At 36.1% G+C, this 57671-nt stretch carries 57 protein-coding genes and 1 other annotated feature (2 of these 58 running past the window's edge); of the genes, 50 read left to right on the top strand and 7 right to left on the bottom strand.

Features of this window, described 5'->3' with window-relative positions:
* The 5 genes from LLS04_RS08435 to LLS04_RS08415 all read left to right on the top strand — a co-directional run.
* A protein-coding gene (locus LLS04_RS08435) for a V-type ATP synthase subunit A (RefSeq protein ID WP_323611264.1) crosses the window boundary here: on the top strand, window positions 1-79 show its 3' end. Its footprint begins 1646 nt before the window's first position; 79 of the gene's 1725 nt are visible here — the last part of the coding sequence; its start codon lies beyond the left edge, outside the window; it ends in the stop codon at window positions 77-79.
* A gap of 12 nt (window positions 80-91) precedes the next feature.
* The gene (locus LLS04_RS08430; RefSeq protein WP_275159237.1) at window positions 92-1537 is read left to right on the top strand and encodes a V-type ATP synthase subunit B; all 1446 of its coding nucleotides are present in this window, start codon (window positions 92-94) and stop codon (window positions 1535-1537) included.
* A gap of 1 nt (window position 1538) precedes the next feature.
* Complete coding sequence (locus tag LLS04_RS08425; protein ID WP_013853080.1) at window positions 1539-2129, top strand: V-type ATP synthase subunit D; 591 nt, start codon at window positions 1539-1541, stop codon at window positions 2127-2129.
* 248 nt (window positions 2130-2377) lie between these two features.
* Entirely contained in the window at window positions 2378-4081 is a 1704-nt protein-coding gene (ptsP, locus tag LLS04_RS08420; RefSeq protein ID WP_323611263.1) for a phosphoenolpyruvate--protein phosphotransferase, read from the top strand.
* 43 nt (window positions 4082-4124) lie between these two features.
* Window positions 4125-4724, top strand: a complete 600-nt coding sequence (locus tag LLS04_RS08415) for an HD domain-containing protein (protein WP_323611262.1) — start codon at window positions 4125-4127, stop codon at window positions 4722-4724.
* 486 nt (window positions 4725-5210) lie between these two features.
* On the opposite strand, the gene LLS04_RS08410 is transcribed toward LLS04_RS08415, so the two are convergent.
* The 3 genes from LLS04_RS08410 to LLS04_RS08400 all read right to left on the bottom strand — a co-directional run bounded on the left by LLS04_RS08410 (window position 5211) and on the right by LLS04_RS08400 (window position 7543).
* Window positions 5211-6098, bottom strand: coding sequence for a hypothetical protein (locus LLS04_RS08410; protein ID WP_323611261.1), 888 nt, complete (start codon window positions 6096-6098; stop codon window positions 5211-5213).
* 109 nt (window positions 6099-6207) lie between these two features.
* Entirely contained in the window at window positions 6208-6759 is a 552-nt protein-coding gene (locus LLS04_RS08405) for a hypothetical protein (RefSeq protein WP_323611260.1), read from the bottom strand.
* A gap of 13 nt (window positions 6760-6772) precedes the next feature.
* On the bottom strand, window positions 6773-7543 hold the full coding sequence (locus LLS04_RS08400; protein ID WP_323611259.1) for an HAD-IIB family hydrolase: 771 nt from the start codon (window positions 7541-7543) through the stop codon (window positions 6773-6775).
* 45 nt (window positions 7544-7588) lie between these two features.
* Between LLS04_RS08400 and LLS04_RS08395 the strand changes: the two genes are divergently transcribed.
* Window positions 7589-8245 (top strand): M48 family metallopeptidase, encoded by a 657-nt coding sequence (locus LLS04_RS08395; RefSeq protein WP_323611258.1) that lies wholly within the window; start codon window positions 7589-7591, stop codon window positions 8243-8245.
* On the opposite strand, the gene LLS04_RS08390 is transcribed toward LLS04_RS08395, so the two are convergent.
* On the bottom strand, window positions 8199-9821 hold the full coding sequence (locus tag LLS04_RS08390) for an Rqc2 family fibronectin-binding protein (RefSeq protein ID WP_323611257.1): 1623 nt from the start codon (window positions 9819-9821) through the stop codon (window positions 8199-8201). The genes LLS04_RS08395 and LLS04_RS08390 overlap by 47 nt on opposite strands.
* Window positions 9822-9936: 115 nt before the next feature.
* Here LLS04_RS08390 and gmk point away from each other — a divergent pair, with 115 nt between their 5' ends.
* Genes gmk through LLS04_RS08350 form a run of 8 tightly spaced genes read left to right on the top strand, consistent with a single transcriptional unit; the run spans window position 9937 to window position 18497 of the window.
* Window positions 9937-10509: a guanylate kinase gene (gmk, locus tag LLS04_RS08385; protein ID WP_115354929.1), complete on the top strand. Its 573-nt coding sequence runs from the start codon at window positions 9937-9939 to the stop codon at window positions 10507-10509.
* A gap of 32 nt (window positions 10510-10541) precedes the next feature.
* Window positions 10542-12683, top strand: coding sequence for a replication restart helicase PriA (gene priA / locus LLS04_RS08380; protein ID WP_456237507.1), 2142 nt, complete (start codon window positions 10542-10544; stop codon window positions 12681-12683).
* Between the two features lies 1 nt (window position 12684).
* Window positions 12685-13899, top strand: a complete 1215-nt coding sequence (locus LLS04_RS08375) for a transcription antitermination factor NusB (RefSeq protein WP_323611255.1) — start codon at window positions 12685-12687, stop codon at window positions 13897-13899.
* 31 nt (window positions 13900-13930) lie between these two features.
* The gene (locus LLS04_RS08370) at window positions 13931-14662 is read left to right on the top strand and encodes a protein phosphatase 2C domain-containing protein (RefSeq protein WP_323611254.1); all 732 of its coding nucleotides are present in this window, start codon (window positions 13931-13933) and stop codon (window positions 14660-14662) included.
* A complete protein-coding gene (gene pknB / locus LLS04_RS08365) occupies window positions 14655-16406 on the top strand; it encodes a Stk1 family PASTA domain-containing Ser/Thr kinase (protein WP_323611253.1) in 1752 nt (583 codons plus the stop codon). Before LLS04_RS08370 ends, pknB begins: the two co-directional genes overlap by 8 nt.
* Window positions 16406-17260, top strand: a complete 855-nt coding sequence (gene rsgA, locus LLS04_RS08360) for a ribosome small subunit-dependent GTPase A (RefSeq protein ID WP_254006617.1) — start codon at window positions 16406-16408, stop codon at window positions 17258-17260. Before pknB ends, rsgA begins: the two co-directional genes overlap by 1 nt.
* The gene (rpe, locus tag LLS04_RS08355) at window positions 17257-17907 is read left to right on the top strand and encodes a ribulose-phosphate 3-epimerase (RefSeq protein ID WP_003773954.1); all 651 of its coding nucleotides are present in this window, start codon (window positions 17257-17259) and stop codon (window positions 17905-17907) included. The genes rsgA and rpe overlap by 4 nt, the downstream gene beginning before the upstream one ends.
* Complete coding sequence (locus tag LLS04_RS08350; protein ID WP_323611252.1) at window positions 17904-18497, top strand: thiamine diphosphokinase; 594 nt, start codon at window positions 17904-17906, stop codon at window positions 18495-18497. The genes rpe and LLS04_RS08350 overlap by 4 nt, the downstream gene beginning before the upstream one ends.
* Before the next feature lie 30 nt (window positions 18498-18527).
* Here LLS04_RS08350 and rpmB read toward each other — a convergent pair whose 3' ends face one another.
* Entirely contained in the window at window positions 18528-18719 is a 192-nt protein-coding gene (rpmB, locus tag LLS04_RS08345; protein ID WP_013853067.1) for a 50S ribosomal protein L28, read from the bottom strand.
* A gap of 202 nt (window positions 18720-18921) precedes the next feature.
* On the opposite strand from rpmB, the gene LLS04_RS08340 reads away from it, so the two are divergent.
* The 23 genes from LLS04_RS08340 to LLS04_RS08230 all read left to right on the top strand — a co-directional run bounded on the left by LLS04_RS08340 (window position 18922) and on the right by LLS04_RS08230 (window position 44810).
* On the top strand, window positions 18922-20157 hold the full coding sequence (locus LLS04_RS08340) for a cell division protein FtsA (protein WP_323611251.1): 1236 nt from the start codon (window positions 18922-18924) through the stop codon (window positions 20155-20157).
* 18 nt (window positions 20158-20175) lie between these two features.
* Complete coding sequence (gene ftsZ, locus LLS04_RS08335; RefSeq protein WP_003773946.1) at window positions 20176-21252, top strand: cell division protein FtsZ; 1077 nt, start codon at window positions 20176-20178, stop codon at window positions 21250-21252.
* A 199-nt stretch (window positions 21253-21451) separates the two neighbouring features.
* A complete protein-coding gene (gene radC, locus LLS04_RS08330) occupies window positions 21452-22159 on the top strand; it encodes a RadC family protein (RefSeq protein ID WP_323611250.1) in 708 nt (235 codons plus the stop codon).
* Window positions 22160-22227: 68 nt separating this feature from the next.
* Window positions 22228-23067 carry a rod shape-determining protein MreC gene (gene mreC, locus LLS04_RS08325; RefSeq protein WP_013853063.1) on the top strand — a complete coding sequence of 280 codons (840 nt, stop codon included), beginning with the start codon at window positions 22228-22230 and terminating at the stop codon, window positions 23065-23067.
* Entirely contained in the window at window positions 23064-23594 is a 531-nt protein-coding gene (locus tag LLS04_RS08320; RefSeq protein ID WP_323611248.1) for a hypothetical protein, read from the top strand. Before mreC ends, LLS04_RS08320 begins: the two co-directional genes overlap by 4 nt.
* Before the next feature lie 25 nt (window positions 23595-23619).
* Window positions 23620-24714, top strand: a complete 1095-nt coding sequence (locus tag LLS04_RS08315; RefSeq protein WP_323611247.1) for an AI-2E family transporter — start codon at window positions 23620-23622, stop codon at window positions 24712-24714.
* 30 nt (window positions 24715-24744) lie between these two features.
* The gene (locus tag LLS04_RS08310) at window positions 24745-25044 is read left to right on the top strand and encodes a metal ABC transporter substrate-binding protein (RefSeq protein ID WP_323611246.1); all 300 of its coding nucleotides are present in this window, start codon (window positions 24745-24747) and stop codon (window positions 25042-25044) included.
* A 24-nt stretch (window positions 25045-25068) separates the two neighbouring features.
* The gene (locus LLS04_RS08305) at window positions 25069-25707 is read left to right on the top strand and encodes a metal ABC transporter solute-binding protein, Zn/Mn family (protein ID WP_323611245.1); all 639 of its coding nucleotides are present in this window, start codon (window positions 25069-25071) and stop codon (window positions 25705-25707) included.
* 36 nt (window positions 25708-25743) lie between these two features.
* Complete coding sequence (gene polA / locus LLS04_RS08300; RefSeq protein ID WP_323611244.1) at window positions 25744-28245, top strand: DNA polymerase I; 2502 nt, start codon at window positions 25744-25746, stop codon at window positions 28243-28245.
* 2 nt (window positions 28246-28247) lie between these two features.
* Window positions 28248-29069: a bifunctional DNA-formamidopyrimidine glycosylase/DNA-(apurinic or apyrimidinic site) lyase gene (mutM, locus tag LLS04_RS08295; RefSeq protein WP_323611242.1), complete on the top strand. Its 822-nt coding sequence runs from the start codon at window positions 28248-28250 to the stop codon at window positions 29067-29069.
* Window positions 29066-29671 carry a dephospho-CoA kinase gene (coaE, locus tag LLS04_RS08290; protein WP_323611241.1) on the top strand — a complete coding sequence of 202 codons (606 nt, stop codon included), beginning with the start codon at window positions 29066-29068 and terminating at the stop codon, window positions 29669-29671. Before mutM ends, coaE begins: the two co-directional genes overlap by 4 nt.
* On the top strand, window positions 29652-30812 hold the full coding sequence (locus LLS04_RS08285) for a DnaD domain protein (RefSeq protein WP_323611239.1): 1161 nt from the start codon (window positions 29652-29654) through the stop codon (window positions 30810-30812). Before coaE ends, LLS04_RS08285 begins: the two co-directional genes overlap by 20 nt.
* The gene (locus tag LLS04_RS08280; protein WP_323611237.1) at window positions 30813-31733 is read left to right on the top strand and encodes an ATP-binding protein; all 921 of its coding nucleotides are present in this window, start codon (window positions 30813-30815) and stop codon (window positions 31731-31733) included.
* 63 nt (window positions 31734-31796) lie between these two features.
* Window positions 31797-32756: a 6-phosphofructokinase gene (pfkA, locus tag LLS04_RS08275; protein WP_003773923.1), complete on the top strand. Its 960-nt coding sequence runs from the start codon at window positions 31797-31799 to the stop codon at window positions 32754-32756.
* A 13-nt stretch (window positions 32757-32769) separates the two neighbouring features.
* Window positions 32770-34197 (top strand): pyruvate kinase, encoded by a 1428-nt coding sequence (gene pyk, locus LLS04_RS08270; protein WP_323611236.1) that lies wholly within the window; start codon window positions 32770-32772, stop codon window positions 34195-34197.
* Window positions 34198-34207: 10 nt separating this feature from the next.
* Window positions 34208-35122: an ROK family protein gene (locus LLS04_RS08265; RefSeq protein WP_254006605.1), complete on the top strand. Its 915-nt coding sequence runs from the start codon at window positions 34208-34210 to the stop codon at window positions 35120-35122.
* Window positions 35122-36351 (top strand): aminopeptidase, encoded by a 1230-nt coding sequence (locus LLS04_RS08260; RefSeq protein ID WP_323611235.1) that lies wholly within the window; start codon window positions 35122-35124, stop codon window positions 36349-36351. Before LLS04_RS08265 ends, LLS04_RS08260 begins: the two co-directional genes overlap by 1 nt.
* A gap of 33 nt (window positions 36352-36384) precedes the next feature.
* Window positions 36385-36582 (top strand) — a binding site (T-box leader).
* Window positions 36583-36622: 40 nt separating this feature from the next.
* Window positions 36623-38374: a threonine--tRNA ligase gene (thrS, locus tag LLS04_RS08255; protein WP_323611234.1), complete on the top strand. Its 1752-nt coding sequence runs from the start codon at window positions 36623-36625 to the stop codon at window positions 38372-38374.
* Between the two features lie 219 nt (window positions 38375-38593).
* Window positions 38594-39694: a BMP family lipoprotein gene (locus LLS04_RS08250; RefSeq protein ID WP_323611233.1), complete on the top strand. Its 1101-nt coding sequence runs from the start codon at window positions 38594-38596 to the stop codon at window positions 39692-39694.
* A 106-nt stretch (window positions 39695-39800) separates the two neighbouring features.
* A complete protein-coding gene (locus LLS04_RS08245) occupies window positions 39801-40892 on the top strand; it encodes a BMP family lipoprotein (protein ID WP_323611232.1) in 1092 nt (363 codons plus the stop codon).
* Window positions 40893-41228: 336 nt separating this feature from the next.
* A complete protein-coding gene (locus tag LLS04_RS08240; protein ID WP_323611231.1) occupies window positions 41229-42764 on the top strand; it encodes an ABC transporter ATP-binding protein in 1536 nt (511 codons plus the stop codon).
* Window positions 42751-43857, top strand: a complete 1107-nt coding sequence (locus LLS04_RS08235) for an ABC transporter permease (RefSeq protein ID WP_323611230.1) — start codon at window positions 42751-42753, stop codon at window positions 43855-43857. The genes LLS04_RS08240 and LLS04_RS08235 overlap by 14 nt, the downstream gene beginning before the upstream one ends.
* Window positions 43857-44810 (top strand): ABC transporter permease, encoded by a 954-nt coding sequence (locus LLS04_RS08230; RefSeq protein WP_254006600.1) that lies wholly within the window; start codon window positions 43857-43859, stop codon window positions 44808-44810. Before LLS04_RS08235 ends, LLS04_RS08230 begins: the two co-directional genes overlap by 1 nt.
* A gap of 108 nt (window positions 44811-44918) precedes the next feature.
* On the opposite strand, the gene LLS04_RS08225 is transcribed toward LLS04_RS08230, so the two are convergent.
* Window positions 44919-46367 carry a nicotinate phosphoribosyltransferase gene (locus LLS04_RS08225; protein WP_323611229.1) on the bottom strand — a complete coding sequence of 483 codons (1449 nt, stop codon included), beginning with the start codon at window positions 46365-46367 and terminating at the stop codon, window positions 44919-44921.
* Between the two features lie 77 nt (window positions 46368-46444).
* Between LLS04_RS08225 and LLS04_RS08220 the strand changes: the two genes are divergently transcribed.
* The 13 genes from LLS04_RS08220 to deoC all read left to right on the top strand — a co-directional run bounded on the left by LLS04_RS08220 (window position 46445) and on the right by deoC (window position 57563).
* Entirely contained in the window at window positions 46445-47671 is a 1227-nt protein-coding gene (locus tag LLS04_RS08220; protein ID WP_323611228.1) for a M16 family metallopeptidase, read from the top strand.
* Window positions 47658-48914, top strand: a complete 1257-nt coding sequence (yfmH, locus tag LLS04_RS08215; RefSeq protein ID WP_323611227.1) for an EF-P 5-aminopentanol modification-associated protein YfmH — start codon at window positions 47658-47660, stop codon at window positions 48912-48914. The genes LLS04_RS08220 and yfmH overlap by 14 nt, the downstream gene beginning before the upstream one ends.
* A gap of 119 nt (window positions 48915-49033) precedes the next feature.
* On the top strand, window positions 49034-49324 hold the full coding sequence (locus tag LLS04_RS08210) for a single-stranded DNA-binding protein (protein ID WP_323611225.1): 291 nt from the start codon (window positions 49034-49036) through the stop codon (window positions 49322-49324).
* Window positions 49325-49370: 46 nt separating this feature from the next.
* Window positions 49371-50240: a thymidylate synthase gene (gene thyA / locus LLS04_RS08205; protein ID WP_323611224.1), complete on the top strand. Its 870-nt coding sequence runs from the start codon at window positions 49371-49373 to the stop codon at window positions 50238-50240.
* Window positions 50240-50692, top strand: coding sequence for a dihydrofolate reductase (locus LLS04_RS08200; protein ID WP_323611223.1), 453 nt, complete (start codon window positions 50240-50242; stop codon window positions 50690-50692). The genes thyA and LLS04_RS08200 overlap by 1 nt, the downstream gene beginning before the upstream one ends.
* Window positions 50693-50694: 2 nt before the next feature.
* Window positions 50695-51993, top strand: a complete 1299-nt coding sequence (locus tag LLS04_RS08195) for a pyrimidine-nucleoside phosphorylase (RefSeq protein WP_323611222.1) — start codon at window positions 50695-50697, stop codon at window positions 51991-51993.
* Between the two features lie 22 nt (window positions 51994-52015).
* Window positions 52016-52741, top strand: a complete 726-nt coding sequence (locus LLS04_RS08190; protein WP_323611220.1) for a segregation and condensation protein A — start codon at window positions 52016-52018, stop codon at window positions 52739-52741.
* Window positions 52741-53277, top strand: coding sequence for an SMC-Scp complex subunit ScpB (gene scpB, locus LLS04_RS08185; RefSeq protein ID WP_323611219.1), 537 nt, complete (start codon window positions 52741-52743; stop codon window positions 53275-53277). Before LLS04_RS08190 ends, scpB begins: the two co-directional genes overlap by 1 nt.
* Window positions 53261-54001: a pseudouridine synthase gene (locus LLS04_RS08180; RefSeq protein WP_323611218.1), complete on the top strand. Its 741-nt coding sequence runs from the start codon at window positions 53261-53263 to the stop codon at window positions 53999-54001. Before scpB ends, LLS04_RS08180 begins: the two co-directional genes overlap by 17 nt.
* Window positions 54001-54702, top strand: coding sequence for an RsmE family RNA methyltransferase (locus LLS04_RS08175; RefSeq protein WP_323611217.1), 702 nt, complete (start codon window positions 54001-54003; stop codon window positions 54700-54702). Before LLS04_RS08180 ends, LLS04_RS08175 begins: the two co-directional genes overlap by 1 nt.
* The gene (locus LLS04_RS08170; protein ID WP_323611216.1) at window positions 54699-55445 is read left to right on the top strand and encodes a hypothetical protein; all 747 of its coding nucleotides are present in this window, start codon (window positions 54699-54701) and stop codon (window positions 55443-55445) included. Before LLS04_RS08175 ends, LLS04_RS08170 begins: the two co-directional genes overlap by 4 nt.
* A gap of 2 nt (window positions 55446-55447) precedes the next feature.
* Window positions 55448-56914, top strand: coding sequence for a UDP-N-acetylmuramoyl-L-alanyl-D-glutamate--2,6-diaminopimelate ligase (locus LLS04_RS08165; protein ID WP_323611214.1), 1467 nt, complete (start codon window positions 55448-55450; stop codon window positions 56912-56914).
* Entirely contained in the window at window positions 56901-57563 is a 663-nt protein-coding gene (gene deoC, locus LLS04_RS08160; RefSeq protein ID WP_323611213.1) for a deoxyribose-phosphate aldolase, read from the top strand. Before LLS04_RS08165 ends, deoC begins: the two co-directional genes overlap by 14 nt.
* Window positions 57564-57628: 65 nt before the next feature.
* Here deoC and LLS04_RS08155 read toward each other — a convergent pair whose 3' ends face one another.
* On the bottom strand, window positions 57629-57671 hold the final stretch of the coding sequence (locus LLS04_RS08155) for an ABC transporter permease (protein WP_323611212.1). It continues 740 nt past the right edge of the window; 43 of the gene's 783 nt are visible here — the last part of the coding sequence; the start codon falls outside the window, past its right edge; its stop codon occupies window positions 57629-57631.

Here is a 57671-nt window from a genome sequence, read left to right as displayed (position 1 = left end):
ATATGCAATTGACGAAGATTTAACAAAATTTGATGCATACTACAAAAAAGTTGACGACGCACTTGCGTCCATTCAATAGGAGGAGATCGATATGAGTATATTTTTTAAAGGATTATCGAGTATTAATGGTCCTCTTGTAGCGATTGAAGGCGTAAAAGATGCTTCGTTTGATGAACTTGTTGAGCTCGTTGATGATGATAATCATAAGCGTCTTGGTCGAATTATTGAATTGCAAGGTGAACGAGCATTAATTCAAGTTTTTGAGAATACAGAAGGCATGTCAAAGAAAAACATGTTGACGAAATTGTCAGGCAAGCCAATCGAAATTGGACTTTCTGAAGAAATATTAGGGCGTAGTTTCAGTGGCTCAGGTGTACCAATTGATGGTTTAGGAGCTGTCTTTACAGAAAAATTTTCTGATATCAATGGTCGTGTTATTAACCCGGTTTCAAGAATCTATCCTCGAAACTATATAAACACAGGTGTTTCCGCCATCGATGGACTCAATACGCTCATTCGAGGCCAAAAATTACCAATCTTTTCGGGTAGTGGATTATCGCATAATGAATTGGCTGCCCAGATTGTACGTCAGGCAAAGTTACATGGTGATAATAATGAAGATTTTGCAATCGTATTTGCAGCAATGGGTGTTAAACATGATGTTGCGGCATTCTTTAAACAAACGTTTATGGAACACGGTGTTATGGATCACGTAACTATGTTTTTAAATCTTGCAAATGACCCGATAATTGAACGAATTTTGACACCGCGATTTGCCCTAACAGCAGCAGAATACCTTGCATTTGAAAAAAACATGCATATTCTTGTTGTGATGACAGATATTACTTCATACTGTGAAGCATTGCGTGAGTACAGTTCTTCCAAGGAAGAAGTACCAGGGCGAAAAGGGTATCCAGGGTATCTTTATTCAGACCTAGCGAGCATGTATGAGCGAGCAGGTTGTGTTGAAGGAAGTACAGGGTCATTAACACAAATCCCGATTCTTACAATGCCAAATGATGATATATCCCATCCTATTGCAGACTGTACGGGGTACATTACTGAAGGACAAATTGTATTGGATCGCAGTATGACGCAAAAAGGAATTTATCCACCGATCAATGTCTTACCCTCACTATCACGTCTTATGAAAGATGGTATCGGTGAAGGATTAACAAGAGGGGATCATTCAAGTGTTTCATCACAACTCTTTGCGGCATATGCGAAAGTTATTGATGTTCGAAATCTTGCTTCTGTAATTGGTTTGGATGAACTTTCAAAAGCCGATCAAAAGTATCTATCGTTTGGTAAGTTATTTGAAAATTACTTTATAGGGCAGGGAGACAAAACGAATCGATCCGTATCTGAAACACTGGATATCGGTTGGCATTTATTGTCGTTGCTACCAATTCATGACCTGGATCGTCTTGATGCCAAATTGCTCGATGAACATTATGATAATCATTCAGCAGTGGTATATTTCAAAGAAAATAGCCCAGAACTTGTGGATGCGGTTTTACTAGAAGGAATCCATTAAGGTGTTAATTACCAAAGGAAATTTACTTGCGTGTAAAGAATCGCTTCGATTAGCGAAGTTGGGCTACGAGCTAATGGATCGAAAGCGAATAATTCTAATGCAAGAGTTGTCTAAAATGATGGATGATGTCAAAGAATTACGTGATGTGATTGATGAGACGTATGACAAAGCATATCTATCCTTACAACGTGCTAATGTTTCTTTAGGTGTTATTGATCGCATTGCGAATTTAATGCCAGTTGAAGAAGATATCAAGATTGTTTACCGTTCTGTAATGGGGATTGAAATACCCAAAGTTACGATTGAAGAAAAGGAAGTTAAAATTCCTTATGCACTCAGCGTGAGTAATTCAAGACTTGATGAAGTTTTTTTACAAATGCGTCAGGTTAAATTGTATACTGCTAAGCTAGCAGAACTGGACAATGGTATGTATCGACTCGCGAAAGCGATTGAAAAAAGTCGAAAACGTGCGAATGCATTAGAACAGATTGTTATTCCAGATTTGGAAATTAAGATTAAAACAATATCGGATGCACTTGAGGAAAAAGAGCGCGAAGAATTCATTCGCATGAAATTAGTTAAGAAAATGTAATTAATAAAAGACAGACGTTTTAAGTCTGTCTTTTATTAATTCAATATAAAGTAAACGAAGGATTCACTTTATGTTGAATGGGAATTCTTAAATTAGAGCAACTCTGTAATAGAGATAGAATGTTTCGAATGTGATTTTTGAAATATAGAGCACCAAAGTTTCATACTAACTTTTACTAAAAACTTTGATTACGTAAGTAAAAAGTGCTAAAATGACAATGATGAAATAGGGAAAAAGGAGATTATTCTATGATTAAAGGTATTGCTGCTTCAGCAGGTGTTTCAGTATCAAAGGTTTTCAAACTTCAACATCCAGTTTTAGAAATTGAAAAACGTGATGCTAACCCGGAAGAAGAAATCAAAAAATTACAAGATGCTGTTATTGCTACTCAAAAGGACATTACAGCGATTAAAGAAAATGCAGTGGGACGTCTCGCTGATGAAGAACTTGCAATTTTCGATGCTCACTTAATGGTTACTCAAGATCCTGAATTTGTGGGTCAAATCGAAGAGATGATCAAAAATGATTCTGTTAATGCAGAATTTGCAATTAATGAGATTGGTAATATGTTTATTGGTATGTTTGAGAGTATGGATGATCCTTACTTCCGAGAACGTGCGGCAGATATTAAAGATGTAACTTACCGTATGAAATGCCATGCATGTGGATTAAACATTCCAGATTTAACAACAATTAATGAAGAAGTTGTTATTGTAGCAGAAGACTTAACACCTTCTGACACAGCACAATTGGATCGTAATTTTGTTAAAGGATTTGCTACTGAAATTGGTGGACGTACATCACACTCAGCTATTATGGCTCGTAGTTTGGAAATTCCAGCAGTTGTAGGTTCAGGTAAACTTTTAGATCAATGCGAACATGGTGATGAAGTAATTCTTGATGCTTTAGAAGGTGTGATTATTTTCAAACCTACTGAAGAAGAAAAAACTACTTACTCTAAAAAAGCTGATGATTATGCAGAACACCGTAAGAGTCTTCTTGCACTAAAAGATGCTGAATCAGTATCGAAAGATGGTCGTCACGTTGAACTTGCCGGGAATATTGGTACACCAAATGACGTAGAAGGTGTTGTTAATAATGGTGGAGAAGCTGTTGGTTTATATCGTACAGAATTCCTTTACATGGATGCTTCTGAATTACCAAATGAAGAAGATCAATTCCAAGCATACAAAACAGTACTTGAAAACATGGCTCCAGGTCGTGTAGTTGTTCGAACACTTGATATTGGTGGTGATAAGGAATTATCATACCTAAAATTCCCACATGAAATGAATCCATTCTTAGGATACCGAGCAATCCGTTTATGTCTTGACCGTCCTGATATTTTCCATGTACAAATCCGTGCATTATTACGTGCAAGTGTTTATGGTAAATTAGCAATCATGTTCCCAATGATTGCGACTATTCAAGAATTCCGCGATGCGAAAGCAGTTGTGGAAGAAGAAAAGAAAAATCTATCAAAAGAAGGCATTGCTTTCAGCGATGATATTGAACTTGGTATGATGGTTGAAATTCCTGCAGCAGCAATGCTTGCAGATCAATTTGCTAAAGAAGCAGACTTCTTCAGTATTGGTACAAATGATTTAATCCAATACTCAATGGCTGCTGACCGTATGAACGAAAAAGTATCATATCTTTACCAACCTTATAACCCATCAATTTTACGTCTTGTTAAAATGACAATTGATGGCGCACATAAAGAAGGCAAATGGTGTGGTATGTGTGGTGAGATGGCTGGAGATGAAAAGGCAATTCCTTTACTCTTAGGACTTGGTTTGGATGAATTCTCAATGTCTGCATCATCAATTTTAGAAGCACGTCGTATTATCCGTGATTTAAGTTACGAAGATATGAAAGAACTAACAGATAAAGCTCTAAACTGTGCAACTATAGAAGAAGTGCTTGAACTATTAGAAAATGCTATCCAATAATCAAATTTGTATTTTAGATAATCTAGATCAGAGCATTTTTAAAATGATGTCCAAGGACAAATCTGGTCATGATTATTACCACATAAAGCGTGTTGTGAATCTCACTTCACGCTTAATTTCTGAAACGGATAATGAGTTTGTAATTAAAGTAATTGCTTATTTACATGATGTATTTGATGATAAAATTTTCAAGACGGATAATCTTGAGTTATCCCTGAAAAATCTATTTCTCGAATGGGATTTAGATCTTGAGGGTTATGATGACGAGATAATATTAGGCGTTTCGCAAATTGGATATAAAGGCGGATTTGGTATTCAAAATAAAATTCGTGTCGCTCAAATTGTATCGGATGCGGATTATCTTGATGCGATGGGTGCAATTGGTATTGCGCGTACTTTCTACTATGCTGGAAGTAAGGGAACACCACTTTACGATCCGACGCTTAAAAGTATTGAAATTGATTCGCTATCAACATATCGAAATACAGAACGAAATGCGATTGCGCATCTCGATGAGAAATTAATCAAACTTTATGATTTACTTGAAACAGAAAAGGCCAAAAAAATTGGTAAAGTGCGTCATCAACGATTACTGGACTTTTATCAGGCCTTTTATGACGAAATGAACGAATCAGATATGTAAAAAAAACAGGAAACTGTTTTTTTTTATGATGCAAGCATGAAACCAATACTTATAAGCGGGACGAAAGGATAGGGGGTATCATGTGAGCTGGGATTTCGTATTAGAATAAGTAACAAGATCATCGATGCAACTGATGTATAATAAATTCCCATTAGACTTTTTTCCAAACCAAAATAAAAACATAATGACTGAATAAGAAGGATATCACCAAAGCCAATACTTTTCCGATAATGATATAACAGATGAAAAGGGAATCCAAGAGAGATTAAACTGATAAAATTATCAATCGTAATTGGTGCAGGATTTACAATTCGAATAATGTAAATAAAGTTAATAAGACATCTTGGTATTTTCAGTATTTTGTAGTCAATGTATGACATAACAAGCAAGTCTATCATAAGTAAAGTATTTGTTGATTCAATAAGTATCACCCTTTATTAAATATTCAAAAATACGAATATGACATAAAAAAAAGAGCTTTCGCTCTTATTTAGAAAAAATTGTAATTGAAGCGATGAAAGGAAGTTCTCCTTGCTTGCACTGACCATCTGATTTCCAATTTCTGTAGTGTCCACCAGTTATTTTACCACGGATATGATAAATTGAATCAAAGGACTTATGGACCTCAACTAAGTGTTTTGTAGGAATATAACCAATAAGAACAAGGTCGTTATCTGAAACACCGGCCATCACTTTAATATGAGTCAGGGTTTCTTTACGGTTTCGTTCTTTAACAAGACTGATTGAAGGGATATCATTAAAGATATTTTCGAAAATATACTTATTGCATAGCTTATGATTTTGAATTTGTTCAAAGTTCATTTTATACGCTATAGATTCTTTTAGAAGTCCTCGGGCGTTCATTTTATGGAGCAGTTGATAGATGTTTTCTTGGTTTTCATCACTTCGAACAAGCGTCAATGTAACACGTGATGACTCATCAGTTGTTTGCTGTTCGGATTCATTTTGCTTCGTATCAATGTTTTTTGAAGGAGATTGAGCCGTTTTTAAAGGGTCATCAAAATTTGTCGGATTAAAAATACGTGTTGAATTTGTGACTTCAAATGGATCAATGTCTTCCATCTCAATTTCGGGTTCAATCAATTCTATATCATCAGATTCTAAATTATCTTCGAATTGATCAACCACTTCATCATCCGAATCCTCCTTAGAGTCCTCATCCGTAAGATTTTCATAATCTTGTCCTTTATGGATGGAGATAACGATAATACTCATAATTACAAAAAACAGTGAAGTTCCGCAAGCTAAAGCAGCATAGAGACGGTAACCTTCTTGGTTGAGGATGTAAGCACCACCAAGACATCCAAGTCCAATTAAAATAAACAAAGTTGGTAAAATATTTCTTTTTCTCATCTAAACACCCTCTCTTTACGACTATATTAAGTTTAACCCATCCATCCGTCATAAGGCAAGCAAATAACCAATGTGTTTTCAAATAAAAACAGTAGAAAATCTACTGTTTTTATTTATCTTCAAGCGCTTTAATTTGTTTACGTAATTTTAAGTACTTAATTGCAAAATAGCCGCTCATTGCCATCAATAATGCGATACCAATATACATAATCCATAAATCAAACTCGGATGGTGTATAGCGTCCATCTACATTACGTGTTAGTAGAATAATAATCACAAGTAGGGGAACGACAACATAGGATCCTGTGTCTGTTTTTTTCGATTTAAGAGCACTCATTGAATTCAGTTTTGAATAATCTTCATCTGATATTTTAATAATGTTTCGATCTTTTAGAAAAAAGAATTTTTCATAAAGATAAAAACCAATAAAGACTACTATTGAAACAATAACTGAAACAAGAAGAGATTGTCGCAGTAATCCGTAAGACATTACAAATCCGAGGAGAACCCAAAGATTTCGACCTGTTATGATATTCATAACTTTCATTTCACGTTCAAGAATATGATAACCTTCTTGTTTCCCTTTGATGATATAAAGTAAACGCCGTCGTTTATCTTTTAACATATTCATCTTAAATAATTCTTCATCTGTAAAATTCATATTTCGCTCCTACCTAAAGTACACCATGATATTGTAAAGCGTACATAATGCCATCTTGATCAACATCGCGTGTTATAAAATCAGCAACTTCTTTTGCGGAATCACATGCATTCCCAAGTGCTACTGAATAGTTTGCATTTTTTAAGAAATCGACATCGTTATCGCCATCACCAAAACCAACATAACGTGATACATTGAGATGTTGATTCAAGGTTATTAATCCGTTGTATTTTCCACCTTGGGTAGGAATGACTTCGAGATTTCCGAGTTGATCGAATGCGGTGTTTTTATCACCGATAAGTCTATTATAATCATCTTTTGAGAGCGTGTCGATATCATAACTAATTAAATTATAGATTTTTTCATTTTGATAGGATACAACAGGGTACTCAGCAGGAATTCCAAAATGCTTAAGTGATTCTAATAGACGCTTATTTGCTTTGCTTGTAAGCGTATTGCGAGATCCTTCTAAAAGCAATGGACCTTTATTCACTTCAATAAGTTCATGAATAAATTCAGGTTCAAAGAAGATTTCAGAAATGACTTGTTGCTTTGAATCTAAAATGAGAGAGCCATTGGAAAGTACATATCCATCCCACGGAAAGATATCATCAACACCAGCTTCATGAATACCTAACAAACTTCTTCCAGTACATAAAGCAACCAAGTATCCTTTTTCTTTTAAGAGATACAGTGCATCCACTGTGCTTTGCGGAACGGTATGTGTTGTATTATCCAACAACGTACCATCTACATCAAAATAGAATATTTCATTATTTTTCATTTTATCACCTTAAATAGTATAGCATGAATGTGCTATGATACCTTTATGAAAATTGAAATCAATAGAAGCAAACGTAAAACAATGGCAATCTTGGTTCGTGATGGAAAGGTAATTGTGAAGGCACCCATCAATACATCCGATACTGTAATTGAGTCATTTATTACTCAAAAAAAATCTTGGATTGAAAAACATGTACAAGCTTATGAACCACTCGGTTATCATCAAACGATGAATAAACTTCGTGTTTTTGGTGTATACAAAAATGTGGAAACGTTAGAGGGAAACGTTTTTAAGATTGTTGAGTCAAAAGATTCGATAGAAATTACGACGCCTTTATCGTTATCGGATGAGCGTATCAACCAAAAGGTTGATGATTATTTTAAGAAACAGCTCGAAATACGGTTGGATTCGTTGGTGTGTTTGTATGCATGGCGATTGAAATTAAAAACGCCTCCCTTTAAAGTGAGACGTTATAAACGATTGTATGGTCGCTGTAATCAAAATCATGAGCTCGCATTTAATACATACTTATATCATGAAAGTATTCCATTTATTCATTATGTAGTTCTTCACGAATGCGCCCATATCATTGAATTTAATCATAGTGATCGATTTTATAAAGTAGTATCGTCGGTAATGCCCTCATATAAAGAAGTTATTCATTCAAATAAGATGCAACGAGCGATTCATCTGGATCTATAAAGATGCTCTTTTGTGTTGATACACTTACCAGTCCCGGATTAGCACCTGGGATTTTTTTTATGTTTTTTGCTTGAGTGTAGTAGACCTCAACACTGCTGCCATGTCGTGCTTTTGAATAGAATGCTGCAAGATGTGCACACAGTCTAATTTTAGGCTCATCCAATTCTGGAGTTTTAATAATGACATGGGTTCCAAATGTATTTGCTGCATGAAACCACATATCTTCTTTACGAGCAAGTTTGAAAGTTAGGTAGTCGTTTTGAATGTTGTTTTTACCTACAAATATTGTAGTTTCATCATCATAGACAATTGTAAGATAATTTGGTTTTTTCTTTTTCTTAATATTTTGTTTCTTCAATCTTTTTTGATTGATAATTCCAAGTGATATCAGCTCATCATTAATCTCTTGAGCGTCTTCAACTGTTGCTTGTTCTGCTTGAGTTTGAAGTTGTTCAAAATAATGGATGCGTGCTTCGGTTTTATTGATTTGTTCTTCAAGATAAAACAAACTTGTCTTTGCTTTTTGATAGCGTTTAAAATAGCGTTTCGCATTGTCTTTGCCATTAAATCGGGGATCGAGTTCAATGGTTACATCATTACCTTCAAAATCTTTAACGGTTATTTCATGATGTCCATTGGGTAAAGAACTTGCGAATGCGAAGAGAAGATCTCCTTTTTCTCGCAAATAATCACTGTCTTGAGCATGATCGTAATCATCATATAACTTCGGAAGTTTAATTCGACTACGTTTCAATTCACGCTTAATTAGTTTTAAAAGATCCCCTGTATGTGCTTTGATACGATCTTTTTGTTGAAGATCTTTGAAATATAAGTCAAGACCTTCCATAATCGGTTCTTTTTTTAAAATTTGATTGAGATGAGTTAGTTCAATAATATGGAAATCTTGCTCATACAGATAGATGTTTTGTGACTCAGACAAGAGTTTTATGATATCTTCAGGTTTTTGTGTTTTTAAACGCAACGTAATTTCTCGTTCTAACAGTGGTGAGATTCCATTAAATTGGTTTTTTAATGCATCATCAGGATTGTAGGATGCGAGTTCTAAAAATGATTTTTTATCAAATTGTGGCGGATATTCGTAAATGCTACCACTCACAATTGCTCGCGAAGTATTTTCAAATGGGGATATACGTTTAAGTGCATCAATAATAATATTATTCTCATCAACGATAATAATATTAGCGTATTTCCCTAAAAGTTCAATAATTAAACGGTAGGGTCTAATGACTCCCATGTTATCACGATGCTCGATATGAATCTCTATAACACGATCAAAGCCGTATTGGCTTATCTGTGTGATAATACCACCTTCAAGATGTTTACGCATAAGCGTTAGCAAATGTGTCTGATCAAGATTTGCGGTTGGTTTTTCTTTAGTCCATTGAACTCTACTAAATACAGGGTGTGTAGAGATGAACATATTCATTTTTTTTCCTGCAAAACAATGAAGCATAAATTCATGATTTGAAGGTTGAGTAATTTTATTTATTTTTACAGGACAATCTTCATTCATCATCCTTACAATTCGATTTAACAGTACGCCATCAATAGCCATATAATCTACCTCTCAATACTAATATTTAATATTATAACATTAAGTCTACACGGATTATAAAATTGTTTGACTTGTTATGGTATAATAAGTAAAATTATCAAAAGGGATGGTGTTTATGAGACGAGGATTATTAATTATTTTTTCAGGTCCTAGTGGGGTAGGAAAAGGAACAGTTCGTAAGTTGTTTTTTGATCGTGAAGAGTTGAACTTAGCATTTTCTATTTCGATGACAACACGCAAACCAAGAAATGGCGAAGTCGATGGACAAGACTACTATTTTGTTACTCAGGAACGTTTTAATGAAGCACTTGAGAATAATGAATTACTTGAGCATGCTGAGTTTGTTGGGAATCATTATGGAACGTTGTTAGCGGAAGTCGATCGTTTGAGAGATTTAGGTAAGAATGTATTGCTTGAAATTGAGGTCCAAGGTGCGCTCCAAGTTATTGATCGTGTTCCTGATTCACTCAGTATTTTTTTAGTGCCACCAAGTATGGAAGAACTCAAGCGTCGTATTGAAGGAAGACAGACGGAATCTCAAGATGTAATTAATGAACGTCTTGAAAAAGCGGCTAAAGAAATGGAATTAATGAATCATTATCGTTATGTTATTTGTAATGAAGATCCACAAAAAGCTGCAGACTCTGTTGCTTTAATTATTAAAAGAAACATCGAAACAACTCTATAAGAGTTGTTTTCAGTCTATGGGAGGTGAAATCATTGAAATATTTAGAAGTATATATAGAAGAGAGTTTTTTAAATAATCAAACACTTACATATTCCGATAATGGTTTTGATGTTTCACCGGGAGTTCGGGTGATGGTACGAGTACGTAATCGTCTGATGGTTGCCTTTGTTCATTCCGTAAAGGATCCCTATGAAACGACTTATACCGTAGCACCGATTGATTCTGTGTTGGATGAAGTGCCGATTTTAAATCAAGAGTTAGATGATTTGGCATTGTGGATGAGTTATGAGTATATGACACCGATGATTCGTTGTTTGCAGACTATACTTCCTAATAAACTAAAACCTAAAAGTTCTGCGGGAACGATTAAAACAGAACGGGTTTTGAAATTAACAGGCCAGTTGATAGGGTCTGATTTGACCCCAAAACAATGTGCTTTCTTGAAATATCTGGATGAAAACACGCCTCTTTCGCTTAAAGCAGCACGACACTATTATTCAGATTATCGAAAACTCATCGAGAAGGGTTTTGTAAAGGAATTTGAACGTGAAGTTACGTATCAAGAGCAATTTATAAAAGCAGACTACCTAAAGCCCACTTTAACCCCAGATCAAATAGAGGCACTTAATAAAATTCAATTTGGTGTAGCAAGTACATACCTACTTCATGGTGTTACCGGAAGTGGAAAAACGGAAATATACTTAAATGCAGCGGCACAAGTGTTAAAGGAACAAAAACAAGTACTGATTATGGTTCCAGAAATTTCGCTAACACCGCAAATGATTCAAAGGGTTTCTGAACGGTTTGGGGAGGATGTCGCAATCTATCATTCTGCTTTAAACGATCAAGAAAAATATGAACAATACGTTAGAGTTCAAAAACAACAGGTTAAAATTGTCGTCGGTACACGATCTTCTATTTTTATGCCTTTTGAACACTTAGGGTTAATTGTCATGGATGAAGAACACGATTCGAGTTATAAACAAGATCAAGTTCCCATGTATCATACGCGTGACATTGCGATCAAGCGGAGTCAATTTCATAACTGTCCATTGGTTTTGGGTAGTGCATCACCAGCATTAGAAAGCTATGCACGAGCACTGAAGGGGAATTATCAACTTTTAGAACTTAATGACCGGATTAATCATACATTTCCAACCGTTACGCTTGTCGATACACGCACAGCACTTTATGAAAAGCAATCGCCTTATTTGACCCATACGCTTTTAACAGGGATTAAAAAGCGTTTAAGTGCGGGTGAACAAGTGATTTTACTTCTTAATCGAAGAGGGTACAATACCCTTTTGAAAAATGCGATAACAAATGAAGTATTACTCTGTGAGCACTGTGATGTCGCCTTAAACTATCATAAAGATGATCAAACGATTCGATGTCACATGTGCGGAGAAAGTTACCACCAATTACCACTCGTAGATGGGAAACCCCCTAAAATAATTGGAAGTGGTGTTGGTACACAGCGCCTAGTCGAAGAGCTTGAAGGGATTTTTCCCAAAGCGCGTATTGCGAGAATGGATGCCGATACTACATCAAAGAAAAATGCCCATCAACGCATCTTAAACGATTTTATTAATCATCAGTCTGACATTCTTGTCGGAACGCAGATGATTGCGAAAGGGTTAGATGTGGAAAATGTAACGTTAGTAGGGATTGTGAATGCGGACGCAACCCTTGCATATTCTGATTATCGTTCGGTTGAGTTAACCTTTAATACGATCTTACAAGCCGCAGGTCGCAGTGGAAGAGGACAATATCCGGGAGAGGTTATCATCCAAACAAGTAATCCAGATCATTATGCAATTGTTTGTGCGGTGAATCAAAAATATAAGCACTTCTTCAAACAAGAAATGGAATATCGAAAAATAGCAGGATATCCGCCTTATAATTACTTGATTTCACTGGTTTTCTTAGATGAAGATGCGCTGAAATCATGGCAAGCAGCAGAAGATTTTCAAAAGTTACTAAATGATCAAGACTTTCAAATCTTAGGTCCTACTGAACTGAGAAAACTTCAACGAAAACATCGTACCCGAATTATCTTAAAGGGTAAGAATTTAGAATCAATGATTAACATCTGTAATCAAGCATTACAGTTATATCGAAAAATTAACGGAACAGGAGTTGTTGTGGACGTTAATCCCATAACATTAGAATAATATGAGAAGAATCGAGAGTTATAAAGTACTGAGTGAAGTTTACTTTAAAGGACGACATGCGCATTTAGTACTCAAAGAGTTGGATTTACCTGCGCAAGATCAAGCATTTGTGAGTGCTTTTGTTTATGCGACATTACAAAACAGTTTATTTTTAGATTATCAATATGAAGATTTAGTAGATAAAAAGTTACCCAAAGAAGTACGACTTGTTATTAAAATGGGATGTGCACAATATTTTAAAATGGACAAAATTCCAGACTATGCTTTGGTAAGTGAAACGGTTGATTTATGTAAAACAATTGGGAAGCATCGCTATTCGGGTGTTGTGAATGCGGTATTGAAAAAAGTGATTGAACGCAATGAACGTGAAATCAGCGGGAGTGAGCTTGAAGTGGCTTCAATTCAATATAGTATGCCACTATGGATTATGAAACTCTTATCGAAGCAGTACAGTGAATCTTTTTCAATAGCGTATGCACAATATTGTCAAGATATTAAACCGACATATGTACGTTTTAATACTTTAAAACCAACAACAGATGATTTATCGGATTTCATATTAGATGATCAGGATAAACATTTAGCTAAGCCTGCACTTTTTAAAAGTAAATATTTGCAAGAGGGTTATGTTCTTGTGCAAGATATCAACAGTCAAGAAGTCGTGCGTTGGATGGATTTAGAACCGTCATTGTCCGTACTTGATTGTTGTTGTGGGCCGGGTACTAAAACAGTGCAAATTGCAAATTATCTTGAAAATACTGGAACTATAACGGGTGTAGAACTTCATGAATCACGTGCAGAAGCTACAAGAGCGCTTTTAGAACGTTGTAATGTACTAAACGCGAATATCATTACAAGTGATGTCCTTCAGTTTCAAACAGATCAAGAATACGATCGAATTCTCGTGGATGCACCATGCTCTGGACTGGGTGTCCTATCCCATAAGCATGATTTGCGTTATCATATTTTCCCTCAAGATTTAGATGAACTTGTTAAGATCCAACAAGAAATGCTTATCCATACATCAAAGTTTGTTAAAAAAGATGGAATTTTGGTATATTCTACCTGTACCTTAAATCGAAAAGAAAATGAGAAACAGGTCCAAGCATTTTTGGAACATCATTCAAATTTTGAACTGATTAAAGAGGTTACGCTTAACCCTGTTGAGACAAAGGGCGATGGGTTTTATATCGCTAAATTAAAGAGAACATGTTAATATAAATAGATAGAATAAGTGAGGTTTTCGCGTGAAGTATACAAGTATCAGTGAAATCGGATTAATCCGCAAAGAAAATCAAGACTATGTTGTTGTAGTTGAAAATGACAATGCACTTTTAGCTGTTGTATGTGACGGTATTGGGGGCGCGAATGCAGGATCTGTTGCGAGTCAAATGGTTGTGAAACTACTTCGTGAATCTTTTATTGATAAACGTGAATTTTCAAATCTAAAGGATATTCGAGCATGGTTTGATAAAGCTATTACCTCCATTAATCGTGCTACTTACCATGAGTCTTTAGTTGTGCGTGAGTATTCGGGTATGGGGACGACTCTTGTTGCTGTGGTCGTCTTAGGTGAAGATGTTATCGGATTTAATATTGGAGATAGCAGAATCTATAGTGTGAAAGAAAATCAATTAAGCTGCCTGAGTCATGATCAAACGTATGCTTATGAGATGTATAAGCGTAATGAAATATCAAAAGAAGAAATTTATAACCATCCTAAACGAAATATTTTAATGAATGCCGTTGGAATTGACGAGAATGTTGATTTTGAGGTCGTAACGATTACACCAAAGTGGGATTATCTTTTGCTTTGCTCAGATGGTCTTCATGGATATGTTCCTCAAGATCAAATTGAGTCGACGTTTAAGATTAATGGTTTACTTGCTCAGCGTAATCATTTAATGGAAATGGCATATAAGGCGGGTGGATACGATAATATCTCAATTATCCTCCTCGAGGCAGATCGCCATGAATAGTATTATTGGAGAACGTTATCGAATTGTTAAGAAGATTGGTACCGGAGGGATGGCGGATGTCTACTTAGCATTGGATACTGTTTTAAATCGTGAGGTAGCCCTTAAAGTTTTAAGAGGTGATTTATCTCATGATCCGGTTGCGCTGTTGAGATTTCAACGTGAAGCCAATGCAGCTTCAGGATTAAATCATCAAAGTATTGTAGAGGTTTATGATGTCGGTGAAGATGAGGGGCAACACTACATTGTAATGGAAATGATTCGTGGTACGACTCTAAAACAACTTGTTCATCGACGTGGTGCTTTGGATAAATATGAGTCAGTAGCAATCATGCAACAACTTGCTTCGGCATTACAACATGCTCATGAAGCTCATGTTATTCATCGTGATATTAAACCTCAAAATATTCTTGTTAAAGATGACGGAACAGTTAAAATAACTGATTTTGGTATTGCGCTTGCGGGCGATGCAATCCAATTAACAAAATCAGACTCAGTACTTGGGTCTGTACATTATATGGCGCCGGAGTGTTCTCGAGGCGAAGGTGCCGGAGAACAATCGGATGTCTATTCACTGGGAGTAGTTTTTTATGAATTACTGACAGGTGATGTACCCTATCGTGGTGAGACACCCGTTGAGATTGCAATGAAGCACATGAGAGAACCATTTCCTTCAGTGATGAAATTTAATCCAACACTACCAAATTCAATTGCGAATATCATTGCGCGAGCAACACATAAAAACCGAACACACCGATATGCAAATATGAAGGAATTCGTTGAAGATTTAGACACCTGTCTTTTGGAGTCACGTGCTGATGAGCCCTTGTGGGAAGCAACGATGGAAAGTGATGACGGTACCAAGTTAATCGAAAAGTTAAATGGTGTAACTGAAACACTTCCAAATCAACAAAAACCCAAAAAGAAAAGAAAAATGATTGTTGGTGCGAGTTTACTGGCAGTTGTAATTGTTATCTTTAGTATTTGGATGATATTTGCTCCTAAAAAGCCAAGTGATATAGAAATTCCAGATTTAGCGGGTCTTTCTGTTTCAGAGGCCAAGGAGCACCTTGCAAATTTGGGGCTCAATTACGCTCCATCCTACTTATACGAAATTTCTGATAAATATGAAGATGGAAAGTTAATTGGAACGAAACCCGAGAAGGGTACGAAGGTACTTAAAGGCGATCAAATTAAACTGATTGTTTCTCAGGGTAAAATTTACACTGTAGAGGATTTCACGGGGAAATCGGTTAATGATGTGAAAGCGATTTTGTCGGATAAAAATATTAATATTAAAACAACTTCGGAGTATTCATCATCCGTACCGACAGGTCATATAATTCGACAAGAAGGCTTGATGCCTGGAGATAAAATCAAACCTGAACAACGTTATGATATTGTTTTAGTCGTAAGTTCAGATAAAGAACTTGTTTTACCGGGCGATTTAATTGGTAAATCCATTGCGGATGCGAAAGCACAATTAGAAGGCTTGGGTGTTGAGGTAACAACCTCAGAACTTCCAACTCAAAATTTAAGCATTTCTGAGTTGAACGGCTTAAGTTATGGTACTGTAATTCGGTCAAATCCGATGCCAGGAAGCTATTATATCCAAAATTCCGGGAATTCTGTGACACTTTATTACTATAGTGAAAGCAGTCGTCCAAAAGAGGAAGAGAAAGAAAAAGAAGAAAAACCATCTGAACGTGAAGATAAGCCAGATGGTAATAACGACAGGGAGGCATAATGAGAGAAGCAGTAATAACACGCATTGTATCGAATCGATATTCGGTTTATTTTGAGGGTGAATTCATTATAGCGACCGCAATGGGAAAATTAAGACTTGGAGATAAACCGATTGTTGGTGATCATGTTCATATAGAAGAATTAGATGGGAAATGGGTGATCCAACAAGTTTTGCCTCGTCGAAATCAATTAATTCGTCCGCTTGTAGCCAATGTCGATCAAGCACTTATTGTGATGTCTGCAAAAGAACCTGATTTTTCCTTTACGCTTGTGAACCGACTCATTTTCCTTGTATCACTTCAAAATATTAATCCAATAATTATCGTTTCAAAAGGGGATTTGGCAGATTCAGACTTGAAACAAAGTATTCTTGATGAATATGAACAATTTGGATATACGGTTATCATGAGCGGGAACGATATCGCAACGGATGCGCTTGAATCTGTTATGGCAAATAAAATATCTGTTCTGGCAGGACAAAGTGGTGTCGGGAAATCAAGTATCTTAAATCGAATCAGTCATGATTTGGAGCTTAATACCCAAGAAATTTCTAAAGCGTTGGGCCGTGGACGACATACGACACGTCATAATCAAATCTATCCACTATGTGGCGGATGGATCGCTGATACGCCGGGGTTTTCTTCTCTAGATTTTAGTTCTGTTGATCCGGTTGAATTATCACAATCCATTCCTGATTTTGTACCGTTTATCGGAAATTGTAAGTATCGAGACTGCATGCACATTCAGGAACCAGGGTGCATAATTAAAGAAAAAGTAGAGAGCGGCGAAATCTCAAAACAACGTCATCAAGATTATCTTGATTGCTTAACATTAATTAAGGAGGAGTCACGATGAGTAAAATCGTATCACCATCTTTATTATCCTTGGATTTTAAAGATATGAAAACACAATTAAAACGTGTTGAAGTAGCAGGGGCAACATGGTTGCACTATGATGTTATGGATGGGGTCTTTGTAGATAACATTAGCTTTGGACCGTCTATTATGAAACAAATTGGTCAAGTGTCTGATTTATTAATGGATGTACATCTTATGATTGTTAATCCTGAAAAATATTTTGATATGTTTATTGAGAATGGTGCTGATGCAATTACCTTTCATACAGAATGCTATGGTGATCCAACGCAAGGTATTGAAGCAGTTAAACAATTAAAGAAAAAAGGAATCAAAGCGGGTATTACGCTAAGACCGGGAACCGATCTCGATAAAATTGTTCCTTATCTAAAACACGTAGATTTGGTTTTAGTGATGAGTGTAGAGCCTGGTTTTGGAGGACAAGCTTTCATGCCTGAGATGCTTGAACGTATAAAACAACTTGATGAGATGAGAAAACTTAATAATTATGAGTATCTAATTTCTGTAGACGGTGGCATTAATGGTGAAACGGGTCCAAGAGCACGTCTTGCTGGAGCGGACATTTTAGTAGCGGGAAGTTATGTATTTGGGGATGATATCGAAAAGGCGGTTTCATCGTTACTATGAAAACCGTCACAATCGTTTTAGGAGATCATCACGATGCGATAATTGGAGATGTAATCGGTGTAGACTACGGTGCATTTGTTTGCGCTCGGGATGCAATATCGATGGATATAGCCTGTGGCGATTTTGATTCTGTAACTGCAGTGCAATTCAAGGAGATTGAATTGCACTGTTCGCATATACACAAGTTAAACCCCATTAAAGATGAAACAGATTTTAAGTATGCATATTCACTCTGTGACGAATACGATGTAATTCGCGTGCTCGGTGGTCTAGGGCGTCGTAAAGATCATGAGTTCATAAATATTATGACTGCGATTAAAGACTCGAGAATTGAGTTGTATGATGATTTAAACAAAATAAAACGATATGACTCAGGGAGTCATATCGTGAATAAGTTAAATTATAAGTATTTTTCTGTAATTGTGCTGACACAAGGTTTTATTACGCTTAACGGATTTAAATATCCTCTTACCCGACGAGAAATATTTCCTTTTGATGATTACCTCACTTCAAATGAAATGATTGGTGATGCTGCGGAAATAATTCTCGAAGAAGCAAGTGTTCTCGTTATTCAAGCATGCGATTCATAATAAAAAAAACGGTGTAAACCGTATTTTTTATTATTTTGCTTGTTGTGCTTTCAATGATTTTAGTGCACGGGCGGAAATACGGACACGAGTTGGTTTTCCATCCACCATAATTGTTGCATTTTGCAAGTTTACATTCCATTTACGACGTGTTGCACGAAGTGAATGTGAACGTTTGTTTCCTGATAGTGTTTTTTTACCGGATACGGAACATACTCTAGGCATACCGTAACCCCCTTTCTTATCTATTTCATAACGCTTGACTATAATATCATATAGATTTTGTTTAATCAAGTATCTCAGAGAAAAATTATCACCAAAAATTCTTGTGTGAAATAACAAGCAAAAATGCACTTAACACACCATCTATCACTTTGCTATTGGACTTTATTATGATATTATGATAATAGCACAAGGAGGTTCGCTGATGGAGAAACAAATTATTGCAGCTTTAGAAATCGCGGATCATGAAGTGCGCTTGTTAGTTGGACAATTTTTCAATGGCCGATTAAATATATTAAAGGTTGAACGTGTCCCACATTTAGGTGTGGCAGGATACTCGATCATGAGTGAAACACATGTGGTCGATTCAATTAAAAAAGCGATTGAAAATGCATCGCGAAATTTGGGGGTTGTAATTAAGCAAGTACTTTTACTTGTTCCTGGCGTCCACATGAAGCGAATTAATAAACAATTGCGCGTACCAATCACTGGGCGTATTTCTGAGAATGATGTAAAAAGAGCATATAAAGAATTATTAAACGTAAAAGCTCCTGAAGGACATATATTAACAAATGTTTTAATGAGTAAATATTTTGTGAACGGAAGTTCGACACGTAAATTACCATTAAACGAACGATGTGAAAGTTTGACCATTGAAGCAGATTGCTATTTTGGAAAACAATCTATCATTTTCCCATATGTGTCATGTGTTGAAAAATCAGGATTAAAGATTATTGATATTGTTTTAGATGACATTGGTTTTGCAAAAGAGGCTTCTTTATTTGAAGCATCGATTGATAAGCCGATTGTTGCCTTAACATTAGGTGAAAAGTTAACAAAATTATCATTATTCAGTAAAGGGGTTCTCTTATCGAATGATTATATCGATCGTGGATTTGAGGTCTTTATGAAGAAAATCGAACGCACATTAAAGGTGCCAACCGATGTTGTACATCGTTTGTTGTATTTTAATATCGATTTGAATAATGAAAATCCGAAAGATGACCCAATATTTATTTGGTCGACTAAATCGACATCCCATACCTTATCACAGGTAGATCTTATGAATTTGGTCGCAGATGATATAAATAAATTTGTGGGCGAAATATGTAGTAGTTGTGAACCGATTTTTGAAAATCTTGGAGAACCACGTTTTATTATTAGTGGTGAAGCCGCAGAGATTTCAGGAGTTACAGATTGTATTGAAAATATAACAGAAGCGGAGGCGGTTACATACCGTTCTACAACATTTGGTGTAAAAGACTATGGTTTAACATCTCTTGTAGGGGCATTTTACTTTTATAAAGACCAAAGTATATTCCGTGATGTAACACTCTCAAGCGTTGATGAAGATGAGTTTAAACGAGTTGTGTTACAATATGAAAAAGATGAAGATGACTCGATTACTCAAAAACTAAAGAGCATGTTCTTTGAACGTTAGATGGAGGAGTGAACAAATATGGATGCGAATTTTGAACAAGTAGCAAGAATTAAAGTAATAGGTGTCGGTGGCGCAGGATGTAATGCGGTTAATCGCATGGTAGATGAAGGCATGAAGGGCGTAGAATTTTATGTCGCAAATACGGATTTGCAAGTGCTTAACTGTTCACCTGTAGTGAATCGTATTGAATTAGGCCGTGAAGTAACAAAAGGTCTCGGGGCAGGGGCGAATCCAGAAATGGGACGTAAAGCTGCTGTTGAGAGTGAAAATGAAATTCGTGAAGCTGTAAAAGATGCTGATATGGTATTTGTTACAGCAGGTTTAGGTGGTGGAACTGGTACGGGAGCATCTCCACTTGTTGCGAAAATTGCGCAAGAAGAGGGAGCACTTGTAGTTGGTATCGTTACAAAACCATTTACATTTGAAGGACGTCGTCGTTCAAATCAAGCGATGTCAGGTTTGGAAGAGTTGAAATCTTACGTTGATTCGCTCATTATTGTAAGCAATAATCAATTGCTCGAAGTTATCGGACGAATTCCATTCCAAGAAGCATTTAAAGAAGCAGACAATGTTTTAAGACAAGGTGTTCAAACAATTACAGATCTTATTGCTGTTCCTGCAATGATTAACCTTGACTTTGCGGATGTTCGCTCAGTTATGGCTGGACAAGGAAGTGCCTTGATTGGTATCGGTATGTCACAGGGTGAAAATAAATCAATCGAAGCAGCTCAAAAAGCGATTACTTCACCACTTTTAGAGGCGCAAATTGATGGAGCCCGTAACGCGATTGTGAACGTTACCGGTGGTGATTCAATTTCGATTCAAGATGCATCAGAAGCAGTGGATTATATTCGTGATGCAGCTGGAAATGATATTGACATTATCTTTGGTGTTGCAATTAACGAAAATATCGGAGATTCAATTATTGTAACTGTTATTGCTACTGGATTTGATGGAGCAGAAGAACCTGCACCTGAGGTTCATGCTACGCGTACTGCTGCAGAATCAAGACCAGCATATCAAACATCTCATAACAATCAGGAAGAACGTCGCACTGAAAATAACGATATTCCTGAGTTCTTTAAGACACGATAATAAACAATGTTTGATCTTTTTAAATCATAAGGACTAAAGAAAGAACACGTTTCTTTCTTTTTTTATGAAGTTATTTCTAAAGAACATACCTAGTAGCGGAGGTGATATATGCTTTCGTTATATTTAACAGGATTAATTGTATTGATAGGTTTGGCTGCTGTTTACAAAATCCTTACAAGTAGTAGCGGCAGTTTATCTTATGGTAAAGCCAAAATTCAATGGGGACGTTGATTTGGATCGTTCTCAATTTTTGCCAAGAGAAAAACTGTTGATGCTTGGTCCGAATAAATTGACAGATGAGGAGCTTGTTGCGATTTTGCTTAGGACAGGGACCCGAAATAAAAATGTTGTTTCCCTTGCTTCGGAGGTTTTGTCGTCGATTGGTGGAATTCAAAATTTAATTAAAATTCAATACAGTCAACTGTCAAGGATCAAAGGAATGAAACAAGCGAAGTGTACAACTTTGCTTGCTGTACATGAATTACTGCGAAGGATTGTGATGCCATTCCCCGGAGAAAAAATCAAACTCAGCTCATGCGATCGAATTGTTCGCTGGTTAAATCTTGAAATTGGATTTGAGGAACAGGAACTATTTCGAGTGCTTTTCTTATCAACTCAAAATAACTTGATACGCTATTTAGATTTATTTAAAGGTACAGCCGATAAGAGTTTAGTTCATCCTCGCGATGTCTTTCGGGAAGCGGTTCGATGTAATGCATCAAGGATTGTGTTGGTTCATAATCATCCAGGCGGGTCATTAAGCGCCAGTGAGGCGGATGTGGAAGTGACACGAGCCTTAATAGAGGTTGGAATGATGATTGGAATTGAAGTCGTCGACCACATTATTGTTACTTCTACAAACTCGGTTTCACTGCGCAATTTGCATCCGGTTTTGTTTGAAGAATAAGGGCTAAAACCCTTATTCTTTCATTTGTAAAAAGTTGGATTTGTAAGTATAATAAAGAAGGTGATTAAATGAAACGAAAGAATAATTTTAGACGTGTACTTATATATTTATTAACAACAGTTATTGTTTGTCTTTTTGGAATGGGATTTGTTAAAAAATCGTCATTTTATGAATCGTCAGATCGTAATTTCTTTAGTTTCATTTCGATGGTGCGTTATGGCCTTATCGATTATCCAATTGAGACAGTAAGTAATGTTGTAAAAGACACATCAACGATGTGGGATGTTCGCCATGAAAATGATAAGTTAAGAACACAATTGGAAACATCGCATCATTGGCAAACGCGATTAAATGAGTTAGAGAGTGAAGTTGCAGAGTTAAAGGCTCTAAATGAACTAAATTCAGTGTATTCAGAATATACACAAGTTAATGCGACGGTTAAAAACCGTTCATCAGAAAAATGGGATTCCGTAATTACAATTGATAAAGGGAGTCAAGATGGTGTTGCCGTAGGTGATGGTGTTGTAGCGCCTAAGGGAATTATTGGTAAGGTATTAAGTGTTGATAAAAATCAATCATTAGTAGCTTTACTTATCGCAAATGACGAAAATTCAAATGCGACGGTACAAATTGAAGTTTCAAAAGGGAATTATGTTCAAGGAATTTTGAATTCATATGATCACGAGAAAAAATTATTTTCAGTTGTTTTACTTGAATCAACATCGACTATTGCCGCAGATATGCCCGTTTCAACTGCTAGTATAAGCAGTGTTTATCCAAGTGGATTATTTGTTGGAAAAGTTGATTCTGTTAAAAATGTTGCAGATAGTGTGGGTGTATTAGTTTATGTAAAACCTTCTGTTGATTATAATAATATTAAATACGTATCGGTGGTGAAGAAATCATGAGAATGATTCGCTGGATGCATTTCTTGTATATTGTGGTTCTCTTGGTTCTAGATTCAATATTTAATGCCGTATTTACACAATTGGGTCTAAGTTCCTTAACATTTGTGAGCAGTCTTCATTTTTTAGGGCTGATGTTATTGACTCAAAATGATTCTCAAACGGAATCAATAATTAAAGCAATTCTTTTAGGGATCTGGATGGATCTGTGCCATATTGGTTCATTTCCAATGTTTTTTGTCAGTTATTCAATCACGATAGCGATTTTAAGGGTCTGGGACCGTTATATTGGTACTTCAACCTTTGAGTTCTTAGTCTTAGCTGTGATTGGTTTATTTATTAAAGAAATGTTAATATTTGGCATGTTACCTCTAGTAAAAGGGGTGTCATATAGTTTAATTACTTTTATAAGTACCCGAACGTTATGGGTTATTATTGGTAATTTAATTCTGCTACCAATCGCTATGACGTTATATAAATTAATGCATCGTATGATTATGCAACGCGTTCAGAATTTATATATGCGTTAATAAAAATAGAGGGAGAAATAAATTAATGAACATTTTTCAACGTATTCAAAAATTTTTTGACGATCATTTCAGTTGGAAGCAACTTGTTCCATTTATGTTATTTTTATTAAGTGTTTTCTTATTGATGCAAACATGGGCAGTATGGCAACATGCTTTTGAATTAGCTAAGCGAATTCTTCTGCCATTTATTATTGGCTTTGCACTTGCATATATTGTAAGACCGATTGCGGTGTTTTTTGAAAAATATAATATTAAAAGAGCAATCAGTGTTCCAATTACACTCGTTTTATTTGTAGTTTTGATTGTGCTGCTCTTTTCATCGATCCTACCATCATTGTATACAGATATTTCGCAGTTAATTGGTAATAGTATGGACGGCATACAGCAACTCTATAATTACTACAAAGAAATTAACCATAATAATCCTTCTCCATGGGCGGATGACATTTTTAAACAAGTGATGGGAATGCTTAATGGAATTGTGGGTCAGATACCTACATTGCCAGCAGCTGCTTCACAATTCATATCAAAGATTTTTTCAACAATTACTACAGGTATTTTCTCGTTTATTATCGGGATGTATTTTGTATTCGATTATGAAAATTTTACGGGAAGTGTTTTACGCATTGCGAATAATATTTCTCCAAAACTCGGAAATTCAATTATTGTTATCGATCACGCTGTAAGTCGTTATTTAGGGACACTCGTTGTGATTATGACTATTACATGTATTGAGTACAGTTTGCTTTATTTAGCTGTCGGACATAATTATGCATTTGTTCTTGGGGTTCTAACAGCATTTGGATTGTTAATACCTTACATTGGGCCAACAGTTGTACATGTATTAGGAATCTTAACCGCTTTAACGTTACCGTTACCGCGAGTGATTATACTTACAATTGGATTGGTTATTCTTTCAAATGTTGATGGGTATGTCGTTTCTCCTATGGTTTACTCCAAGCGTGATAAAATCGAACCGCTTTGGTCCTTATTTGCGTTTTTCGCATCAAGTGTTTTATTTGGTTTTGTAGGGATTTTAATTTCGATGCCATTATACTTCTCAATACGAGCATTATTCAACTTGAGAAAGAATAATTGGGTTATCCCTGAAGAAAATTAGTGTATAATAAAATGTGAAAAGAGGTTGTGTATGAAACGATTGATGAGTAAATTACTAGTATTGGTTATCATACTGGGGACATTGTCGGGATGCGTTCCTAGAAGTCGGAATGTCATCGTTACAAATTATCCGATTCAGTTCCTAGTTGAACGTCTTGCGGGAGAACGTGTTAACGTTCAGCGCATTGACACAGGATTAATACCTCAACAGGCAACGGTAAAAGAAGATTTTCAAGAAATTATAAAAAAAGCAGATACAATTTTTTATATTAATGAATTACAGCCTTATTGGCAACTTTACTTGGATGATCTTCAAAACTCTAAACTATAGATGATTGATTTATCGGAACGTTCCATGTTATATCCATTTAAACGCTACACAAATGTTGTTGTTGATGGACAATCGCATGCGATTGAATCCGAATATTATGAGTCTGATGCTTTTGCTGGAGTTGATCAATATGACAAAGATCCGTTTTTATGGATGGATCCTTTAGCGATGACTTCAATGGCGCGAACAATCAAAGATTGGCTCGTACAGACTTATCCAGATGAAGAGGCGTATTTTACAGAGCAATTTGAAACATTAGAAGTAGAATTAACAGGTCTTCAAGCACAATATCAACTTTTACGTGATTCGGAGAAAGGTATTAAATTTGTTTCCATGACACCATCTTTTGGGAATTGGCAAAAGAGTTATAATATCGGTGTGTATCCAGCGACATTATCAAAATACGGTGTTTTACCAGATGAAGATATGCTCAATGCGATCCGTGCACGGATTGCCAAGGATGGCGTACAATTTATTGCATATGAAGAGAATATGCCAGAAGAATATGTAAAATTATTTAATCAATTAAAAACAGAGTTTAATTTAACACAAATTGAATTAAGCAATCTTTATAATCTATCAGATAAAGATATCGAAGCGAATTATGATTACATCGCGAAAATGAGACTTAATCTAGAAACCCTTGAGACGATTGCTAAGTAATCCCAAGGGTTTTACTTATTTAGAAAGTAGGAAAACATGAATAAATTATTATTAATAGACGGGAATTCAATGCTCTTTAGGGCTTACTATGGAACGCTTTCAAGAGGATACATGAAGTCCAGTTCGGGTGTGGTCACCAATGCAGTATATGGCTTTTCAACAATGCTTGCTAAAGCAATAGAAATCATAAATCCTACACATGTCCTCGTGGCCTTTGATACAAAGGATAAAACATTTCGTCATGATATGTTTGATGCGTATAAAGGGACTCGTAAAGAGGTTGATGAAGAATTGGTGTCTCAATTTGCGCTTGTACGTGAATTTTTAGATGCGTATCCAATTCAACGGTTTGAACTAAGTGGTTATGAGGCGGACGATATTATCGGAACAATGTCAAAAATGTATCCGGATTATAAAGTTGAAATTTTAACTAGTGATCGTGACATGTTGCAACTTATTGATGATAATGTTGATGTTTTGCTTATGAAAAAAGGTCTTACGGATTTACGTCTTATGGATAAAGCAAATTTAATGGATGAAATGGGTATTGAACCAAAACAAATTGTAGATATGAAAGCGTTAATGGGTGATGCTAGTGATAATATTCCTGGTGTGCCATCAATCGGTGAGAAAACCGCACTTAAACTTCTTGGACAATATAGTACTTTTGAGAATCTGTATGTGCACAAAGAAGAAATCAAAGGGAAAATGGGAGAAAAAATCCGTGAGTTTGAAGAACAAGCGAGAATGTCTTATCAATTGGCTAAAATACATACCTCTGTTCCACTTGATATTGATCTTTCCAGCATCAAGTATGAAATACCAAACGAGTCATTAAATGCTTTTTATCGTAAATATGATATGAATTCACTTATTACCGATAATTATGATGTCGAAGTGGTTGAAAAAGAGACAATCAAATTTATCGATTTGGATTTATCTTGGAAAAAGTCGATGATTGCAATTTCAATGGAACTTGACAAAAAAGGAAACCTAGAAGGGTGTTACCTTTCCGATGGTAAAGAGAATATTTATTTAACATTTGGAGAAATGGTTGGAAATGAGGCTTTTAGAGCGCTCATTTCATCGGATATTTCTATTGTGGTTGACTCGTCTAAGTCACTCTATCGATTTTGTTTAGAAAACGATATAGAAATAATGAATCAATTTGATGATTTGTTACTTCTTGCATTTATAGTAAATTCGTCAATAACGACCATGGCACGATTAAAGGATGAATTTGGTTTGTGGTTCCATGAATATGAAGGTATGGAAAAAGGTGCAGCATTCACTCAAGCAATACTTACCCAATTTAATACACTAAAATCTGAAGCAGATAAGATTGAAGTTTATTCAGTATATGAAGAGATTGAAAAACCTTTAGTTCCCATTTTATCAAAGTGTGAGTTTAGAGGAATTAATGTTGATCGAAGTGTTCTAGATGAAATCGCACGCGTTACACATCAAAAAATCGAGACACTCAGCAATCAAGTTTATGAACTTGCAGGGATGGAATTCAATTTAAATTCGCCAAAACAACTTGCAGAGGTATTATTTGACCATCTCCAATTGCCTACTAAAAAGAAACGTTCAACTGCCGTGGATGTGCTTGAAGGCTTAATTGAAGAACATGCAATCATAGTTCCAATTTTGGAATATCGAAAGTATCAAAAACTTTATAGTACTTATGCTGTAGGTTTAACGAAGCATATTCATGCTGATGGAAAAATTCATACTTCTTTTAATCAACATGCAACACAAACCGGTCGTTTGTCTTCAAGTGACCCAAATTTACAAAATATTTCGGTTCGTGATGAAGAAACACGGATGATTCGGAAAGCTTTTGTAGCATCAGAAGGTTGTACCTTAATGTCCATCGATTATTCTCAAATTGAGCTTCGTGTACTCTCTTACTTAGCCGATGAAAAACGTATGATGGAAGCATTTAACGGTGGTCACGATATTCACTCTGAAACTGCGAAAGCGATATTTGGTGTTGATGATGTAACAAGTACGATGCGACGTCAAGCAAAAAGTGTTAACTTTGGTATCGTTTATGGTATGTCAGAATATGGACTTTCAAAACAATTGGATATCACTATTCCAGAAGCACGTCATTTTATAACACGATATAATGAAATTTACCCTAACATTACAAAATATATGGATTCTGTCGTTGAAGACTGTTTGCGTGACGGTTATGTCAAGACGCTCTTTAATCGCCGTCGTTATATTCCTGAAATCTACGATGCCAATCGTGCAGTGAAGGATTTTGGAAAACGCGCAGCGATGAATGCGCCGATACAAGGTACAGCAGCAGATATTATCAAAATTGCAATGATTAAAGCAGACGAATTATTGACGTCAAACAATTATAAATCATCAATGATCCTACAAGTTCATGATGAACTTGTATTCGATGTTTATGACGATGAACTGGAACAAATTCAAGATTTAATGGTATCTGTTATGGAGCACATTGTCTCATGGCCTATTGATTTGAATGTTTCTGTGGATACAGGTAAGGATTGGTATTAATTATGCCTGAATTACCAGAAGTTGAGACAATTATACGCACCCTTGAGAAGTCTCTCAAAGGTAAACAAATTGATTCAGTCAATTTTATTTATCCAAAACTGCTCGAAGATCAATCAGATTATCCACTCGAGAGTCTCGTCGGATCAAACTTTAAAGCGTTTCATCGTCGAGGGAAATACCTCTGGTTTGAGATGTCGAATGATTTACATTGGATTCTTCACTTAAGAATGGAAGGGAAGTTTCATCTTTACGATTACGATAAAGCACCATCTAAGCACACTCACTGTGTTATTAATTATGATGGGGGCACGATTCACTATTTAGATACACGAAAATTTTCACGGATGGCTGTCGTGAAAGACCCACTGAAATATTTAGAAACGAAAAACTTAGGTTATGAACCGTTTGACTCAAATTTAAATGGTGAATACGTCTATCAGAAAATTCACCATTCCAAACGCGTTATGAAATCAATATTATTGGATCAAAGCATCATTGCCGGAATTGGTAATATTTATGCAGATGAAATTCTTTTTGAAACTCAAATTCACCCACTAACTACGGGTTCGAAAATAACAATGAAACAGTGCGACTTACTCGTAGAGACGACGAAAATTATTCTTCGTAACGCAATTAAAGCTGGAGGAACAACTGTGCGTTCATACACTTCATCGCTTAACGTATCAGGACGGTTTCAAATTAACCTTAATGCATATGGGAGAGCAGGCGATCCGTGTTCACGATGTGGTTCAATTATGAAACGCATCGTTGTATCGGGTCGATCAACTGTATTTTGTGAAAAATGTCAGAAGGTACAAGTATGAAAATAGGAATCACAGGAACAATTGGCTCGGGAAAGTCGAGTGTAAGTCATCATATCGTCGATCTGGGTTATCAGGTGTATGATATGGATCGTTTAACACATTCATTTTATGAACCAGAGGGTATTCTATATGAGTATATTATCGAATTATTGGGCCCTGAAATTCTCCGGACTGATAAAACGGTGGATCGTCAGTTGATGTCAGAAATATTATTTTCGAATACTAATTTACTTGAACAACTTGAAAAAAAAGTTTTCTCTGAAGTTAGAGTATTTATCCAAGATATTCAAGATGATAAAAATTCGATGATATTTTTTGAAGTTCCGCTTCTTTTTGAGTCAAAGATGGAAGATTTATTTGACTGTATTATCATGGTCAGTGCAGACTATGATGTTCGCATCAAAAGGTTATTAAATCGTGGCATGAAGACTGATGATATCAATCTAAGGGTGAATCGGCAGTATTCGGAAAAGATAAAAGAAGAAAAATCAGACTATATTCTATATAATAATAGTACGGTTGTTGATTTAAATCAGGAAACTGAGAAATTAATTGAAAAAATAAAAAAGGAGGAGTCAATTGATGCAAGAAGTCGTATATAAAACAAATGTAGATTTTAAAATAGCCCCTGATCAAATGGAGTCATTGATCCTCTTATATCAACCCCTTTTTTCATATCCTGCATTAAGTTTATATTTGACACTATATGAGTTTGGTCAATTTGAGTCGGAGGTGCCAATTAAATCATTGACACATATGTTACACCTTGGGACTTCTGACTTAAACAATTATCGAAAAGAGTTAGAGCGTTTTGCACTTATTCGAACGTATGATACGGGTGTTTTAACCCTTGTTCTGACACCACCGCTCAGCCCTCATGATTTCTTACAGCATCCTACCTTTGGAAGACTCTATGCAATTGTACGCGGAAATGAAGCTTTTATTGAGGTTTGTTCACGTTACCGTAAAAGTAATTGTGTTGAATTGGATAATGAAATATCCGCAAGTTTTGATTTGTCTCGATTATCATCCTGGGATGAGTCGTTAGAAGAATCATATACATCAAAACGCGCTGAAGGAACAGATACAGATCGTAAGCATAAATTCGACGTTGAGGGCTTCTTTAAGTCGATCAGTAATGTGATGTATCCACGAGCATTTCGAACTGAAGATGTTCGTGAAAAAGTAGGGGTGTTTGGTTCTTTCTATAATCTAAACTACTTAGATATGAAATCTGTATTAATGGCTTCAACAAATTTTGAAACCGGTGATTTCGATTCGAAAAAGTTTCAGTATCTCATAGAAAAAAATCACGGAACACAAAGTGTTGAAAGTGTTTCTGATCCTTACGAACTTGATCCTGTCAGCTTCTTGGCTTATAAACAGGAAGATTCATTCATCATTGACGCGGATCGAAAACTGTTAAAATCTTTAGAGCATAATTTCGGTTTTGATAACAAAGTCATTAATGTACTTGTAGAGTATATTCTAGAAACAAATGACAAAAACTTAAACAGAGGATTTGTTGAAAAGGTCGCATCATCATGGAAACGTCGTGGTGTAAAATCATTGGAGGACGCTCTTAAAGAACGAGAAGCGCCTAATCTTTCAAATAATAAGCGTGTACCGAAACCAAAGGTTGAAGTTGTAGCGCCAACCTATTCCACAGATACTACAATTGATAAAGATGTTGATGAACTAAAATCTCGATTAAAAGGGATGTTAAGTAAAGGAGAGATCTAGATGAGTTTACGTAATCTAAAATTTGAGTTATCCGATGAACAAGTTCAAAAGCGTGTCGAAACGTTTGAACGTTTACGTATCTTACCAGAAATAATCGATTTTATGGAACGATTTGAGTGTCCCGATTCGATTGTCGAAGCGAATGCGTTTCAATTCAAAAATTGGGTTCTAAATAAACGAAAAGCTGAATCATACTCAGCCCAAGAACTTGAAAATGATCCAAGTTTGGGTCAATATGTAGACCTAATTTATGATCAAACAACTGGGATCTTATCTGAGCAGATTTTCGAACTTCCAATTGTTCGGGAAATTGCGGAAGAAAATGCTTATTTAAGTCAGTATGTTATCTTTGATTTACCACTTAGTTTACACGATGCATTATTTTCTAAAATATCAATTGAAAATGAAAACCCAAATTATTTAGGTGTTCTTGAAGATATGATTAACTTTGTTGAAAATGACAAACCAGGATATTATCTTTATGGCAATTTGGGTATTGGAAAGAGTTATTTAAGTGCGTGTGTTTCAAACGACTTTGCTAAGAGTGGTCGAAATGTGGCATTTATTCATGTACCGAAACTTATGAGTCATTTAAAGCAATTATTTACACATCCAACTGAGATGGAATATACATTAAGAAAGTTAAGAAAAGTACCTTTACTTGTTTTGGATGATTTGGGAGCGGAACCAATCACGTCATGGAGTCGTGATGAAATCTTATTGTCGATTCTAAATGAACGCCTCGAAAACAAAAAAAAGACGATTATAACAAGTAATTACAGTCCTGACATGCTTGTTGACTTATATAAACTCGATAATAAGGGGACATCTGATGAGATTCGAGCTAAAAGATTAGTAGATCGTATCCATGCTTTAACAATCCCATATGAAATGGTGGGTCAAAATCGACGAAACAAGTAATTTATCAACATTTTGTAGAGAAATAGCAATAAAATAGTGGTATGATTACAAGAGAGGTGAATTATGAAGAAGATTGGCATATTAACTTCAGGTGGTGATGCTCCGGGCATGAATGCAGCGATTCGTGCCGTTGTCCGTTCTGGTATTTCAGCCGGACTTGAAGTATTTGGTGTTTTTGACGGATACGAAGGCTTGGTAAACGATAATATTCGTAAGCTAAGTCGTGGTGATGTTAGTGACATTATTATTCAAGGTGGAACAATTTTAGGGAGTGCACGTCTTGAGGACTTTAAGCTTCTTGAAGTTCGTGAAAAAGCTGTAGCGAACTTAGAGAAACACGGTATTGAAGGTTTGGTTGTCATAGGCGGTGATGGAAGTTACCGTGGTGCGATGGCACTTACAGAGATGGGGATTAACTGTATTGGAATTCCAGGTACCATTGACAATGATATTGCATCTACTGATTACACGATTGGCTTTGATACAGCATTGAATACAGTTATTCTTAATGTTGATAAGCTCCGTGATACTTCGAGTTCACACCATCGTTGTTCAGTTGTAGAGGTTATGGGAAATCGATGTGGTGATTTAGCCCTCTATGCTGGACTAACTACAGGTGCGGAAGTAATTATTACAAAAGAAACAGGATATGATGAATCAGAAGTATTAGAACGCTTAAGCAAAATTGAAGAAGTGAAGAAAAAACGACATGCAATTGTTATCATTAGTGAAAAAATAACAGATGTAGAACTTCTAGCGCAAAAGATTTCAAGACATACTGGTTTTTCTGGCCGTTCAACTGTTTTAGGTCATATACAACGTGGTGGATCACCGACAGCGCGTGACCGTATTTTAGCAACACAATTCGGTGATAAGGCAGTAAGACTGCTTATCGCAGGTGATGGCGGAAAATGCGTCAGCATCTTAAACGAAGAAATAGTAGCAATCGATATTGATGAAGCATTGAAAATGCCTAAAAAATCAAGTAGAGCGCTGTTTGAATTACATGACAGATTGGTATAGGAGGATAAACAATATGCATGAAATGAAAAAAACTAAGATTATTTGTACTATCGGACCCGCTTCCGAATCACCAGAGATGATTGAAAAACTCGCAAACGAAGGAATGAATATCGTTCGTTTTAACTTCTCACACGATGTTCAAGAAAATCATTTACGTCGTATGAAAGTTGTTCGCGAAGTTAGCGATCGAATTGGTATTAACCTAGGGATTCTTTTAGACACTAAAGGTCCAGAAATCCGCTGTGGCGATATGGAAAATGGTGCACTTGAATTTGCAGAGGGCGATATTGTTCGTGTAGGTTTTGATGCAGATTATTTAGGAAATAACGAACGCTTTACTTTATTAGTACCAGAAGTTTATGAAGATGTTAAAGTTGACGATTACCTACTTATTGATGACGGTAAAATGAAACTTACAGTTATTGATAAAAAAGATGGCGATCTTGTATGTCGTATCGATAATCCTGGTCTTATTAAAACACGTAAAGGTGTTAACGTACCTAACGTAGTGTTAAGTATGCCTTTCCTTTCTGAAAAAGACCGTGCAGATATCACATTTGGTGCAGTTAATGGTATTGACTATGTTGCGGCATCATTTGTTAGACGTGCACAAGACGTCCTAGATATTCGTGAAGTTATTGAAGCAGCTGGAAAACCCGATATCCAAATCATTGTTAAGATTGAAAACCAAGAAGGATTCGATAACATCGAAAGCATTCTTGAAGTTGCAGATGGTGTGATGGTTGCTCGTGGGGACTTAGGTGTTGAAGTAAGTACACACTTAGTTCCAATTTATCAAAAACAAATCATTAAAACAGCAAACAGAATGGGTAAACCTGTAGTTACAGCGACTCATATGCTTGAATCAATGCAACAAAACCCACGTCCAACACGCGCTGAAGCTAGTGATGTTGCCAATGCAATTTTAGACGGTACTGATGCAATTATGCTTTCAGGTGAATCTGCTGTTGGGGCATACCCAGTTGAAGCGGTTCGTACAATGGCAGAAATTGCGATTGCTATGGAAGAAATTATTCCTTACCGCGATCGTTTACGTCATTCAATTAAATCATCAAAACGAACAATTCAAGATTCAATCGGGATTTCAATTGCTGAAACAGCATTAAACCTTGATGATGTTGCTGCGGTAATTGCATTTACTCAAAGCGGCTCAACTGCTAAACGTATCTCAAAATACCGTCCAAACGTTCCTGTGATTGCTGTTACTTTCACTAAAGAAGTACAAAATCGCCTTGAAATCGTATGGGGTGTTAAACCAGTTGTTTCAGATATCCGAAATGAAATGACAAACGATGATGAAATTGCAAATACAATTGCTAAAAACTTCGGAATCGAACCAGGTAAAAAAGTTATTATTGCTGCTGGATACCCAACAGGTACCGGTAATACAAATACAATGAAAATTATTGAAATAAAATAAGGAGATTGTTATGAATAAATATATCGGAGTTGATTTAGGCGGTACGAATGTACGTGTGGCTGTTATTGATGAAGATGGAAAGATTCATGAGCAGGTTAAGAGCGAATCATACGCACTTGAGGGACCAGAAGTTGTTTTAGATAACATCATTTCGATGATAAAAAACTTAAAACAATTTGACGAATGTGTTGGAATTGGACTGGGTTTACCTGGTCCAGTTAACACAGAACTTGGGTGCGTAACCTTATCTACTAACATGAAAGGGTTTACGGAGTATCCGGTAATTGATTATCTTAAAAAACATATAGATTTACCAATCTATATGGATAATGATGCAAACGTTGCAGGTCTTGCTGAAGCACTAGTCGGTGCAGGTAAAGGCAACAACGTTGTGTATTATTTAACGCATTCTACGGGTATTGGGGGGGCACTTGTATTTAATGGACAAGTGCTTTCTGGTCACAAGGGGTATGCGGGTGAAGTCGGTAATATCGTGATAGATCGTGAACGTGTTCGACGTTCGGACATTAATACTTTAAATGCGGGTGCGGTTGAAAATGAAGCAAGTGGTTCGGCATTAGTTCGTAAAGCTCAAGAATTGATTGATCCAAAAATTCAGTCTGCAGAAGAAATTTTCACCCTTATGGAACAAGAAAATGAACAGGCGATTCAACTTATTGATGAAATGTCTTACGATTTCGCAATGATGCTCTCTTCAATTGCGCATGTATGTAATCCACATATTTTTGTAATTGGTGGTGGTGTTACGAAATCAAAAAACTTATATTGGGACCGTATGATCGGTTACTATCAGGAACTCGTTCATGAACAAATGAGAGATACTCAATTTGTTGAAGCGAAGTTGGATGAACCTGGTGTAATAGGTGCGGCGATGTTGTGTTACTCGAAAGAAGGTCACAGATAATGAATGATTTATTAAAAAAATATGCTAAACTTGCGGTTTGTTCAGGTGTTAATGTACAAAAAGGACAAACAGTTTTAGTAAATGTTAAAGCTGAGCACTATGAGTTTGCTCGTTTAATTGTAGAGGAAGCTTATGCAGCAGGTGCTAAAAAAGTTGTAATCAAATTTGGTGATGATCATATTGCGAAAATGCATGTTCAAAATCAAGATATTGAAACACTTACCGATATTCCTCAATGGCTTATTGACGAATACGATAGTTATTTAGATGAAGATTTATGCCGTCTCTCTATCTACGCACCATCACCAGGGCTAATGGCTGATGTAGACGGTGATAAACTGGCTGCACAAGCTAAAGCACAAGGACTAGCTTTAAAGCGCATGCGAGAGTATACGATGGCGAACCGAGGACAGTGGTCTTTAGTGTCACTTCCAACTAAAGAATGGGCACATGTTGTTTTCCCGGATCTTGAGGTTGAAGAAGCGTATGAAAAACTGTTAGAAGCTATTCTTTATGCCGTACGTATTAATGAAAATGATGATCCAGTTTCAGCTTGGGAAAAGCATAATGCAAAACTATCACATCAAAATCAAATTTTAAACGACTACAATTTCAAATCTTTACATTTCAAAAATGCTAAGGGTACCGATATTGTCGTTGGATTGGTTGATAATCATGTATGGGCTGGCGGAGAAGAAGTTTCAGAACGTGGCTATACATTTAATCCGAATATGCCAACTGAGGAATCATTCACCATGCCAGATCGCCTTAACGTAAATGGAATTGTCTATAGTACTAAACCATTAAACTATAATGGTAAGCTTATCGATGAATTCTGGCTGAAATTTGTTGACGGAAAAGTTGTTGAGTTTGACGCAAAACAAGAACGTGAGACACTAGAACAACTTTTAAATACGGATGAAGGTAGCCGTCACATTGGAGAAATTGCACTCATTTCACATCAATCTCCAATTTCTGACTTGAATATTTTATTCTATAACACGCTTTTTGATGAAAATGCATCATGTCATATGGCCTTAGGCCGTGCTTACCCAATGAATCTTAAGGGTGGTACTGAAATGACTGATGAAGAATTACTTGCCCATAATGCAAATGATTCATTAAATCATGAAGATTTTATGTTTGGTAGCGAGGATATGAGTGTTGTAGGAACGACACACGATGATAAAGAAATTGTCGTATTTAGTGAAGGTAATTTTGTAATTTAGTTGATATTTTTTTACTATTGATGTATAAATAATATATAAACAGTGAAGAGGACAAAAATACGTTGTTTTGAACTAGAGAGTGAAGTGGTTGGTGAAAACTTCTCGTAGAATATGCGTATTTACCACCTCAGAGTTGGATTTTAGAAAAAATCCCGTATTCTGGCGTTAACAGTTTAAGTGCACAATTTAAATTGTGAATTAAAGGTGGTACCGCGTAAATTCGTCCTTTTGGATGGATTTACGTTTTTTATTTTTTATAGAGGAGGTTATTATGGTAAATATTAGAGAAGACGAACGTCTTAATATCTTGAATCACTCATCAGCACACTTACTTGCTCATGCTGTGAAGCGTCTATATCCTGAAGCAAAGTTCTGGGTTGGGCCTGTAATTGAAGACGGTTTTTATTATGACATGGATTTAGGGGATCAAGTTTTAACAGAAGAAGACCTACCTAAAATTGAGTCAATGATGCGTAAAATTGCAAAAGAAGATAAACGCATTACACGTGAAGAGTTAACAAAAGAAGAGGCTTTAGAAATTTTTAAAGATGATTCATATAAAATCGATATTATTAACAATCTTGAGGATGATGCAACAATAACAGCATACCGCCAAGCAGAATTTATTGATTTATGTCGAGGACCACATGTCGAAACGACAAAGAAAATGAAACATTTCAAGCTTCTTAAGGTTTCTGGAGCATATTGGAAGGGCGATTCCAATAACAAAATGCTTCAACGTGTCTATGGAATTACTTTTGAAACTGAAGAAGATCTTAACCAGTATCTTGAATGGTTAGAAGCAGCGAAAGCACGTGATCATAAGAAACTCGGAAAAGAACTTGAACTTTTTATGATGAGTGAATTTGGACCAGGGTTCCCATTCTGGTTACCAAATGGTATGACATTGCGCCACGCATTGGATGAGTATTACTACAATGCACATATCAAACGAGGATATGTATTTACACAAACCCCAATGATGTTAAATAAAGAGTTGTGGGAAGTCTCAGGTCACTGGGAAAACTATCGTGAAAATATGTATACATCAACAATCGATGATCGTGAATTCGCAATTAAACCCATGAATTGTCCAGGAGGAATGCTGGTCTATAAAAACGGTTTGCATTCATACCGTGATTTACCAATTAGACTTGCTGAGATGGGACATGTTCATCGTCATGAGGCAAGTGGTGCTTTGAACGGTTTATTCCGCGTTCGTTCTTTTACTCAAGATGATGCTCACTTATTTATGCGTGAGGATCAATTACAAGATGAAATTGTAGAAATTTTAGATTTCATTGATGAAATTTATTCAACATTTGGTCTTTCTTATTCAATCGAGTTATCAACTCGTCCTGAGGACAAATATATTGGCGACATAGAAGTTTGGGATCGTTCAGAACAAGCGCTTAAAGAGGCTTGTATGGCTGCTGGTGTCGACTTTAAGATTAATGAGGGCGATGGTGCTTTCTATGGTCCTAAACTAGACTTTAAAGTAAGAGACTCATTAAACCGAGTGTGGCAATGTGGTACAGTCCAATTGGATATGAATCTTCCTGAACGATTCGACCTCACATATGTTGCGGAAGATGGTAAGAAAAAACGTCCAATCATGCTTCATCGCGCTATTTTCGGGTCAATTGAACGCTTTATTGGTATTCTTATTGAGCACTTTGCAGGTGGTTTTCCAGTTTGGATGGCTCCAAAACAAATTGAAATCATACCAGTTAATACGGAGTTCCATATGGATTACGCAAACGAAGTCTGCAATCTTCTTTTAGAAAAAGGTATTCGTGCACATGTTGATGGTCGTAATGAAAAATTAGGTTATCGTTTACGTGAAGCACAGAAGAATAAAATTCCACTTCAATTAATTATTGGAGATAAAGAAATTGAAGAACGTAGCGTCAACGTTCGTCGTTATGGTGAACGAGCACAAAATCCTTTTGATTTAGATGCATTCATGCAAATGGTTGAAAACGAAATTAATACACGTTATATTCATAAAATCGAAAAATAATAAGTTCATTAATATTTTGAACAATTAAATAGAATGAGCATTAGTGCAGAGGTGTATTAAAGCTCATTTTTTGTTCTTAGTTGATTCGTGATTTATAACGATTTCAAATTTATCCCTAAATAAATGATACCGGTTACATATATTTGTGACATTTCTATTGATTATCAATATAAAATTCGATACGATATAGACACAAGGAAACTTGTATGGAGGAAACAGATGAAAAAACTATTTTCTAGTGTTTTAGTTGTCTTGTTAGCTCTTACTCTTACCGCTTGTTCAGGTGGAGAAAAAGCACAAGATGGAAAAGGCGCAGAAATCGCTTTGATTACTGACGTTGGTACAATTGATGACCGCTCATTTAACCAAGGTTCATACGAAGGCGTTAAACAGTATGGAGATGAAAATAAAGTTACATATACATACTATCGTCCCGTTGCGAAAGACGACGAGGCATACTTTAACGAAATCGAAAAAGCGATTACTGAAGGGGGCGCTAAGGTTGTTGTTATGCCAGGATTTTTATTCGCTAACGCAGCATTTAGAGCACAACAAGAATTTCCGGATGTAAACTTTATTTTTGTAGACGGTGCTCCATCGGAGACACCTCAGTCAGAGCCAGTTATTGGTCCTAATATGTATTCAGTTGTTTGGGAAGAACAACAAGCTGGATTCTTAGCAGGATATGCTGCAGTTAAAGATGGCTATACTAAATTAGGTTACATTGGTGGTATGAAAGTTCCAGCTGTTGAAAAGTTCGGTTTAGGTTATGTTTACGGAGCAAATCACGCAGCTGAAGAATTAGGTGTTACAGTCGATATGATGTATAAATATTCAGGTACATTTGAAGCGTCACAAGAAGTTCAAATGTTAGCATCCGGCTGGTATGCAGGTGGAACTGAAGTCATCTTCGTTTCTGCTGGTGGTGCTGGACCTTCAGTCTTTAAGGCTGCAGAAGATAAAGAAGCTAAAGTTATTGGGGTCGATGTGGACCAAGCAGGCGAAAGCGAAACAATTATTACATCAGCATTAAAAGAACTTCAACTTGCTGTTTATGAAGGCTTGAAAGCACACTATGATGGAAAATTCCCAGGTGGAACACAACATGCTTACAATATCAATGATGATGGTGTCGGATTACCAAAGAACTTCGACCGTTTCAAAACATTCAAACAAGAAGATTTGGATAAAGTTATCTCAGATATGAAAGCGGATAAAGATGGTGTTACTTCAGCAATCAAGAAACAACATGCTGATGATTTCTCAGATGTTATCAGTGATCCAATCTTGAAAAACATTAATATCACATTTATTAAATAGTTATTATTAAACGGCTTAAGTGCCGTTTTTTTTCGCGTAAGTGGAAAAATAAGTGTTTGAATCTCGAACTTTCACTTGATAAAGTTAAAGTGCAAGGGGGATGATTATGAAATCCAAAATTATTATTTTATTGATAGGTTTATTTTTGCTTGGAGCATGCTCTTCAAAACCAACAGAAGATCAAACGACTTCTGAAATTGCTTTGATAACGGATATTGGTACGATCGATGACCATTCATTTAATCAAGAATCTTGGGAAGGTATTATTGATTTTTGTAAGGAACATAATGTTTCGTATAAATATTATCGACCAGAAAATAAAGATGATATTGCATTCTATAATGAAATTCAAAAAGCAATAGAAGAAGGAGGCGCTAAGGTCGTAGTTTTACCGGGATTTTATTTTGAAGCAACTGCGGCTAAAGTACAAAATGATTTTCCACACACTAAGTTTATTCTGATTGATGCTTTACCAAAACCTAATGAGTCAGGAACAATCGAAATTCGTGATAATCTCGTTCCAGTTTTATTTAGAGAAGAACAAGCTGCTTATCTAGCCGGATACGTCACTGCACTTGAGGGTTATACTAAAGTAGGATTCGTGGGAGGTGCTAAGATTCCTGCGGTAGAACGTTACGGAATGGGTTTTGTAAGAGGCTTGCAAGAAGGCGCTAAAAGTATAAATAAAACTATTGATCTCAAATATAAATACTCTGGGGCATTCGAGCCATCTACAGAAGTACAAATGTTAGGGTCTAGTTGGTATAACGAAGGAACAGAGGTTGTTTTTGGCTCGGCGGGTGGTGCCGGTCAGTCGATCATAAAAGCTGCTGAAGATGCAGATAAACGTTATATCGGAGTAGATGTTGATCAATCGTACTTAAGCAGTAAAGTGGTTTATTCTGCGACTAAGGGTATTCGAAAAACGGTCACAAGTCTTCTTGTAGATAACTTCGAAGGTAAATTTCCAGGTGGTAAACAACTCAGTGTTGACTTAAACAATGAAGGTGTTGGCTTGGCTTTTGATGAATCCAGATTGAAACAAATTGGTAAGATAGAAATCGAGGCACTTCTTGAGAAAACAAAAAAAGAAATTCAAGACGATAAATTAGTAATACTAACAGAACATGATGAACAGGGAGATGTTTTTGCGGATCAAAGTTTATTTCCAAATCTAAAAATTGATTATTATCGCTGAGCACTAAGCTCAGCGATATGTATGTTTTATAGTGTTGAAAGCGCTTGCTAAAACGTGTTGAAAATGCTAATATTTAGGTGAACATAAATCATATTCTATCGGGGGATGATTGAAGTTAGAACCCATCACAAAGGGTTAATTCACGAACAAACAGTTTTAATCTAACGCTTCAATTGAATAGAGCATGACGGTTTATAGTAAAAAAATAATACGGGGATGATGCTTATTAAAAATCGACAATTGGATATCAAGTATGCTTGATATTTTTATTATTTAAATTTTACTGTTTTATCGTTCTTTTTTTGTGTATGATATGTTTAAGGAGTGTAAGGGAATATGAAAAATATTGTTGAAATGAATCATATCACCAAGACGTTTCCTGGCATTAGAGCCAATGATGACGTCACAATTTCACTTCGTGAAGGGGAAATTTTAGCGCTACTGGGTGAGAATGGTGCTGGAAAGTCAACGTTGATGTCTGTGTTATTTGGGATGTACCAACCAGACTCGGGAGAAATTGTCATTCGTGACAAAGTTACTCAAATCAATAACCCTCATGAGGCAACCTACCATAAGATTGGTATGGTACACCAGCATTTTAAACTGGTTGATAATTTTACGGTTACTGAGAATATTATTTTAGGAGTGGAAACGGTTGAACGGGGAATGGTCCGTCTCGGAGATGCTCGTAAAGACATTATCGAATTAAGTAATCGATACAATCTAAATGTAGATCCAGATGCGAAAATTTCGGATATATCAGTAGGAATGCAACAACGTGTCGAAATTCTAAAATTACTTTATCGTGAAAGTGATGTTATGATTTTTGATGAACCGACGGCTGTTTTAACGCCACAAGAGATTCAAGAGTTAATGGCAATCATGAAGCAACTTCGATCCGAAGGAAAATCAATTATTTTTATTACCCATAAATTGAACGAAATCAAAGAAGTGGCTGATCGTGTGTCGGTTTTACGCAAGGGTAAATTTATTGGAACCGTCAATGTAAAAGATGTGACCGTCGATGAAATGTCCGAAATGATGGTGGGTCGAAAAATTGATTTAAATATCGATATGAAACCGCTAGAACGCGGTGAAGTCGTTTTAGAAGTTACCAATATTAATGTTGCTTCTTCGCATGGAAATCATGATGCCGTTAAAGCAGCATCGTTTGCATTGCATGAAGGTGAAATTGTAAGTATTGCGGGTATTGAAGGTAATGGACAACATGAATTGGTTTATGCAATTGCAGGGATGTTACCAATAACACAGGGTGAGATTGTGCTTAAAGGTGAAAGCATTGAAGATAAATCAATTCGATACAGAAATACTCATGGAATATCGCATATTCCGGAAGATCGTCACAAAGATGGCTTAGTTCTTGACTATAAATTGGATTTCAACCTTGTTTTAAAACAATATTTTACAGACCGCTTCCAGAAAAATGGAATGCTTCGTTTCGACAAAATCGAAACGTATGCACGTAAGATGATTGAAAAGTTTGATATTCGAAGTTCAAAAGGACCGAGTTCTGTTGTACGCAGTATGTCTGGTGGAAATCAACAAAAAGCTATATTGGCTCGTGAAATCGATATGGGATCAGAAGTTCTAATGGCTGTTCAACCAACACGAGGTCTTGATGTAGGTGCAATTGAATATATACATAACCAACTTGTAGCTCAACGCGATGCTGGGAAATCTGTTCTCCTCGTATCGTACGAATTATCTGAAATAATGAACATCAGTGATCGAATTCTTGTGATGTACAATGGAGAATTTGTAGGTGAATTTAAGCCAGAAGATATTACGCAACAAGAACTTGGCTTATATATGGCTGGAGCAAAGCGGGGTACTCTAAATGGCAAAAACTAGTTCGATTGGTACAAAAATTAAAAAAATCTTTGCAAATGAAGGGAATCATGCTGTTATTGCATCCTTCCTTGCGATAATCATTGGATTATTTGTTGGGTTTCTCGTAATCTTACTTACGACCCCACAATATGCATTAAGTGCATTTTGGATTATTCTTAAAGGTGGTTTCCACCATAACCTACGTGGTATGGGAAATGTTCTCTTTAGAGCAGCACCCATTATTCTAACGGGGTTATCTGTCGGATTCGCATTTAAAACGGGTCTCTTTAATATTGGGGCTTCTGGACAGTTTACAGTTGGTGCATTTACGGCTGTCTATATTGGTGTAAACTGGACTTGGATGCCTGCCGGTACTGGTTGGATTGTAGGTCTAATTGGTGGGGCTCTCGCTGGAGCACTGTGGGGTGCGATTGTAGGGGTCTTGAAGGCTTATCGAAATGTGAACGAAGTTATTGCTTCGATTATGTTGAACTATATTGGTATGTATGCCGTAAACTATCTGATTACCAATACTGCATTCGATTCTGTTCATTCACGTACTTTACCACCGGTAAATGCATATTTACCGGTATTGGGTTTAAACAAGATTTTTCCCAGATCATCGGTAAATATTGGAATTGTAATTGCGATTGTGATGGCAATTTTGCTTTATATCGTTTTAGAAAAAACAAAGTTTGGATTTGAACTGAAAGCAGTTGGATATAATCGTCATGCGAGCCGCTATGCGGGTATCAATGAAAAAAAATCAATCATTCTATCGATGACGATAGCAGGGGCTCTTGCGGGCCTTGGTGGTGCAGTGATGTACCTTGCAAATGTTGGAAAATACATGGATGTACTTAATGTTCTTCTTACAGAAGGATTTGACGGGATCTCAGTAGCTTTACTTGCGCAAAGCAATCCTATAGGTATTATTCTTTCAGGTCTCTTTATAGCACATATTACGTATGGTGGTAATAATCTTCAATTATTTGGTCTTGAGCCTGAAATTATCTCTGTTATCACCGCTACAATTATCTATGTGAGCGCACTTACAATACTTCTTAAAGGATTTATTGCGAAAGTGACGAAAAATTCCGGAGGTGATAACTGATGAACACACTTGCATTTATTGTTCAACAGATGTTGTATGTTGCAATCCCATTACTTGTAGTTTCACTTGGAGGCTTATTCTCTGAGCGTGGTGGTATTGTAAATATTGCTTTAGAAGGGATTATGGTATTTGGTACCTTCTTTGGAGTTATCACTCTGTTTTTCCTTCAGAACCATATGTCTGGTCAATTACTTTACATTGTTGCCATGTTAGCGGCCATTCTTGCCGGCGTTGTTATGGGAGCTGTACATGCGTTTGCCGCAATAAACATGAATGCGGATCAAACTATTAGTGGTACAGCCATTAATATGTTTGCGCCAGCATTTACAGTTTATATCGCACGACTCTTATATTCGGTTAAAGAAATTCCGTTCAGAAATGAGTTTCTCATTCGAAAGGTACCATTTTTGTCAGAAATACCCATTATTGGTAAGTTGTTTTTTACCAATGCGTATATCTCAACCTATATTGGAATTGCAATCCTCTTTATCGCAACCTTTGTTATTTATAAAACACGATTTGGTTTGCGATTAAGATCAGCAGGAGAGAATCCACATGCTCTTGATGCAGCAGGTGGAAATGTAAAACGTATCCGTTGGGCTGGAGTTCTTATATCTGGAGCACTTGCAGGGCTTGGTGGACTTATCATTACAGTTCCAATCAGCACATCATTTACAGGTACTGCAAATGGTTACGGGTTCCTTGCGTTAGCGATTCTTATTTTCGGTCAATGGAGACCTAAGACAATTTTCTTTTCATCTCTATTTTTCGCTCTTGCATTAACGCTATCCAATGTTTATTCAGGAATACCATTCCTAAATGGTCTCGGAATTCCGGATCAAGTTTTCAAAATGTTACCATATATTGCGACTTTAGTAGTCCTTGTATTCACATCTAAGAAATCGGCAGCTCCTAAGGCTGCAGGACAACCTTATGATGCAGGTAAACGTTGAATAAATAATTCACGCAAAAAAGGTATGAATCTCACATGGATGAGGTCATACCTTTTTTTGTTTGGATTTATCGTTAAAGTCAGTTGGAGTGTTTTATCGAAAAATTAATTATTTATTCTCGCTTATATTGTGAAGCAACTCTAATTTCAAGTCATAAAGTTTTTGAGATAAATCAACATAATAACGATGAGGATAGTGGAGTCGTTTTACCTCATCCCAAATTGTTTCCAATTCTTTTTGAGAATAGAGTGCAATTTCCTCAAGATTTGGTAACTCATAAACACATTTGCCATTTTGGTAAATGGGCACTTGTAATTCTCTTACCTGATAATCAGTGAGTGTTTTCTTCTTCCAAGGTGCGGAAGGATCAAAAATGGTAATTGTATCCGTTGGGATTACTTCATCTGCGAGGGCGATATAATCTGCAAGCGCCTTGTTTGTATGATTATCATAGAAACGATAAAGTCGTTTATAACTTGGGTTTGTTATCTTTTCGATGTTCTCACTTACTTTGATTTTTGGTGTAAGCGTTCCATCTGCACGTTCCTGAGCTACAAGTTTATAAACACCGCCTAAAACAGGTTCCGATTTTGAAGTAATAAGATTTTCGCCAACACCAAATGAATCGATTTGCGCTCCTTGGTAGATCAAGTCATCTATGAGATATTCATCAAGTGAGTTTGATGCCATAATTTTACAATCTTGAAGACCAGCTTCGTCGAGCATTTTTCGGGCTTCTTTAGATAGATATGCTAAGTCACCAGAATCAAGACGAATTGCTTTGAGGCGGAAACCGTTTGGAATAAGATATTCATGTGCTACTTTAATTGCATTTGGAATTCCAGATCCCAATGTATCATATGTATCAACGAGGAAAATTGCGTTATCAGGATTGATTTCCGCAAAAGACATAAACGCTTCAAATTCAGAATCATGAAGTTGAATGTATGAATGTGCCATTGTTCCAGAAACATGAGCCCCGTATTGATAACCAGCAAGTGTATGGGATGTTCCGATACAACCTGCAATAATTGCGGCACGTGCACCATCGACGGAAGAATCGTAACCGTGAGCACGGCGAGCACCGAATTCGAGTACAGCACGTCCACGTGCAGCATTTACAATACGACTTGCTTTTGTTGTAACTAAAGTTGAGTAGTTGATAGATAATAGTAAAAGTGTTTCGATAAGTTGTGCTTCGATGACAGTACCACGAACTGTGACCAAAGGTTCATTTTGGAAAACAACCGTACCGTCTTCAACGGCCCAAATGTCTAAATTTAATTCTAAATTCAATAAATAATCAAGAAATTTTGGATCTGTAAATCCTTGTTCATAGAGATAATCGATATGTGACTGTGTAAACTTAAAATTATTAATGGTTTCAATAAGTTTGCTCAAGCCATTAAAAATAAGATAACCACCTTGGTTTGGTATTTTTCGGGTAAACATATCAAAATAAACAATTTCTTCATGTCGGTTTTGTTTGAAATATGTGTAAGCCATAGTAAATTCATATAAGTCAGTCAAAAAGACTGCATCGTTAGGTTTTATCATTATGTCACCGTTCTTTCTATTTACATCATATTGATGTACAATGCTATTATATTGTATCATTTTTTGGAGGATGTATCATGAATGAAGAATTAATATTAAAAAATGACATTAAGGTTTATCAAATCAATGAAGAAAAGTTTCATGAAGTGTATCTTTCGTTAAAAATTGTATTTAAGCTTGAATCAAAAACAAATACCATCGCAAATCTACTCACGCGGATGATGGGGGATCGTCTTATTGAAAACCCAACTAAAACATCACTCGCACAGCGTCACGATATGTTATACGGAGCGAAGACAAGTGCTTTAACTTATACTTTGGGAACATACCAAGTTATTGATCTCGGCATTAAAATGATTCACGAACGATTTACTAATGAATTGTTATTGGATAAGCAGATTAAATTACTCGAAGATATGTACCTATATCCATTATTAACCGAACAAACTCTTGAAGAAGCAAAGAAAAATTTACGCATCAGTCATATGCATATAAAAGAAAATGCATCGCAAAATGCACTGGTTAAGGGTTTTAAACATGCAGGTGAAGGTCAGTTGTTTGGTTTAAGCGCCTTCGGAGATTTGGGTGATTTAGATAGTGTAAGTTTAAAGGACGTTCAAAAGCTCCATACACGTTGTATTCAAGAGTTTAATAAGCAAATTTATCTTGTGGGTGGCGTTGATCGAGCATGTAATTTTGATGCGTTTACGGTGGGACACTCAATGCCAATAAACGAATCACTTCTAAAAACAGAAATTACAGAGACGTATCTCGAAGAACGTTATAAAGGAACTCAAAGTGAGCTTGTATGCGTCTATGAAACAAGCATTACACCTTATGATGATTTGTATTATGCATATCTCGTGTTTATTGCATACCTCGGTCAACTACCGACTTCGCTTCTTTTTCAGAATATTCGCGAAAAGCACAGTTTGTGCTATTCCATCTATGCATCACGTCAAGTTTATGATGGAATCTTCTATATTGCGACAGGCGTTAGTGATAAAAATGTAGAAAAAACTTTATCACTGATTGAAGATCAATTTGAGATAATCCGAAATGAACCTTTAGATTTAACAGCGGCTATTAACTATTTAGATCTCTCACTAGAAGGTAATACCGAACGGATAAAGAGTATTGCAGATCATACTTTTAGAAATAATATGCTGCAAGTTGATGAGTCCATTGAAATAATGCAAGAAAAAATCCGTACAGTTACGGAGTCGGATGTGAAAGCCGTATTGACGAAAATCACAAAACCGTTTGTCTTCGCATATCGAGGTGAAAATAATGAAAACAATTAAAAATGATTTTAATGAAAAAGTGTATACCTTTACAACACCAAGTGCATTAACCGTAACCATTGTGCACCGACCAGGATTTAAACGTTCAAGTGCTGTCTATGGGACTTCGTTTGGGGCTTTAAATCTTAAGCAAAGCATCGAAGGAAATGTAGTTGAGCATAAATCGGGTGTTGCACATTTTTTAGAACATAAACTGTTTGAAGATGAGAGCAAGGACATATTAAGTCAGTTTGCGGAATTAGGTGCAAGTGGTAATGCTTTTACGTCGTATGAACAAACTATGTATTATTTTGGTCATAACGGTGATTTGGAAGCGCCATTACGCCTGTTGATTCAATTTGTAAGTAAGTTTAGCGTTAGTGAAGAAAGCGTTGAAAAAGAGAAGGGCATCATTATCGAAGAAATTAAGATGTATGAACAGATGCCGGATATGCGTCTATTGAATGAGACGTATGTAAACTTATTTCATCATTATCCGTTTATTTATGATATCGCGGGAACGGAACAAAGTGTGACAGAAACGACACGCGCTGATTTGCTTCGTGCTTTTGAGATGAACTATTCTGATCATCGTATGTCTTTAACAATCGTAACACCGATGGAACCCCAAAAAGTTGCGGAAATTGTCCTGCAAGAGACCCAATCACATCGTGCGGTAAGCGAGAAAGTTGTTGATTTGTTTGATAAGGAACCACATACTGTAGCTATTAAAGAGCGAGAAATTCAAGGCGATGTAGAGGTTCCAAAAATGACTTATTCTTTTAAGTTTCCTTATAATCGTGATGATAAACTAAAAGATGAGTTTTTGATACGGATGCTTTTAGAAATGAATTTTTCCGAAATGATTCCAGATTATCAGGTTTGGCTTGATAAAGGAATCGTTTCGAACTCATATGGCTATGATGTTGACATTCGCGAATCATTTGGAGTTATCTATTTTGTAAATGAAGGGCATAAGCACGAGGCGTTTAAAGATATTATTAAGCATCGTATGAATCATATAAAACATGATGAATCTTTGTTTAATCAATTGAAAAAGCGATACTATGGCGAGATGATTATGTCACTAAGTAAGACAGATGAACTTGCGATTACGTTGGGACGAGCTCATTTCGATGGTGTTTCGTATTTTGATTATTTAGAGATGATTCGAGATTTATCGTATGATGCACTGGCGGATTTAGTGGATGTGATTTTGGACAGTGATGATACATTTTTACGAATGGTTAATTCAGATAATTAGGTTAGATTCTATTGAATCTAACCTTTTTTGTTGTATTCTTAAAAAAAAAATTAGGATGCTATCTATTTGAAGTAAATTTATGAGTGTGGGGTAACCCACATAAAGAGAAGGAGGAAAAAATGAATTTTGTACAATTAGTAGGACACATCGAAACAATGCCAGTTCCAATTGAGGAGCACTCAAATGAAAGTTACGCATTGATGCATGTAAGTGTCACTTCAAATTTTAGAACTCCAACAGGTATTTTCCGCAAGGATATATTTCCAATTTTACTTTGGAGAGGTGCGAGTGAGACAACCACAAATTCTTGTAAACCGGGGAGTTTAATTTCTGTGAAAGGTAGATTAGAAATTAATGATGAAAAATTTATCTTAATTGCGGAACATCTTGAGTTCTTATATCCGAAATAGTACCAAAGAGAGCGATTTTTTTGTATAATAGTAGATAGGTGATAAAATGAAAAATTATTTGGAAATGTGTCAATTTGTATTAGACGAAGGTTCACGACGAGAAGATCGTACGGGAACGGGTACGACAGGCGTTTTTGGTTATCAAATGCGTTTTGATTTAAGCAAGGGTTTTCCCTTGCTTACGACTAAAAAAGTTCATTTTCCATCGCTTGCGAAAGAACTATTATGGTTTGTAAGCGGCGATACCAATATCAAATGGCTTGTCGAAAATAAAGTTCGAATTTGGAATGAATGGCCTTACGAACTTTTTAAAAAATCGGACGATTACAATGGCGAAACTATGGATGAGTTTATTGAACGCATTGTTGCAGATGATTTGTTTGCTCAAAAATACGGTGAATTGGGTCCGGTTTATGGTAAACAATGGCGTGATTTTGGTGGTGTAGACCAGCTTAATAACGTGATTGAGACAATTAAAACAAACCCATACTCACGTCGTATTATTATGAGTGCTTGGAATCCGGCCGAAGTTGATCAAATGGCACTACCACCTTGTCATGCATTTATGCAGTTTTATGTAAGCAATGATCAAAAACTATCATTGCAACTTTATCAGCGTAGTGCAGATGTATTTTTAGGTGTTCCATTTAATATTGCTTCGTATGCGCTGTTGTTACACATGATAGCTAAAGTTTGTGATTTAGAGGTGGGAGAATTTGTCCATACCTTTGGTGATTTACATATTTACAATGATCATTATGATGCAGTTCAAATGCAATTAGCACGCGACCCGAAATCTTTACCTCAGCTCATAATTCATGGAAACCAAGAAAAAATTACAGATTTCAAGTTTGAAGATTTTGAAGTAGTCGGCTATGATCCACATCCATTAATAAAAGCCAAGGTGAGTGTGTGATGATTAAAATAATTGTCGCAATGAATAACCATCGCACTATTGGTTTAAATGGATCGATGCCATGGCATAATAAAGAAGATTTACAACATTTTCGAAAGTCTACACTGAATCAAAAAGTGGTTATGGGTCGGAAAACGTTCGAGGGTCTTCCTAAAAAGCTTGATAACCGAGAAATCTATGTTGTAACACGAAACGCTTCGATTGAAAATGCAATTCCAGATCTTAGGGCATTTTTAATTCAACATCAAGAATCGAGCGAAGATATTTTTATCGCAGGTGGCGGAGAAATTTACGCTCAAAGTTTGCCTTTTGCTCACGAGTTAATCATTTCGTATATACCAAATGATGTAATTGGTGATACATTTTTTCCGGATTTTTCTGATTTAGAATTCAAGATCAAGAATCAGGTTGAATACAGTACTTTTAAACAAGTAACTTACGAGAGGATATAATTATGACAATAGTAGAAATAATTGAAAAGAAACGTGATGGTCTTGAGTTAACTCAAGAAGAAATTAATTTTTGGATTCATGGTGTTACAGAGGGTACTGTGAAAGATTATCAAACCAGTGCTCTACTCATGGCAATCGTATTAAAAGGAATGAGTCTCGATGAGACTACTGCATTGACCGATGCAATGATGCGCAGTGGTGATGTTATTGATTTGTCATCCATTGTTGGAAAGAAAGTTGATAAGCATTCAACAGGTGGCGTTGGTGATAAAACTACAATTATATTAAGTCCGATTGTTGCAGCAGCTGGCGCAAAGGTTGCTAAAATGAGTGGTAGAGGTTTAGGTCATACCGGTGGAACACTCGACAAGTTAGAATCCATTCCTGGCTTCAATATCGAGGTTTCAAGTCAAGATTTCATTGATCAGGTTAATGCGATTAATCTTGCGGTCATTGGTCAAACAGGTAATTTAGTTTATGCAGATAAAGTTCTTTACTCATTACGTGATGTTACAGGAACCGTTAATGCTATACCTTTAATTGCTTCATCGATCATGTCAAAAAAATTGGCAGGGGGAGCAGACTGTATTTTACTTGATGTAAAATATGGTGAAGGTGCGTTTATGAAGACTGTTGAGGATGCGCGTGAGTTAGCGAATACAATGATTACGATTGGTCGTAATCTTGGCCGTGAAGTCAATGCGATGCTTTCAAATATGAATCAACCATTAGGACATTCAATTGGGAATGCACTGGAAGTCGAAGAAGCAATTATGACTTTGAAAAATGAAGGTCCAATGGATTTAGAAGAGCTGTGTCTTGTTGCCTCAGGATATATGCTGTATCAAGCAGATCTTTCGGATTCACCAGAAAGTGGCTATACACTCGCAAAAGAAACATTACGAAGCGGTGCTGCTTATGATACATTCTTAAAATGGATTGAGGCACAAGGCGGAGATATCTCGATTTTTGATGATCTCGACGCCTTTACGAAAGCAAAATATGAGGTTGAAGTGTTTGCAGAGCAAGATGGCTACTTACATGATTTAAAAGCTATGGAATTAGGTATTGTGTCCATGCACTTAGGGGCAGGAAGACAAACCAAAGAGGATATTATTGACTACAAAGCGGGAATTGTACTTCGCAAAGAAATTGGGGATGTAATTCACGCGGGTGATTTACTTGCTACTCTTTATAGCGATTCACCAATAACCGATAAACATAAAAATAATACGGTTTCATGTTTTGTGATGGGTCAAGAACCTGTTGAAAAACCAAATTTAATTGCTGCCGTGCTATAATAGTTTAGATTGGAGAACAACCATGAATTTTGAAGTATCTATTGATCAATTTAGTGGTCCCTTGGATTTAATGCTTTATCTAATTAAAGATAAAAAGCTCGATCTTTTTGATTTAAATATTGATGAATTGGCGGATCAATACATTGCTTTTATAGATAGCGTTCGAGATCAAAAACTTGAAGTAGCGTCTGAATATCTTAGTGAACTTGCCGGTTTAATCGAATACAAAAGTAAACGTCTTTTGCCTAGGGATAAAAGTGAACTCGATGCAAAAGATGTAGAAGATGATGAGAATGACCTTGTGAGACGTCTTATCGAATATCAACGTTATAAAGAGGTCAGCATTGAATTGGCAGAGCGTTATGAAGAACGTTCAAAACAATTCGCAAAACCAATCTCATCCGGTTTGTTTAGGGAAATTAAGACGAGTTTACAAGATTCGATTACCTATGAACAAACGCCCTATGACCTCATGAATGCAATGATGAAAGTGATGAGTCGTTTTAAGTTGGCACACCCACAGGATGTATCTATAGAACGTGCGGAACTCTCTGTTGATGAAGTCATAGAAGATTTAAGAAGTGTGTTTCAGGGTGGCGTCGTTTTGTCTCTTGACCATGTATTATCTCAAGCACCCACCCTGCAATACCTACTCGTATCATTCTTAGCAGTTTTAGATATGTTACGAATGGGCGATTTAAAAATGAGTTATCAAGATGATGAGGTTTATCTGAAAGGGGCGATTTAATGACTGATTTTGCAATTATTGAAGGCATTTTATTTGCCTTTGGAGAAGAAGGCGTTGATAAAGAACAATTAATGCTTGCTCTTGGAATTGATGACGAAGTATTTAATAACAAAATACAAGATTATAAACAAAGTTTAATGGATTCAAATCGCGGATTAGAACTGGTTGAGTTTGGTTCTGTATATAAGCTAATTACAAAAAAAGAACTGCATGAGACCATCTCCGACATGCTTGAATTCAATAAAAACCGTCAATTATCTCAAGCGGCTCTTGAAACACTTGCGATTATTGCATACAAACAACCGATAACGCGGTTAGAAATTGAAGAAATACGCGGCGTAAATAGTGACATGATGTGTCGAAGATTGGAAGCGTTGGATTTAATTCAAGAATGTGGACGGGCCGATTCAGTTGGACGTCCAATACTCTATGAAGTGACAAACTCATTTATGGATGTATTTAAACTGACGAGTTTGAAAGAATTACCCGAAATTAAGATAGAAATGTTGGAAGAAAATAATGAACTCTTTAAATAATATAAGATTACAAAAATTTATAGCGATGAGTGGATATTGTTCCCGTCGTAAAGCAGAAGTTTTAATAAACGAAGGTAAAGTAAAAGTTAATGGGATTAAAGTTACAGAACAGGGACTGAAAGTTTCGACTGAAGACCGTGTTATGGTCAATGGAATCCTTATAAATGTTGAAGAAAAAAAAGTATATTACATTCTAAACAAACCTCGTGGCATTGTATCAAGTGCAAATGATGATAAAGATCGAGAAAGTGTCGTGGATTTAGTGCCAAATGACATTCGTGTCTTTCCTGTAGGTCGTCTCGATCGCGAAACAACAGGTGCATTAATCCTAACGAATGATGGTGATTTTGCTTATTACATGACTCATCCAAAATTTGATTTATCAAAAATATATCGCGTAAGTGTCAGAGGAAGACTTTCTTATGAAGTAACAAATTCACTTAAAGAAGGCATTACGATTGAAGGTGTAGAATATAAAGGTGTCGAAATTGGTCGCGTTAAATATGATGCTGCTAAAGATAAAACTCAATTTTCGATTACACTTCACGAAGGTAAAAACAGACAAATTCGTAAAATATTTGCGCATTTCGGACTTCCAGTATTGAAACTTCATCGCTATCAGATTGGATATCTTGATATTGATGATCTTAAAATCGGACAATACCGAGAGTTAAAACCGTTTGAGGTTAAAAAATTGCTTCTAACAGCAAAAGGTGAAATCTAATGCAACAATTCTTCATTGAATCAATTGAGGACTTGCAACTCAGTGCAGATCAATTACATCAATGTCGAAAAGTACTTCGAATGCAAGAGGGTGATTCGATTCGACTTGTAGATCATTATGGCAATGGGGTGATTGCTTCATTTACAGATGATACGCTTACACATTTAACAATTAAAGACTCAATCGTATGGAACGATAAAAAATTCAAATTACGTATCGTCGCTTCATTAATTCGATCAGAACGACTCGAATGGATGATTCAGAAAGCATGCGAGTGTGGTGTCGATGAAATTGTTCTTTACCAAAGTCAACATGGAGTAGTGCGTGATTTTGGAAAAAGATCAGAACGCAAAATGGAACGACTTAACCTCATTGCAAAGGAAGCATCAGAACAATCTTACCGACAATTTGAAGTACCCGTCAAAGGCATTGTATCACTTGAAGATTTACCTCAATATCAGTCCGATTTGAATCTTTATGCGGACATTGGGGATGAGCCGCATTTGATTCACACAGTTTGTGAAGATACAAAATCCATAACGGTACTTGTCGGACCCGAAGGTGGTTTTAGTAGTGATGAACGTAGCAAATTTAAAGCAATGGGATATCGTCAAGTGAGCCTTGGAGACAATGTTCTTAGAGCTGAAACAGCAAGTATTTATATTTGTAATATTGTTTCCGCGTGTGAGGTGATAAAGTGAATATACTGAAAAAATATCATGACCAAAAGCGTCCTAAAAAAGAAATCAAGATGTTGATGGATATGAATAAGATGTATAATTTAGGGCTTAACCCTAAATCTGATTTTGATCTTATAAAACTTGACGTTTTTCAACATAGTTTAGAAACTAAAAAAACATTTGAAACAGAGTTTGAGCGAATTCGGAATGAGCATCTTGATATGTGGGATAATCTTCTTTTCAAAGAACGCAACTTTATCGTTCAATGTGATATCGCGCCAATTAAGTCAAAATTAAAAGTATTTCAAGTCGAAAATGAAAACAGGGTATACATTCCTTTTTTCGATGGCTTGTTAAATACGCTGTATGATCGCGAAACCGCAATTTTGGAGTTACCACAGTATTTTAAATTATATAATGATTTCCAGGATCGTTTAATTCCAATTGATAGATATGGATTACAACCCTATATCGCAAATATGAGTTCAGCTCAATGCGTCGCCCAAAACGCTACGGATATCGTACTGTTTCGAGAAGATATAAATACCTTTTATCGATACAATTTAACTGAATGCGAAACCTATCCTCTTTGGACGGACAAAAAGCTTGAATCCGCACAAATTAAAGACTTGGCAGACTTAATATTGAATTTAGATGAGACCCCTTTATTAGATTATTGTATTGTAAATGAACTTATCAAACCGCGCTGCATTAAGAAAATTAATAAACAACGCGTTAAAGCAGAAAAAAAGAGTAGGAGATAAGTATGAAATTGAATAAACTTGTGAACACAGAATTTGATTGTGACATTGATCATTTGGTGCTTGATTCTCGAGATCGTGTTAAAAACGGAATGTTCTTCTGTTTAAAAGGCTTAACTGTTGATGGTCATCAGTTTGCAAGACAAGCAGTTGAAAATGGAGCTGTTGCTATAGTCCACTCCGACGATATCGATACTATCGATGGAATTGTATACATTCGCGTCGCGGATGTGATGACTGAATTACATCGTGTCACTGATATATTCTATAACAGCCCATCAAAAAACATGTATGTTTATGGCATAACGGGTACGAATGGAAAGAGTACGACGATGCTTACAGTTCGCAACATTCTGAAAAGATTTGGTGTGAATGCAGGCTATATTGGTACAATCTCTGTTGAGTATAACGATCATAAATTCGCCCCTTCATTAACAACACCTGATATTGTTGAGTTGCAATCATATCTTCAGGATATGCGATTAGAAGGCGTTGAAGAAGTTTGCCTTGAAGTATCAAGTCAAGGGCTTGCATTAAGAAGAGTAGAGTCCATAGACTTTGATAATGCATCCTTTACCAACCTAACGCATGATCACCTTGATTATCATAAAACGATGGAAAACTATTTTGAGACTAAGAAAATGCTTTTCGATAATTTAAAACCTTCTGGCTTTATGGTTCTAAATATAGATAACGAATATGGTGAAATTCTTAAAGATCAAAATTATTCAAATGTTGCAACATATGGAATCGAAAATCCAAATGCGCATTATCGCGCTCAGGAAATTGTTTTACATGAAAACTTTACAGAATTCACACTCATTCATGAAGGGAAATCATATCCAGTTGTCACAAATTTTGTAGCGATATTTAACGTATACAACATGCTTAATGTCATCGCAATTCTACATCAACGTGGTTATGATATTGAAAAAATAATTCCAGAACTAAAAGATATCGAACATGTAGATGGTCGTCAAACGATGGTTACTAAGGGACAACCGTTTAGGGTGATTGTTGACTTCGGTCACGCCCCAGACAGCATGAAAAATGTTTATGAATTTGTGCGTGAGACACAAGATGATAATGCTCGATTAATAACTGTATTCGGTGCAGCAGGTGGCCGTGATACGGCGAAGAGACCGATTATGGGTCGTGTTGCTTCGAGTTATTGTGATCATGTAATTATTACAGAACATGATAATCGAGACGAGCGTGTTGTTGATATTACACAAGATATTATTACAGGAATTGAGTCCAATAATTATGAATTTGTGCCGAATCGTACGGATGCAATCGAAAAAGCTCTAAAAATGGCTCGGCCAGGCGATACGGTTGTTCTAATTGGAAAAGGTGAAGAAAAATTTATCTATCGTGAGCATGGCTCAAAAGAAAAGTGGATGGGTGACGAAGTATGTGCATCACTGATCCTCGAAAAACTATACGGAGGAAAAGAAAATGAAATTAAGTAAATATATTGACCATACGCTTTTGAAGCAAAACGCTACAGAAGCACAAATTCGTGTTTTATGCGATGAAGCAAAAGAATACGATTTTATGAGTGTATGCATTAACCCAGGATTTGTTTCACTTTGTAGTGAACTTCTAAGTGGTACAGATGTGAAAGTATGTACTGTAATTGGTTTTCCATTAGGTGCAAATACAACTGAAGTAAAAGTTTTTGAAACTAAAAATGCTCTTGATAATGGTGCGGATGAGATTGATATGGTTATTAACGTCAGTGCTTTAAAAGACAAAAAATACGACTTAATCGAAAATGAAATTCGTTCAATTAAAGCTGCATGTAGTGAAAATATCCTTAAAGTGATTATTGAAACATGTCTTTTAGAAGATGACGAAATCGTTAAGGTTTGTGAACTTGCTGTTGCTGCGGGTGCTGACTTTGTTAAGACATCAACTGGATTCAGTACAGGTGGAGCAACGTTTGAAGCTGTTAAACTGATGAAAGACACAGTTAAAGATCAAGCTTCTGTAAAGGCTTCTGGTGGTGTTCGAAGTCAAGAAGATATGGAATCGATGATCGAAGCAGGAGCTACACGAATTGGTACATCATCTGGTGTTGCATTGGTTAAAAACGAAGTAAGTCAATCTGATTACTAAAAAAAGGTGTTTCAGCCATTCAAATGTATTTAATACGTTTGAATGAAAGGCTGAAAACACCTTTTTTATTGGTACCAATTAATCTGTTCGTTCTCACTTATCAGCGTT

It is taken from the genome of Erysipelothrix enhydrae (genome assembly GCF_035066605.1).
GTDB classification, from domain to species: Bacteria; Bacillota_I; Bacilli_A; order Erysipelotrichales; family Erysipelotrichaceae; genus Erysipelothrix; species Erysipelothrix amsterdamensis.
This window is presented reverse-complemented; position numbering and strand designations above follow the sequence as displayed.

What these genes read in the sequence shown, in the direction of transcription:
- LLS04_RS08340 (WP_323611251.1), top strand. Translation starts at nt 18,922, where the DNA reads ATGGAGAAACAAATTATTGCAGCTTTAGAAATCGCGGATCATGAAGTG.
- LLS04_RS08405 (WP_323611260.1), bottom strand. Translation starts at nt 6,759, where the DNA reads ATGAATTTTACAGATGAAGAATTATTTAAGATGAATATGTTAAAAGAT.
- ptsP (WP_323611263.1), top strand. Translation starts at nt 2,378, where the DNA reads ATGATTAAAGGTATTGCTGCTTCAGCAGGTGTTTCAGTATCAAAGGTT.
- LLS04_RS08390 (WP_323611257.1), bottom strand. Translation starts at nt 9,821, where the DNA reads ATGGCTATTGATGGCGTACTGTTAAATCGAATTGTAAGGATGATGAAT.
- LLS04_RS08190 (WP_323611220.1), top strand. Translation starts at nt 52,016, where the DNA reads ATGAATTTTGAAGTATCTATTGATCAATTTAGTGGTCCCTTGGATTTA.
- LLS04_RS08225 (WP_323611229.1), bottom strand. Translation starts at nt 46,367, where the DNA reads ATGATAAAACCTAACGATGCAGTCTTTTTGACTGACTTATATGAATTT.
- LLS04_RS08230 (WP_254006600.1), top strand. Translation starts at nt 43,857, where the DNA reads ATGAACACACTTGCATTTATTGTTCAACAGATGTTGTATGTTGCAATC.
- thrS (WP_323611234.1), top strand. Translation starts at nt 36,623, where the DNA reads ATGGTAAATATTAGAGAAGACGAACGTCTTAATATCTTGAATCACTCA.
- LLS04_RS08235 (WP_323611230.1), top strand. Translation starts at nt 42,751, where the DNA reads ATGGCAAAAACTAGTTCGATTGGTACAAAAATTAAAAAAATCTTTGCA.
- pyk (WP_323611236.1), top strand. Translation starts at nt 32,770, where the DNA reads ATGCATGAAATGAAAAAAACTAAGATTATTTGTACTATCGGACCCGCT.
- deoC (WP_323611213.1), top strand. Translation starts at nt 56,901, where the DNA reads ATGAAATTAAGTAAATATATTGACCATACGCTTTTGAAGCAAAACGCT.
- LLS04_RS08265 (WP_254006605.1), top strand. Translation starts at nt 34,208, where the DNA reads ATGAATAAATATATCGGAGTTGATTTAGGCGGTACGAATGTACGTGTG.
- LLS04_RS08415 (WP_323611262.1), top strand. Translation starts at nt 4,125, where the DNA reads ATGATGTCCAAGGACAAATCTGGTCATGATTATTACCACATAAAGCGT.
- LLS04_RS08305 (WP_323611245.1), top strand. Translation starts at nt 25,069, where the DNA reads ATGTTATATCCATTTAAACGCTACACAAATGTTGTTGTTGATGGACAA.
- LLS04_RS08180 (WP_323611218.1), top strand. Translation starts at nt 53,261, where the DNA reads ATGAACTCTTTAAATAATATAAGATTACAAAAATTTATAGCGATGAGT.
- LLS04_RS08285 (WP_323611239.1), top strand. Translation starts at nt 29,652, where the DNA reads ATGCAAGAAGTCGTATATAAAACAAATGTAGATTTTAAAATAGCCCCT.
- ftsZ (WP_003773946.1), top strand. Translation starts at nt 20,176, where the DNA reads ATGGATGCGAATTTTGAACAAGTAGCAAGAATTAAAGTAATAGGTGTC.
- LLS04_RS08260 (WP_323611235.1), top strand. Translation starts at nt 35,122, where the DNA reads ATGAATGATTTATTAAAAAAATATGCTAAACTTGCGGTTTGTTCAGGT.
- scpB (WP_323611219.1), top strand. Translation starts at nt 52,741, where the DNA reads ATGACTGATTTTGCAATTATTGAAGGCATTTTATTTGCCTTTGGAGAA.
- LLS04_RS08250 (WP_323611233.1), top strand. Translation starts at nt 38,594, where the DNA reads ATGAAAAAACTATTTTCTAGTGTTTTAGTTGTCTTGTTAGCTCTTACT.
- gmk (WP_115354929.1), top strand. Translation starts at nt 9,937, where the DNA reads ATGAGACGAGGATTATTAATTATTTTTTCAGGTCCTAGTGGGGTAGGA.
- LLS04_RS08310 (WP_323611246.1), top strand. Translation starts at nt 24,745, where the DNA reads ATGAAACGATTGATGAGTAAATTACTAGTATTGGTTATCATACTGGGG.
- yfmH (WP_323611227.1), top strand. Translation starts at nt 47,658, where the DNA reads ATGAAAACAATTAAAAATGATTTTAATGAAAAAGTGTATACCTTTACA.
- LLS04_RS08320 (WP_323611248.1), top strand. Translation starts at nt 23,064, where the DNA reads ATGAGAATGATTCGCTGGATGCATTTCTTGTATATTGTGGTTCTCTTG.
- pknB (WP_323611253.1), top strand. Translation starts at nt 14,655, where the DNA reads ATGAATAGTATTATTGGAGAACGTTATCGAATTGTTAAGAAGATTGGT.
- LLS04_RS08410 (WP_323611261.1), bottom strand. Translation starts at nt 6,098, where the DNA reads ATGAGAAAAAGAAATATTTTACCAACTTTGTTTATTTTAATTGGACTT.
- rpe (WP_003773954.1), top strand. Translation starts at nt 17,257, where the DNA reads ATGAGTAAAATCGTATCACCATCTTTATTATCCTTGGATTTTAAAGAT.
- pfkA (WP_003773923.1), top strand. Translation starts at nt 31,797, where the DNA reads ATGAAGAAGATTGGCATATTAACTTCAGGTGGTGATGCTCCGGGCATG.
- LLS04_RS08210 (WP_323611225.1), top strand. Translation starts at nt 49,034, where the DNA reads ATGAATTTTGTACAATTAGTAGGACACATCGAAACAATGCCAGTTCCA.
- LLS04_RS08240 (WP_323611231.1), top strand. Translation starts at nt 41,229, where the DNA reads ATGAAAAATATTGTTGAAATGAATCATATCACCAAGACGTTTCCTGGC.
- LLS04_RS08220 (WP_323611228.1), top strand. Translation starts at nt 46,445, where the DNA reads ATGAATGAAGAATTAATATTAAAAAATGACATTAAGGTTTATCAAATC.
- LLS04_RS08395 (WP_323611258.1), top strand. Translation starts at nt 7,589, where the DNA reads ATGAAAATTGAAATCAATAGAAGCAAACGTAAAACAATGGCAATCTTG.
- LLS04_RS08200 (WP_323611223.1), top strand. Translation starts at nt 50,240, where the DNA reads ATGATTAAAATAATTGTCGCAATGAATAACCATCGCACTATTGGTTTA.
- thyA (WP_323611224.1), top strand. Translation starts at nt 49,371, where the DNA reads ATGAAAAATTATTTGGAAATGTGTCAATTTGTATTAGACGAAGGTTCA.
- mutM (WP_323611242.1), top strand. Translation starts at nt 28,248, where the DNA reads ATGCCTGAATTACCAGAAGTTGAGACAATTATACGCACCCTTGAGAAG.
- mreC (WP_013853063.1), top strand. Translation starts at nt 22,228, where the DNA reads ATGAAACGAAAGAATAATTTTAGACGTGTACTTATATATTTATTAACA.
- rpmB (WP_013853067.1), bottom strand. Translation starts at nt 18,719, where the DNA reads ATGCCTAGAGTATGTTCCGTATCCGGTAAAAAAACACTATCAGGAAAC.
- LLS04_RS08400 (WP_323611259.1), bottom strand. Translation starts at nt 7,543, where the DNA reads ATGAAAAATAATGAAATATTCTATTTTGATGTAGATGGTACGTTGTTG.
- polA (WP_323611244.1), top strand. Translation starts at nt 25,744, where the DNA reads ATGAATAAATTATTATTAATAGACGGGAATTCAATGCTCTTTAGGGCT.
- LLS04_RS08350 (WP_323611252.1), top strand. Translation starts at nt 17,904, where the DNA reads ATGAAAACCGTCACAATCGTTTTAGGAGATCATCACGATGCGATAATT.
- LLS04_RS08175 (WP_323611217.1), top strand. Translation starts at nt 54,001, where the DNA reads ATGCAACAATTCTTCATTGAATCAATTGAGGACTTGCAACTCAGTGCA.
- coaE (WP_323611241.1), top strand. Translation starts at nt 29,066, where the DNA reads ATGAAAATAGGAATCACAGGAACAATTGGCTCGGGAAAGTCGAGTGTA.
- rsgA (WP_254006617.1), top strand. Translation starts at nt 16,406, where the DNA reads ATGAGAGAAGCAGTAATAACACGCATTGTATCGAATCGATATTCGGTT.
- LLS04_RS08430 (WP_275159237.1), top strand. Translation starts at nt 92, where the DNA reads ATGAGTATATTTTTTAAAGGATTATCGAGTATTAATGGTCCTCTTGTA.
- LLS04_RS08280 (WP_323611237.1), top strand. Translation starts at nt 30,813, where the DNA reads ATGAGTTTACGTAATCTAAAATTTGAGTTATCCGATGAACAAGTTCAA.
- LLS04_RS08375 (WP_323611255.1), top strand. Translation starts at nt 12,685, where the DNA reads ATGAGAAGAATCGAGAGTTATAAAGTACTGAGTGAAGTTTACTTTAAA.
- LLS04_RS08245 (WP_323611232.1), top strand. Translation starts at nt 39,801, where the DNA reads ATGAAATCCAAAATTATTATTTTATTGATAGGTTTATTTTTGCTTGGA.
- LLS04_RS08315 (WP_323611247.1), top strand. Translation starts at nt 23,620, where the DNA reads ATGAACATTTTTCAACGTATTCAAAAATTTTTTGACGATCATTTCAGT.
- radC (WP_323611250.1), top strand. Translation starts at nt 21,452, where the DNA reads ATGGTAAAGCCAAAATTCAATGGGGACGTTGATTTGGATCGTTCTCAA.
- LLS04_RS08165 (WP_323611214.1), top strand. Translation starts at nt 55,448, where the DNA reads ATGAAATTGAATAAACTTGTGAACACAGAATTTGATTGTGACATTGAT.
- LLS04_RS08195 (WP_323611222.1), top strand. Translation starts at nt 50,695, where the DNA reads ATGACAATAGTAGAAATAATTGAAAAGAAACGTGATGGTCTTGAGTTA.